Source organism: Agathobacter sp. (assembly GCF_977054825.1).
This window is the reverse complement of sequence record NZ_CDRTEH010000004.1, coordinates 173,015-230,685: the sequence shown is the minus strand read 5'-3', so window position 1 is coordinate 230,685 and position 57,671 is coordinate 173,015. Positions and strand designations below refer to the sequence as shown.

62 protein-coding genes (2 of these 62 running past the window's edge) are annotated in these 57,671 nt (G+C 40.2%); 56 read left to right on the top strand and 6 right to left on the bottom strand.

Features of this window, described 5'->3' with window-relative positions:
- From ACW6PM_RS06500 to ppk1, 7 genes are all read left to right on the top strand, one after another.
- Window positions 1-1,214, top strand: the 3' end of a protein-coding gene (locus ACW6PM_RS06500) for an SbcC/MukB-like Walker B domain-containing protein (protein ID WP_456056616.1). It extends 2,122 nt beyond the left edge of the window; 1,214 of the gene's 3,336 nt are visible here — the last part of the coding sequence; its start codon lies beyond the left edge, outside the window; it ends in the stop codon at window positions 1,212-1,214.
- A gap of 2 nt (window positions 1,215-1,216) precedes the next feature.
- Complete coding sequence (locus ACW6PM_RS06495) at window positions 1,217-1,681, top strand: gamma carbonic anhydrase family protein (RefSeq protein WP_456056607.1); 465 nt, start codon at window positions 1,217-1,219, stop codon at window positions 1,679-1,681.
- Between the two features lie 107 nt (window positions 1,682-1,788).
- The gene (locus tag ACW6PM_RS06490; protein WP_456056606.1) at window positions 1,789-3,183 is read left to right on the top strand and encodes an MFS transporter; all 1,395 of its coding nucleotides are present in this window, start codon (window positions 1,789-1,791) and stop codon (window positions 3,181-3,183) included.
- A 30-nt stretch (window positions 3,184-3,213) separates the two neighbouring features.
- Window positions 3,214-3,957 (top strand): glycerophosphodiester phosphodiesterase, encoded by a 744-nt coding sequence (locus ACW6PM_RS06485; protein ID WP_012741318.1) that lies wholly within the window; start codon window positions 3,214-3,216, stop codon window positions 3,955-3,957.
- 141 nt (window positions 3,958-4,098) lie between these two features.
- Window positions 4,099-4,992, top strand: coding sequence for a substrate-binding domain-containing protein (locus ACW6PM_RS06480; RefSeq protein ID WP_456056615.1), 894 nt, complete (start codon window positions 4,099-4,101; stop codon window positions 4,990-4,992).
- Window positions 4,993-6,708, top strand: a complete 1,716-nt coding sequence (locus ACW6PM_RS06475) for a Na/Pi cotransporter family protein (RefSeq protein WP_456056605.1) — start codon at window positions 4,993-4,995, stop codon at window positions 6,706-6,708. It abuts the gene before it with no gap.
- A 202-nt stretch (window positions 6,709-6,910) separates the two neighbouring features.
- A complete protein-coding gene (gene ppk1, locus ACW6PM_RS06470; protein ID WP_456056614.1) occupies window positions 6,911-8,986 on the top strand; it encodes a polyphosphate kinase 1 in 2,076 nt (691 codons plus the stop codon).
- A gap of 117 nt (window positions 8,987-9,103) precedes the next feature.
- Here the strand turns inward: ppk1 and ACW6PM_RS06465 are convergent, their stop codons facing one another.
- Window positions 9,104-9,376 (bottom strand): hypothetical protein, encoded by a 273-nt coding sequence (locus ACW6PM_RS06465; protein WP_456056604.1) that lies wholly within the window; start codon window positions 9,374-9,376, stop codon window positions 9,104-9,106.
- Window positions 9,377-9,540: 164 nt separating this feature from the next.
- On the opposite strand from ACW6PM_RS06465, the gene ACW6PM_RS06460 reads away from it, so the two are divergent.
- The 8 genes from ACW6PM_RS06460 (at window position 9,541) to ACW6PM_RS06425 (ending at window position 18,967) form a co-directional block, all read left to right on the top strand.
- Window positions 9,541-10,416: a MurR/RpiR family transcriptional regulator gene (locus ACW6PM_RS06460; RefSeq protein WP_456056603.1), complete on the top strand. Its 876-nt coding sequence runs from the start codon at window positions 9,541-9,543 to the stop codon at window positions 10,414-10,416.
- A 146-nt stretch (window positions 10,417-10,562) separates the two neighbouring features.
- A complete protein-coding gene (locus tag ACW6PM_RS06455; RefSeq protein ID WP_456056602.1) occupies window positions 10,563-11,333 on the top strand; it encodes an ABC transporter ATP-binding protein in 771 nt (256 codons plus the stop codon).
- 11 nt (window positions 11,334-11,344) lie between these two features.
- Window positions 11,345-13,993 carry an extracellular solute-binding protein gene (locus ACW6PM_RS06450; protein WP_456056601.1) on the top strand — a complete coding sequence of 883 codons (2,649 nt, stop codon included), beginning with the start codon at window positions 11,345-11,347 and terminating at the stop codon, window positions 13,991-13,993.
- Window positions 13,994-14,067: 74 nt separating this feature from the next.
- Entirely contained in the window at window positions 14,068-15,156 is a 1,089-nt protein-coding gene (phnW, locus tag ACW6PM_RS06445; RefSeq protein WP_456056600.1) for a 2-aminoethylphosphonate--pyruvate transaminase, read from the top strand.
- A gap of 33 nt (window positions 15,157-15,189) precedes the next feature.
- Window positions 15,190-15,966: a phosphonoacetaldehyde hydrolase gene (gene phnX, locus ACW6PM_RS06440; protein WP_456056599.1), complete on the top strand. Its 777-nt coding sequence runs from the start codon at window positions 15,190-15,192 to the stop codon at window positions 15,964-15,966.
- A 263-nt stretch (window positions 15,967-16,229) separates the two neighbouring features.
- Window positions 16,230-16,709: a Cys-tRNA(Pro) deacylase gene (ybaK, locus tag ACW6PM_RS06435; protein ID WP_022293239.1), complete on the top strand. Its 480-nt coding sequence runs from the start codon at window positions 16,230-16,232 to the stop codon at window positions 16,707-16,709.
- A 142-nt stretch (window positions 16,710-16,851) separates the two neighbouring features.
- Window positions 16,852-17,940, top strand: a complete 1,089-nt coding sequence (trpS, locus tag ACW6PM_RS06430) for a tryptophan--tRNA ligase (protein ID WP_456056598.1) — start codon at window positions 16,852-16,854, stop codon at window positions 17,938-17,940.
- Window positions 17,941-18,025: 85 nt separating this feature from the next.
- On the top strand, window positions 18,026-18,967 hold the full coding sequence (locus ACW6PM_RS06425; protein ID WP_308668141.1) for a magnesium transporter CorA family protein: 942 nt from the start codon (window positions 18,026-18,028) through the stop codon (window positions 18,965-18,967).
- Window positions 18,968-19,047: 80 nt separating this feature from the next.
- Here ACW6PM_RS06425 and ACW6PM_RS06420 read toward each other — a convergent pair whose 3' ends face one another.
- Window positions 19,048-19,935 carry a class I SAM-dependent methyltransferase gene (locus ACW6PM_RS06420; RefSeq protein ID WP_456056597.1) on the bottom strand — a complete coding sequence of 296 codons (888 nt, stop codon included), beginning with the start codon at window positions 19,933-19,935 and terminating at the stop codon, window positions 19,048-19,050.
- Between the two features lie 414 nt (window positions 19,936-20,349).
- Here ACW6PM_RS06420 and rpsJ point away from each other — a divergent pair, with 414 nt between their 5' ends.
- The 31 genes from rpsJ (at window position 20,350) to ACW6PM_RS06265 (ending at window position 37,179) form a co-directional block, all read left to right on the top strand.
- Window positions 20,350-20,667 carry a 30S ribosomal protein S10 gene (gene rpsJ / locus ACW6PM_RS06415; RefSeq protein WP_012741326.1) on the top strand — a complete coding sequence of 106 codons (318 nt, stop codon included), beginning with the start codon at window positions 20,350-20,352 and terminating at the stop codon, window positions 20,665-20,667.
- A 178-nt stretch (window positions 20,668-20,845) separates the two neighbouring features.
- Window positions 20,846-21,529 (top strand): 50S ribosomal protein L3, encoded by a 684-nt coding sequence (gene rplC, locus ACW6PM_RS06410; protein WP_012741327.1) that lies wholly within the window; start codon window positions 20,846-20,848, stop codon window positions 21,527-21,529.
- 28 nt (window positions 21,530-21,557) lie between these two features.
- Window positions 21,558-22,178 carry a 50S ribosomal protein L4 gene (rplD, locus tag ACW6PM_RS06405; RefSeq protein WP_055163633.1) on the top strand — a complete coding sequence of 207 codons (621 nt, stop codon included), beginning with the start codon at window positions 21,558-21,560 and terminating at the stop codon, window positions 22,176-22,178.
- The gene (gene rplW / locus ACW6PM_RS06400) at window positions 22,178-22,477 is read left to right on the top strand and encodes a 50S ribosomal protein L23 (RefSeq protein WP_012741329.1); all 300 of its coding nucleotides are present in this window, start codon (window positions 22,178-22,180) and stop codon (window positions 22,475-22,477) included. Before rplD ends, rplW begins: the two co-directional genes overlap by 1 nt.
- Before the next feature lie 79 nt (window positions 22,478-22,556).
- Entirely contained in the window at window positions 22,557-23,402 is an 846-nt protein-coding gene (gene rplB / locus ACW6PM_RS06395; protein ID WP_015515535.1) for a 50S ribosomal protein L2, read from the top strand.
- Window positions 23,403-23,418: 16 nt separating this feature from the next.
- Complete coding sequence (gene rpsS / locus ACW6PM_RS06390; RefSeq protein WP_012741331.1) at window positions 23,419-23,700, top strand: 30S ribosomal protein S19; 282 nt, start codon at window positions 23,419-23,421, stop codon at window positions 23,698-23,700.
- Window positions 23,701-23,725: 25 nt separating this feature from the next.
- Window positions 23,726-24,121, top strand: coding sequence for a 50S ribosomal protein L22 (gene rplV / locus ACW6PM_RS06385; RefSeq protein ID WP_012741332.1), 396 nt, complete (start codon window positions 23,726-23,728; stop codon window positions 24,119-24,121).
- 9 nt (window positions 24,122-24,130) lie between these two features.
- Entirely contained in the window at window positions 24,131-24,787 is a 657-nt protein-coding gene (rpsC, locus tag ACW6PM_RS06380) for a 30S ribosomal protein S3 (protein ID WP_012741333.1), read from the top strand.
- A 2-nt stretch (window positions 24,788-24,789) separates the two neighbouring features.
- A complete protein-coding gene (gene rplP, locus ACW6PM_RS06375; RefSeq protein WP_012741334.1) occupies window positions 24,790-25,227 on the top strand; it encodes a 50S ribosomal protein L16 in 438 nt (145 codons plus the stop codon).
- A complete protein-coding gene (rpmC, locus tag ACW6PM_RS06370; RefSeq protein WP_012741335.1) occupies window positions 25,217-25,420 on the top strand; it encodes a 50S ribosomal protein L29 in 204 nt (67 codons plus the stop codon). The genes rplP and rpmC overlap by 11 nt, the downstream gene beginning before the upstream one ends.
- Window positions 25,421-25,450: 30 nt before the next feature.
- On the top strand, window positions 25,451-25,708 hold the full coding sequence (gene rpsQ, locus ACW6PM_RS06365; RefSeq protein ID WP_012741336.1) for a 30S ribosomal protein S17: 258 nt from the start codon (window positions 25,451-25,453) through the stop codon (window positions 25,706-25,708).
- Between the two features lie 18 nt (window positions 25,709-25,726).
- Window positions 25,727-26,095 (top strand): 50S ribosomal protein L14, encoded by a 369-nt coding sequence (gene rplN / locus ACW6PM_RS06360; protein WP_007885948.1) that lies wholly within the window; start codon window positions 25,727-25,729, stop codon window positions 26,093-26,095.
- Between the two features lie 11 nt (window positions 26,096-26,106).
- Complete coding sequence (gene rplX / locus ACW6PM_RS06355) at window positions 26,107-26,418, top strand: 50S ribosomal protein L24 (RefSeq protein ID WP_012741337.1); 312 nt, start codon at window positions 26,107-26,109, stop codon at window positions 26,416-26,418.
- Between the two features lie 23 nt (window positions 26,419-26,441).
- Window positions 26,442-26,981: a 50S ribosomal protein L5 gene (rplE, locus tag ACW6PM_RS06350; protein ID WP_012741338.1), complete on the top strand. Its 540-nt coding sequence runs from the start codon at window positions 26,442-26,444 to the stop codon at window positions 26,979-26,981.
- A gap of 14 nt (window positions 26,982-26,995) precedes the next feature.
- On the top strand, window positions 26,996-27,181 hold the full coding sequence (locus ACW6PM_RS06345; protein ID WP_015515536.1) for a type Z 30S ribosomal protein S14: 186 nt from the start codon (window positions 26,996-26,998) through the stop codon (window positions 27,179-27,181).
- A gap of 193 nt (window positions 27,182-27,374) precedes the next feature.
- Window positions 27,375-27,776 (top strand): 30S ribosomal protein S8, encoded by a 402-nt coding sequence (rpsH, locus tag ACW6PM_RS06340; protein WP_041254423.1) that lies wholly within the window; start codon window positions 27,375-27,377, stop codon window positions 27,774-27,776.
- 298 nt (window positions 27,777-28,074) lie between these two features.
- Entirely contained in the window at window positions 28,075-28,614 is a 540-nt protein-coding gene (gene rplF, locus ACW6PM_RS06335) for a 50S ribosomal protein L6 (RefSeq protein WP_015515537.1), read from the top strand.
- A gap of 19 nt (window positions 28,615-28,633) precedes the next feature.
- The gene (gene rplR, locus ACW6PM_RS06330) at window positions 28,634-29,002 is read left to right on the top strand and encodes a 50S ribosomal protein L18 (protein ID WP_012741341.1); all 369 of its coding nucleotides are present in this window, start codon (window positions 28,634-28,636) and stop codon (window positions 29,000-29,002) included.
- Between the two features lie 12 nt (window positions 29,003-29,014).
- Window positions 29,015-29,524 (top strand): 30S ribosomal protein S5, encoded by a 510-nt coding sequence (gene rpsE, locus ACW6PM_RS06325; RefSeq protein ID WP_012741342.1) that lies wholly within the window; start codon window positions 29,015-29,017, stop codon window positions 29,522-29,524.
- 13 nt (window positions 29,525-29,537) lie between these two features.
- A complete protein-coding gene (rpmD, locus tag ACW6PM_RS06320; RefSeq protein ID WP_012741343.1) occupies window positions 29,538-29,720 on the top strand; it encodes a 50S ribosomal protein L30 in 183 nt (60 codons plus the stop codon).
- A 23-nt stretch (window positions 29,721-29,743) separates the two neighbouring features.
- Window positions 29,744-30,184: a 50S ribosomal protein L15 gene (gene rplO, locus ACW6PM_RS06315; protein WP_012741344.1), complete on the top strand. Its 441-nt coding sequence runs from the start codon at window positions 29,744-29,746 to the stop codon at window positions 30,182-30,184.
- Window positions 30,184-31,503, top strand: coding sequence for a preprotein translocase subunit SecY (gene secY, locus ACW6PM_RS06310; protein ID WP_308650173.1), 1,320 nt, complete (start codon window positions 30,184-30,186; stop codon window positions 31,501-31,503). The genes rplO and secY overlap by 1 nt, the downstream gene beginning before the upstream one ends.
- 76 nt (window positions 31,504-31,579) lie before the next feature.
- Window positions 31,580-32,224 carry an adenylate kinase gene (locus tag ACW6PM_RS06305; RefSeq protein ID WP_308650172.1) on the top strand — a complete coding sequence of 215 codons (645 nt, stop codon included), beginning with the start codon at window positions 31,580-31,582 and terminating at the stop codon, window positions 32,222-32,224.
- Window positions 32,225-32,226: 2 nt separating this feature from the next.
- Window positions 32,227-33,021, top strand: a complete 795-nt coding sequence (map, locus tag ACW6PM_RS06300; protein ID WP_456056596.1) for a type I methionyl aminopeptidase — start codon at window positions 32,227-32,229, stop codon at window positions 33,019-33,021.
- A 47-nt stretch (window positions 33,022-33,068) separates the two neighbouring features.
- Complete coding sequence (gene infA / locus ACW6PM_RS06295; protein WP_012741348.1) at window positions 33,069-33,287, top strand: translation initiation factor IF-1; 219 nt, start codon at window positions 33,069-33,071, stop codon at window positions 33,285-33,287.
- Between the two features lie 122 nt (window positions 33,288-33,409).
- Window positions 33,410-33,523, top strand: coding sequence for a 50S ribosomal protein L36 (rpmJ, locus tag ACW6PM_RS06290; RefSeq protein WP_003022746.1), 114 nt, complete (start codon window positions 33,410-33,412; stop codon window positions 33,521-33,523).
- Window positions 33,524-33,829: 306 nt separating this feature from the next.
- Entirely contained in the window at window positions 33,830-34,198 is a 369-nt protein-coding gene (rpsM, locus tag ACW6PM_RS06285; RefSeq protein ID WP_012741350.1) for a 30S ribosomal protein S13, read from the top strand.
- A 124-nt stretch (window positions 34,199-34,322) separates the two neighbouring features.
- Window positions 34,323-34,718: a 30S ribosomal protein S11 gene (rpsK, locus tag ACW6PM_RS06280; protein WP_012741351.1), complete on the top strand. Its 396-nt coding sequence runs from the start codon at window positions 34,323-34,325 to the stop codon at window positions 34,716-34,718.
- A 19-nt stretch (window positions 34,719-34,737) separates the two neighbouring features.
- Window positions 34,738-35,331 (top strand): 30S ribosomal protein S4, encoded by a 594-nt coding sequence (gene rpsD / locus ACW6PM_RS06275; protein WP_456056595.1) that lies wholly within the window; start codon window positions 34,738-34,740, stop codon window positions 35,329-35,331.
- A 90-nt stretch (window positions 35,332-35,421) separates the two neighbouring features.
- The gene (locus tag ACW6PM_RS06270; protein WP_012741353.1) at window positions 35,422-36,381 is read left to right on the top strand and encodes a DNA-directed RNA polymerase subunit alpha; all 960 of its coding nucleotides are present in this window, start codon (window positions 35,422-35,424) and stop codon (window positions 36,379-36,381) included.
- A gap of 273 nt (window positions 36,382-36,654) precedes the next feature.
- Window positions 36,655-37,179 (top strand): bL17 family ribosomal protein, encoded by a 525-nt coding sequence (locus ACW6PM_RS06265; RefSeq protein ID WP_015515540.1) that lies wholly within the window; start codon window positions 36,655-36,657, stop codon window positions 37,177-37,179.
- A gap of 141 nt (window positions 37,180-37,320) precedes the next feature.
- On the opposite strand, the gene ACW6PM_RS06260 is transcribed toward ACW6PM_RS06265, so the two are convergent.
- From ACW6PM_RS06260 to murC, 4 genes are all read right to left on the bottom strand, one after another.
- A complete protein-coding gene (locus ACW6PM_RS06260) occupies window positions 37,321-38,514 on the bottom strand; it encodes a ribose-phosphate pyrophosphokinase (protein WP_308650170.1) in 1,194 nt (397 codons plus the stop codon).
- 54 nt (window positions 38,515-38,568) lie between these two features.
- Window positions 38,569-39,552, bottom strand: a complete 984-nt coding sequence (locus tag ACW6PM_RS06255) for an ATP-binding protein (RefSeq protein ID WP_456056594.1) — start codon at window positions 39,550-39,552, stop codon at window positions 38,569-38,571.
- Window positions 39,553-39,629: 77 nt separating this feature from the next.
- Window positions 39,630-40,871 (bottom strand): DnaD domain protein, encoded by a 1,242-nt coding sequence (locus ACW6PM_RS06250; RefSeq protein ID WP_456056593.1) that lies wholly within the window; start codon window positions 40,869-40,871, stop codon window positions 39,630-39,632.
- Between the two features lie 257 nt (window positions 40,872-41,128).
- Window positions 41,129-42,508: a UDP-N-acetylmuramate--L-alanine ligase gene (gene murC / locus ACW6PM_RS06245; RefSeq protein ID WP_308650167.1), complete on the bottom strand. Its 1,380-nt coding sequence runs from the start codon at window positions 42,506-42,508 to the stop codon at window positions 41,129-41,131.
- Between the two features lie 439 nt (window positions 42,509-42,947).
- Here murC and ACW6PM_RS06240 point away from each other — a divergent pair, with 439 nt between their 5' ends.
- From ACW6PM_RS06240 to qatC, 10 genes are all read left to right on the top strand, one after another.
- A complete protein-coding gene (locus ACW6PM_RS06240; protein ID WP_456056592.1) occupies window positions 42,948-44,222 on the top strand; it encodes a glucose-1-phosphate adenylyltransferase in 1,275 nt (424 codons plus the stop codon).
- Complete coding sequence (gene glgD / locus ACW6PM_RS06235; RefSeq protein ID WP_456056591.1) at window positions 44,219-45,337, top strand: glucose-1-phosphate adenylyltransferase subunit GlgD; 1,119 nt, start codon at window positions 44,219-44,221, stop codon at window positions 45,335-45,337. The genes ACW6PM_RS06240 and glgD overlap by 4 nt, the downstream gene beginning before the upstream one ends.
- A 22-nt stretch (window positions 45,338-45,359) precedes the next feature.
- Window positions 45,360-45,623: a septation regulator SpoVG gene (spoVG, locus tag ACW6PM_RS06230; RefSeq protein ID WP_012741361.1), complete on the top strand. Its 264-nt coding sequence runs from the start codon at window positions 45,360-45,362 to the stop codon at window positions 45,621-45,623.
- A 347-nt stretch (window positions 45,624-45,970) separates the two neighbouring features.
- Entirely contained in the window at window positions 45,971-47,692 is a 1,722-nt protein-coding gene (locus ACW6PM_RS06225) for an N-6 DNA methylase (protein WP_456056590.1), read from the top strand.
- The gene (locus ACW6PM_RS06220; RefSeq protein WP_456056589.1) at window positions 47,693-49,447 is read left to right on the top strand and encodes a type I restriction-modification system subunit M; all 1,755 of its coding nucleotides are present in this window, start codon (window positions 47,693-47,695) and stop codon (window positions 49,445-49,447) included.
- Between the two features lie 4 nt (window positions 49,448-49,451).
- Window positions 49,452-50,699: a restriction endonuclease subunit S gene (locus ACW6PM_RS06215; protein WP_456056588.1), complete on the top strand. Its 1,248-nt coding sequence runs from the start codon at window positions 49,452-49,454 to the stop codon at window positions 50,697-50,699.
- Entirely contained in the window at window positions 50,696-53,797 is a 3,102-nt protein-coding gene (locus ACW6PM_RS06210; protein WP_456056587.1) for a type I restriction endonuclease subunit R, read from the top strand. Before ACW6PM_RS06215 ends, ACW6PM_RS06210 begins: the two co-directional genes overlap by 4 nt.
- A 42-nt stretch (window positions 53,798-53,839) precedes the next feature.
- A complete protein-coding gene (locus ACW6PM_RS06205; protein WP_456056586.1) occupies window positions 53,840-55,690 on the top strand; it encodes a KAP family P-loop NTPase fold protein in 1,851 nt (616 codons plus the stop codon).
- A 3-nt stretch (window positions 55,691-55,693) separates the two neighbouring features.
- On the top strand, window positions 55,694-56,377 hold the full coding sequence (locus tag ACW6PM_RS06200; protein ID WP_456056585.1) for a hypothetical protein: 684 nt from the start codon (window positions 55,694-55,696) through the stop codon (window positions 56,375-56,377).
- Between the two features lie 2 nt (window positions 56,378-56,379).
- On the top strand, window positions 56,380-57,671 hold the 5' portion of the coding sequence (gene qatC, locus ACW6PM_RS06195; protein WP_456056584.1) for a Qat anti-phage system QueC-like protein QatC. Its footprint extends 79 nt past the window's final position; 1,292 of the gene's 1,371 nt are visible here — the first part of the coding sequence; the start codon lies at window positions 56,380-56,382; its stop codon lies beyond the right edge, outside the window.

Below are 57,671 nucleotides of genomic sequence, written 5' to 3'. Positions count from 1 at the left end.
TTAAGAGTGCTTTTTCACTGAATCAGCAGCAGATAAATGAAAAGATAAGCCAGCATGAGAAAATCATAGGTGCAAACGAACAGCGAAGAGCACAGCTGGAAGATATGTTACAGGGCTATGTTGCCGGAGAGGAGCTTGAGAAGCAGGTGCAGGATATGCTGCAGCATAGCTCAGGAGCATCGGTCAAGAGCAAACAGCGTGAGAAGCTTATTGAGCTGCAAGGCGCAGACGGAAATGGTGGCAGGCAGCAGTCGTGTGTTGAGACGTTGCAGACTGCCCGCTACAGGTATATAAAGGAGTTTCCGTCAGGTCAGTTCAGCGGAGCCGAGAAGTCAAATAAGGCATATGAGGAGCTGCTGGAGAAGTACGAGAAGGATTATGAGCCGGAATATGAGAGTGAGTTTGAGGAGCAGTGCAAGGTGATTTACAAAAGTCTCAGAGAGAATGTCATCGGTACAATCCACGGTGATATCAAGGCTGCAAAGCGCCATGCCTATGAGATAAACAGGCTTCTTAGGGAGACTAATTTCTCAGACAGTACCTATCAGATTAAGATAGAGCCGGCAAAGAACGAAAACGGTCAGTTCTATGATATGCTTATGGCGGAGGAACTGGACAGTAAAAATCCGGATAATGGCGGAATAGCTGGACAGATAAGCTTTGGTGAGGATGATTTTTATAAGAAATATGAGCAGAAAATTAAACTTTTGACAGACAAGTTCATGCCGCCAAGGGATGAGGATGAGCATCTGCGAATGCAGAAGCGCAAGGAAATGGAGCAGTATGCGGATTACCGCAATTATCTGTCATTCAGCATGTATGAGCAGGTTACGGACGAAAACGGCCGTGTCATCAGGGAAAACTTTGTAGATGACATGGCAGGACGTGATTCGGGAGGCGAGGGACAGAACCCTAAGTATGTTGCGCTTCTTGCGGGCTTTGCGATGCTTTATATGCAGCAGAGCAATCGTGATTCAAAGATTAAGCTGGTGCTTTTGGATGAGGCATTTTCCAAGATGGATCAGGAGCGAAGTGCGGTGTGTCTCAAGTATGCAAGGAAGATGGACTTGCAGCTGATTGTCTGTGTACCGGATGAACGTCTGCAGTCGCTTATCCGAAATGTGGATTGTGTATATGGCTTCAGGCGGCATAATAATCAGATTTCTATGATGCATATAGACAAGGGTGATTATCTGAAATTGATGGAGGGATAGATATGGCATATTATATAGCAGAAGGTGCCGTTGTTAAGGGTCAGGTGACAATGGCTGACGGAGCAAGTGTATGGTATAATGCAACTGTAAGAGGCGATTCAGAACCGATAGAAATCGGCAGAAATTCGAATATACAGGACAATGCGGTGGTACATGTGGACTTAAGCCACAGTGTCAGAATCGGTGACAATGTGACAATAGGACACAGCGCAATTGTTCACGGGTGTACTATAGGTGATAATACACTCATCGGCATGGGAGCTATCGTATTAAATGGAGCAAGGGTTGGTAAAAACTGCATAATAGGTGCGGGCGCTCTTGTCACCCAGGGCACCGATATTCCTGACGGAAGCCTCGCATTTGGTTCGCCGGCAAAGGTGGTCAGGGCACTGACAGATGAAGAGATAGCAGAGAATCATCGCAATGCCATGCATTATGTGGAGATTGCGAGGGAGTCGCTGATTTAATATTGGACGGATTATTTACATAAACTTTGCAAATGGGTGGTAGCGGATTTTACATAAAAAAAATAAAATCGTAATCTGGGACATACAAAACAGGGAAGGTATAATTTATGAAATCAAAAGAAGACAATACACAAAAGAAAACCAAAAAACTCTCATCAAAGGAGCTCTCATGGGTATTATATGATGTGGGAAATTCCGCATACACACTGCTTGCGTGTGCGCTCATACCGATATGGTACAAAAGCCTTGCCGTTGGAGATGGTGCAGGGCAGATTTCATCTGACAGGGCAACCGCGTATTATGCGGTGGCAATAGCTGTGATGACAGTTGTATCAGCACTTATCGGGCCTGTCTGTGGTGCGATAGCAGACCATATGCGTATCAAAAAGGCTATTTTTTCAACGACCGTAGTTGTTGGAGTGTCGGCATGCATACTTAACGGTTTTACACCTACATGGGTGCTGTTTCTTGTTATCTATGTGCTTACAAAGATATTTTACAATGCATCGCTGGTGTTTTATGACTCGATGCTTGTCGATGTGACGACAAAGGATAGAATGGACGAGGTGTCTTCCTACGGCTATGCCTGGGGATATCTGGGCTCGTGTGTGCCGTTTCTCGTTTCACTTGCAGCGTACATCTGTGGACCGGATATGCTTGGATACATATCAAACCGCCTGTCGATGATAATAGGCTTTGCGGTTACAGGAATCTGGTGGTTTGTTGTTACAATTCCATTGTTTAAGAGCTATAAACAGGTGAATTATGTATCTGATGCAGCAGACAAAGATATTCATAAGAATTTTGAAAATGATGTATTTATAAGAGACAATATCAAAGAGAAAAGCAAAACAAACAAAAATCCGGGTGTCCTAAGACTCATAGCTGACGCATTTGCACAGATTTTTGGAACAATCAAAAAAATAGCTACAAAAGATAAAAAAGTAGGACTGTTTTTGGTTGCTTTTTTCCTTTACATAGATGGTGTAGGTACTATAATAGATAATTGTATAAACATAGGAACTGATTTAAAGCTCGATTCAGTGGGACAGGTAGTGTTTTTACTTTTTACACAGATAGTGGCATGCATCGGTTCACTTGTTTTTGGAAGACTGTCACAGAAATACAAAACTACAACGCTTTTGTATGTCTGCATTGCGGGATATTTTGCAGTTTGTCTATATGCACTTACACTGCATGATCTGATTGGCTTTGGAATCATGGCATTTGGTGTGGGATGCTTCCAGGGCTCATTGCAGGCGCTGTCACGCTCATATTTTTCAAAGATTATTCCTCCTGAGAACTCGGGAGAGTACTTCGGAATCTATGATATTTTTGCAAAGGGAGCTTCATTTTTAGGCTCGCTTGTCATCGCGTCAGTAAAGCTTGCAGGCGGTACGATAAATGTGGCGGTTGCAACTATGGCAATATTCTTTGCAGTGGGATTTGTATTTTTAAGGCTTGCAGACAGATATGATGCACCGAGGCATGAAAATAACTAAAATAAAAAGTAATGAAAGAAGGCTTAAAGCATGATAAACACAGAGGGAACAAAGGTCTGGGCACACAGAGGAGCATCCGGATATGCACCGGAGAACACACTTGAGGCATTCAAGAAGGCAGAAAAGATGAAGGCTGACGGCGTGGAGCTTGATGTGCAGCTCACAAAGGATGGAGAGCTTGTGGTCATACACGATGAGACCGTGGACAGAGTGAGTGGAGAGAAAGGCTTTGTAAAGGACTATACACTAAAGGAGCTGAAGCGGCTCAATGTGTCAAAGCACATGCCGTCCTATGACAAGAAGACTCGTATTCCAACACTCGATGAGGTGTTTGATTTGCTCAAAAACACAGAGATGACCATAAATATCGAGCTCAAAAACGGTATCGTACAGTACAAAAATCTGGAGAAAAAGGTACTGGCGCTCGTGGAAGAGTATGATATGCTTGACAGAATCTGGTGCTCATCATTTAATCATGAGTCGATTGTGCGCATGAAAAAGCTTTGCCCTGATATGAGGTGCGGTCTGCTTTTTTCTGACATTATAGTAAATCCGGCAGAGTATGCAAGCGAGCTTCATGTGGATGCGCTTCATCCGGCAACCTACCATATGCAGGATGAAAACTACATTGACAAGGCGCACGGAAGAGGACTTAGAGCTCATGTATGGACTGTAAATGAAAAGCATGAGATGAAGGCGCTTGTCAAGGCAGAAGCAGATGCAATTATCACAAATTATCCGGATATTGCCGTAGAAATAGTAAAAAATGCCTAGAAGATATATAAAAATGCACAGGAATCTATTTTATGTAAAGTTGAGTAAAGAATTGTAAAGTTTTTACCTTAATTTTACATAACTGCGTTTTGGACTTTACATTAGCTTGATATTATTAACTTGTTGAATAGTTATTGATTAATTTTAATCATTTATCATGCTAATGGAGAAATCATGTTGAAAAAGAAATTACTAAAGAAAGCGGCTGTCATAGGAATGATGGCAACAATGATAACAGGCTGTTCACAAGAGGTACAAACTACCCATGTGGATGGCCTTAATTCGTTGGGAAAAATTGAGGTTGTTTCGCGAGAAGAGGAATCCGGAACGAGAAATGTCTTTGCAGAAAAGACAGGGATTTTGGATGAGACAACCGGAAAGGATAAGGCTACAGACCAAAGCATTGTAGCAGATAGCAATGAAACAGCATATGAAAAGACCGCAGAGGACAAAAATGCTATCGCATATGTGTCATCGGGTGTGGAGCTTGATGATAACAAGGTAAAGACAGTCACCATATATGGCAACGATCTTACAAGGTCATTTTATTTGGCTTACAAGGGAGAGCTAAACGATGTTGAGGATGACTTTGTGCGTTACATATCAACGCAGGGACAGGAAGTGGTCAGTGAGAAGTATACTGCAGTTGCGAAGCCGGGCTCATTTCTGTCAGACAAGGCCGGCGGAGAGATTAAGATTGGCGGTTCTACATCAGCGGCACCACTTGTAAAGGAACTGGCCGACAAATATATGGAGATAAATCCAAATGCTAAAATTACAGTTACAGAGACTGATTCAGGCAACGGACTGACAGGAGCGATGGAGGGAACATATGACATCGGAATGTCATCGCGTGAGCTTAAATCATATGAGAATGAGCTTCTCACGAAGGTTGAGATTGCGAAGGATGAGGTACATGTGATTGTAAATAAGGAAAATCCGATTGAGAGGATTTCGATAGAGCAGCTTGGAGAGATTTACACAGGAAAGTTAACAGAATGGGCACAGCTAAACGGCAAAGCGGAGGATAAGTAGATGAATGAAACGGTAAAAATTATATTTGGCCTGTTGGGAGGCCTGGCAGTATTTATATACGGCATGAACATGATGAGCGAATGCCTGCAGAAGGCAGCAGGAGAGAAGATGAAGGCAATTCTTGCGATGCTCACCAAAAACCCGGTGCTTGGAGTGCTTGCAGGAGCGCTTACTACAGCAGTGCTTCAAAGCAGCAGTGCTACAACAGTCATGGTAATCGGCTTTGTCAGCGCGGGACTTATGAGCTTACCGCAGGCAATTTCAATTATTTTAGGTGCTAACATCGGTACGACGATGACAGCACAGATTATCGCATTTAAGATATCTGACTATATTTATCTGATAATATTTGCAGGCTTCATATTAAGCTTTGTATGTAAAAAGGAAAAAGTAAAAAATATCGGACAGACAATATTTGCATTCGGTCTTTTATTCCTGGGAATTGAGACTATGGGAAGTGTTATGAAGCCGCTTGCTTCAAGCCCGTTTTTTGTAGATATGATTGGAAAGGTAGCACATATTCCTGTACTGGGTGTTGCAGTTGGAGCACTCATGACACTTGTGGTGCAGAGTTCAAGTGCAACAATCGCAGTATTGCAGAACTTTGCATCTCAGGCAGGACCTGACGGAGTGACAAGCATCATAGGACTGGCAGGAGCTATCCCGATTCTCCTCGGTGACAATATCGGAACTACAATTACGGCAGTGCTTGCGTCAATCGGACAGTCAAAGGATGCCAGAAGAACAGCCTTTGCACACTGTGTATTCAATATATCCGGAGCAATTTTATTCCTTTTTCTTGTGAAACCATATGCTGCCCTGATACAGTTTATTTCACCAAAGGGAAATGAGGTGGATGTCATCTCAAGACAGATTGCAAATGCACATACAGGCTTTAACCTGACAATGACGCTTATCTGGATACCGCTTATCCCTGTAATGGTAAAGATAGTTATGAAGCTTGTGCCGGAAAAAACCAGCGTTACAGAGATTGCAATGGGTCAGCCAATGTACCTCGATACCAAGCTCATCAGCCAGCCGGTGGCCGCAATGCAGCTTGTTGCAAAGGAAACGCTCAGATGTGCTGATATTGTTGAAGAAATGTTTGTAAATTTGCATGAATGTATTGACAAAAACGGCAAAAATATCGAAAATGAACTTGAAGAGAGTGCACAGACATTACAGAAGCTTTATGTGTCAATAAACGACTATCTGGCTTCCATGTACTCAGAGGGTGTACTGACAGAGGAACAGGCATCACAGAGTGCGGGAGTGCTTTATGTACTGTGCGATATAGATAGAATTGGAATATTATTAAACGAAATAGTCAATACCATATCTGTGGAAAATAAGAGCAAGCACAAATATTCAAAGGATGCATTAAAAGAGCTGAGAAAGGCGATGGCACAGATTCATGAGATATATACTGCTTCAATAAGAGCCATTTCAGGTGATGGAAGCATGGATATTGAGGTCCTTCAGAAACAGAAGGATGAGGTTATGGCGCTTGATGAGAGGCTGCGTAAAAACCATATCACCCGTGTCGGAAAGGGCAAATGTGATTCAAAGCTTACAGCTCAGTACAACGAGATGCTTCACAATATAGACCGAATCGGAAACAGCTGTGTGAATCTCGTGGAGGTCGCCAATGATAATGTGACCATGCAGTCATTTTTCATAGATGATGATGACAACGGAGAGGTAAATATTGCATAGGGAAAGAGTTTTGAAGGCACTTGCACAGCTGCTTGTCGGGGTGGAAAATAAGCTTCATCTGGCAGACAGAAGGAGACGCCGTGAGGATAAACTGATAGAGCGGGCAAGACTGCTTGAAATGCAGCGGGCACAAAATAAAACGAACTTAAAAGACGCAGAAGCGAATGGAAAAATATCATATAGAATAGGAGCATATATGCAGATGAAAAAACTGGAAGAAGTTTACACAAACAGGGAGCTGTCATGGCTACAGTTCAATGAGCGAGTATTAAATGAGGCGGGCAATCCAAGAGTACCGCTTGCAGAGAGACTGACCTTTGCATCAATCTACCAGACAAATCTGGATGAGTTTTTCATGGTAAGAGTCGGATCACTCATGATGCAGATGAATTCAAAGGAAAAGATTTTCGAGAACAAGACAAAGATGTCGAGTGAGGAGCAGGTATCGGCAATACTTGACAGAGTATGCGAGCTTGAGAAGAAGAAAGCAAGGATATACGAGCAGCTCATGGGTGAGCTCGAGCCAAAGGGTGTGCGCATAATCAATTTCAACAAGCTGTCAAAGGATGAGGGAGATTTGCTGGAGGCATATTTTGATGCACACATTGCACCTTTCCTCTCTCCGATGATTATAGGAAAGCAGCAGCCGTTCCCATTCCTTGCCAATAAACAGCTCTATGCGGTAGTGCTTTTAACTACACAGAAGGGGAAGAAAAAGACAGGTATCGTGCCATGCTCAAACAGCGTATTCAAGCGTCTTATCGAGATACCTACAAGACCGGGCACATTTATGCTGTCAGAGGAGCTTATTTTACACTTTGTATCCAAGCTCTATCCAAAGTATGTAATCCGTGAGAAATCAATCATGCGTGTGACACGTAATGCGGATATCGATGCGCAGAGCATGTATGATGAGGATATGGATTATCGTAACATGATGGAGGAGCTCATCAAGAAGAGAGTGCGTCTTGACCCTGTAAGAGTTGAGCTATCAAGAAAAATCAACCGCAAGGCGATTGATGAGCTTTCAAGCTTCCTTGAGATTGGCAAGAAGCATTTTATCAGCGTAAAGACACCGCTTGATATGTCGTTTGTATTCCAGCTTCAGCACTATCTGCGCGACAAGCAGGAGCTTTTCTTTGAGAAGCGTGCTCCGCGTGATACACCGGAGCTTTCACTCAAGGAGAGTATAATCGGACAGGTTGAGAAAAAGGACGTGCTTCTTTCATATCCGTTTGAGAGCATGAAGCCTTTTATCAAGATGCTTAACGATGCAGCAGAGGACCCTGATGTGGTTTCCATCAAGATGACACTTTACAGAGTGGCAGACAAGAGCCAGATTATCGATGCCCTTATAGAAGCCGCAGAAAACGGCAAGGAGGTTATAGTGCTTGTCGAGCTGCGTGCGAGGTTTGACGAGGCTAACAACATAGAGATGTCACACCGCCTTGAGGATGCAGGCTGTCAGATACTTTACGGACTCGGCGATTACAAGGTTCACTCAAAGCTCTGCCTTATCACAAAGAAAAAGGGCGATGGCTATGAGTACATCACTCAGATCGGTACAGGAAACTACAATGAGAAGACATCGCGTCTTTACACAGATTTGTCCCTCATCACTGCAAATCAGGAGATTGGAGCGGATGCATCAAGGGTATTTATGGCGCTTCAGAGAGGAGAGACTGTTTCGGACGGCGATGTAAAGCATCTGCTTGTTGCACCAAAATGCTTACAGAACAGGATTGTTGACATGATTGATGAGCAGATTGCCAAGAAGAATGCAGGAAAACCTGCATATATCGGAGTAAAAATTAACTCTCTCACTGACAAGGTGCTTATCGACAAGCTTATCGATGCATCACAGGCAGGAGTGAAGGTAGAGCTTATTGTCAGAGGAATCTGCTGTGTGAAGCCTCAGGTGGAGGGCGCAACAGAAAACATCACTGTAATAAGCGTTGTAGGAAGATATCTTGAGCATTCACGTATATACAGATTTGGTGTGGGCGATGATGAGAAGATTTACATTGCATCAGCAGATTTTATGACCAGAAATACCGTAAGACGTGTGGAGGTTGCAACACCTGTATACGATGCGCATGCTAAGGACAAAATCCGCCATATCTTTGATACGATCATGACAGATGATGAGAAGGGCAAGGAGCTTCGCGCTGATGGCGAGTATGTGGACAGAAAGATAAACAGCACACCTGTAGATTCACAGGAGCAGTTCTTTGAGGAAGCATACAAAAATGCTGATAAGAGTGCAGACAATCAGTAAAAATGAGATAATCAGGATTTCAAAAGGCTTATGAATAGCTATAAAATTTTAAATAAAAGCTGCTGCATACGTGGATAAATGTATGCAGCAGTTTTTATTGTTCTTGCGATATTATATTTAGATGTAAGTCAGAGACAGCACACATAACATGATACAGCCCAGATTATGGTAGAAATTTTTAATCGGGCTATGTATAATGCTTTTTACCGTTGAAATCATGATGAAAACCATTGATATGGCAAACATTATGTGTGTCAGAATAAGTGTCTGGTGATAATCCCTGATTCCTGATACAAAGGTTGCTGCACCAAAGAATAAAAGCTCACGTCCGATTATCTGCTGATGCGCCAGCGGAATGAAAAGAAGGAGCATTGCAATACCGAGTGCCATTCAACATAATTTACATATGTTTTACACAACACAGTTTATTTTTATGTAGAATATAAAATAAGAATTATGTAGTTATACTACAAATGTTATTTATAGAATTTGTAGTATAACTACAAGCTTGAGAGTATACAAGAATATATAATAATACTGTGGAAAGGAAAATTATGAACGAAAAAGAAAATATAGATTATAAAATCAGGACAATGTATTCAGAAATGCGGAAATCAGAGAAGAAAGTGGCAGATTATGTACTCAAAAATGAGCTTGAATGTGGAAGGATTTCCCTTGAGAAACTGGCAAAGAGGAGTGATGTGAGCCAGCCTACGGTGGTACGATTCGTAAAGGCACTTGGATATGACAGCTTCAAGGAGTTTCGTTACAGCCTTGTCAGGGAAATATCAGAGCTTGAGAGCAGAAGAATGAAGGATTATTCACTGCAAAATTACAGGATAACACCGGGGGATGATTTAAAGTATGTGCCGGCGAAGGTAGTTGCATCGACAGTTGGAATATTGGAGAATATGTTAAAGAGCATATCGCAGGATGAGTTTAAAAAGGCAATAATGATGATAGCAAAGGCGAAAAAGATTGTGATATGTGCGGTAGAAAACTCGACAGCAGTGGCAAATGATTTGAACACAAAGCTCTTATATCTGGGATATGATTGTCGGTTTGATGAGGACTATTATATACAGCATATTCAGGTTGCTGCAATGACAGAGAAGGATCTGGTGATAGGTATATCGTACTCCGGTCAGTCGAAGGATACCGTAGATGCAATGAAACTGGCAAAAAAAACAAAAGCGCAGACGATTTGTATTACAAACTTTGCCGAGTCGAGAATATCCAAATGGGGTGATGTGGTACTGTGCAGTTCTCAGAAGCAATGGATGTACGGTGACTGTATTTTCTCAAGAAGCTCTCAGATGGTCATAAACGATATGATTTACATGGGGCTTATTACATTTGACTACAACCGGTGCACGGATAATCTGGACAAGAACAGTGAAATAATACAAAACAGAGGATATGACCTGTAGTTTTTCTACAAAAGGTCATATCCTTTTTTGTTACATGTGTTTACAAGTTTGTTACAAAAGCCTTACTGAGATTTGATTGTATTTGATGGTGGTTAAATCTATACTCAAGTCAGCTTGAAGGAAAGCAACAGAAAAAGGAGAAAAATATGCTTGAATTAGAACATATTAAAAAGGAATATGACGGTGTAACAATCTTAAATGATATAAATTTACAGATAAACGATGGTGAGATTGTTTCCATACTTGGACCGTCAGGATGCGGTAAAACGACATTATTAAATCTTATATTAGGATTGGTTGAGGCAGACGGAGGTAAAATCATTTTTAATGGAAAAGACATCACCTACACTCCGATGGAAAAGAGGGGCTTTAATATAGTATTTCAGGATTACGCTCTTTTTCCAAACCTAAATGTTATCAAAAATATTAGGTACGGCTTGAAAAATAAACCAGGCATTTCATCTGAAAAGGAAATCAATGATTTGATAGAGCTGCTTGGGTTAAAGGAACATCTGAATAAGAAGATTGAACAGCTTTCAGGAGGACAGAAGCAGAGGGTGGCACTTGCAAGAACACTTGTGATGAAACCTAAAATATTACTGCTGGATGAGCCGCTTAGTGCCCTTGATGGTGTTATAAAAGAGTCGATCAAAGCAAAGATCAGGGAGATAGCAAGAGAGTATCATCTTACAACAGTTATCGTCACACATGATCCGGAGGAGGCACTCACTCTTTCAAATCATGTAATGATAATAAATAAGGGAAACATCTCACAGTTTGGAACTCCGGATGAAATAGTGAATACTCCGAAAAATGAATTTGTTGAGAAATTCATTCTGCAGCAGCTTGAGATTAAACGAAATAATATTTATACATTATTTGAGTCGCCGGAGCTGATAACCGGTGTGGGAGCATAGAGGTGTCAAAGGTGAAAACGAAAAGTAAAGAATTAAAAATAATATTTGCAATTTTATTACTGCTTTTTGCCGCGTTTTTAGTTTACCCGGCAGCAAGACTTCTGGTGAAATCCTTTGCCAATGATAGCGGATTCACATTGAGTATGTATAAGGAGGTTTTTGCGGGAAAAGGATTCCTTAAAGCATTATTAAACAGCTTTAAGGTAGCGGGCGCGAGCGGACTTACCACAACAATTATTGCGTTTTGTATGGCATATACGCTGCATTATACAAACTCACCGGTTGTAGTTAAAAGGCTGATAAAAACAGTAGCAGTGTTGCCAATGCTTCTGCCAACGCTGACATATGGATTTGCAATCATCTATTCCTTCGGAAAGCAGGGACTTCTGACAAGACTTTTTGGCAGACAGCTTTTTGATATATATGGTTTCAATGGCCTTTTGATTGGATATGTAATCTACACGCTTCCGGTTGCATTTATGCTAATAAACAATACTTTGGGATATGTGGACAAGAAATTTACTGTGGTGTCACGTCTGATGGGCGACAGTGCGTTTAAGAATTTTATGATGACAGTAATCAGACCGTTGCTTGGCACATTTGCAACCGCATTCATACAGTGTTTTTTTCTTTGCTTCACGGATTTCGGTATTCCGGCATCTGTTGGGGGCAAATACGATGTCATCGCAAGCGTACTTTACAGACAGATGCTTGGAAGTGTGCCTGATTTTGGAAAGGGCAGTGTAGTAGCCGTTATCATGCTGGTGCCGTCTGTAGTGAGTATCATTATTCTGACATATCTTGAAAGATACAACATCAGATACAGTAAAGTGTCACAGGTTGAGCTTAAAAAAAACCCCGTAAGAGATATAGTATGCAGCCTGCTAAGCATCATGTTTTGTGTATGTGTGGCATCAATTTTTATGGTAATATTTGTCATTCCGTTTGTACAGGACTGGCCATACAAAACATCATTTTCAATGGTTCATTTTAAAACAGCATTGTTTAATGAAGGACTTTCCGAGGTGTACAAAAACTCAGTTATAGTTGCACTTTTGACCGCTGTTATCGGAACTGTTGTGGCCTATGCGGCAGCGCTTGTGACAGCGCGAAGCAGCACAAATACAAAATTAAAAAAGATGATTGATTATATAGCGATGGTCACAAACACAATACCGGGAATGGTTCTGGGACTGGCATTTTTGTTCACCTTTTCAGGAACATTTTTGCAGGGAACATTCGCAATAATCATCATATGTAACATAATACATTATTTTTCAACACCATATCTTATGATTAAGGGCTCTCTTGAGAAGATGAATGCTTCGTGGGAGACAACGGCACTGTTGATGGGTGATAACTGGATTAAGACAGTTGTCAGAGTTGTCACACCAAATGCGGCATCAACACTTATAGAGGTGTTTGGATATTATTTTGTAAATGCAATGGTCACAATCAGTGCGGTTATTTTTATTGCTGGAGCAAGAACTATGGTACTTACAACGAAGATAAAGGAGCTTCAGTATTATAACAAATTTAATGAGGTATTTGTACTTTCACTGCTTATACTTGCAACCAATCTGACAGCAAAACTTGTTATTGGATTGCTGGCAGATATAAATAAAGTCAAAGAATTTAAGGAGAAAATCAAAATGAAAAAAAGATTATTAAGAAGAGCCGCATGTGCAGGAATTGTAGGTGTGGTAGGGCTGTCAACACTGTTTGTCGGTGGTTGCGGCAGCAAAAAAAGTGAGGATTCGCAGGTGGTTATATATTCAAACGCTGACGATGAGGCGGTGGATGCTATGAAGGCTGCACTTGATTCAAATGGTTTCAAGAATCAGTATATTTTCCAAACCTTCGGAACATCGGAGCTTGGAGGAAAGCTTTTGGCAGAGGGCAAAAACATAGAGGCTGACCTTGTTACCATGAGTACATTTTATGTGGAGAGTGCACAGGATCAGAACAAGATGTTTAGGACTCTTGATTTTGAACACAATACACTTGAGGAATATCCTTCGTATTGCACACCTATAACTGCGCAGGAAGGTACAATCATCGTAAATACAGAGCTGATGAAGGAAAACAAGCTTGACAATCCGACATCACTTAAGGATCTTGCAAAGCCTGAGTATAAGGGTCAGATTGCAGTGACAGATATTGCATCATCATCTACAGCATGGCTTTTAATTCAAGGGCTTGTATCAGAATATGGTGAGGATGGAGCAAAGGATGTATTAAAGGGAATATATGAGAATGCAGGTGACCATATAGAGGAATCCGGTTCGGGGCCGCTCAAGCTTGTCAGGGCAGGTGAGGCTGCAGTGGGCTTTGGTCTCAGGCAGCAGGCAGTGGCAGATAAGGAGTCAGGTCTTCCGATTGATTACATAGATCCAAAAGAAGGCAACTTTACTCTCACAGAATCAGCAGCAGTTGTAGATAAGGGTGACAAGACCAATAATAAGGCAATGGAGATGGCAAAATGCATCATTGAAAAGGGCAGGGCAAAGCTTTTAGAGAGTTATCCAATCCCATTATATGATGGTGAGACAGTTGCAGATTCGGAAAAATCGGGCAACCCCAAGAAATTCTCAGAGCCGCTCACAGTTGATTTATTAAAGAAGCATCAGGCTCTTTCAGAGGAGTGCAAGCCACAGTAAGATTATAAATGCGGTAATGTTTTAAATGAGCATACGACAAAAAATAACATAACAGAAAGAAGATAGAAACAATAATGAAGAACTACAAATTACTTACACCGGGACCACTTACCACAACAGATACTGTTAAAAAGGAGATGCTTTTTGACCATTGTACATGGGATGATGATTATAAAGCAATCACGCAGGAAATTCGTTCAAAGCTTTTGGAGCTGGCACATGTTTCAGAGGATGAGTACACATCCATACTTATGCAGGGAAGCGGAACCTTTGGCGTGGAGGCCGTTATAACCAGTGAAATTGGTGAGGGCGATAAGCTTTTAATCTGTGCAAACGGAGCCTATGGAGAGAGAATGGAGGATATTGCAAAGCATGCGCATATTTCTTATACCATATATCATGAGGATTATGACAAAGTACCTGATGCAGTAAAGGTTGGTAAAATTTTAGACAGTGACCCGGATATCACACATGTCTCAATGGTTCACAGTGAGACAACCTCAGGTATTTTAAATGATATTGAGTCTGTAAGCCGTGTAGTAAAGGCACACAGAAGGACTATGATTGTAGATGCAATGAGCAGCTTTGGCGGTGTGGATATACCGGTGGCAGACTGGGGTATTGATTTTATCATCAGCAGTGCCAACAAGTGTATTCAAGGTGTTCCGGGTTTTTCGTTTATCATTGCCAATAAAGAGAAGCTTATTGCTTCAAAGGGAAAAGCTACAAGTCTCTCCTTAGATATCTACGATCAGTGGGAGACAATGAGCAAGGATGGAAAATGGAGATTTACGTCACCTACACATGTTGTGCTCGCATTTGCTCAGGCGCTTCGAGAGCTTGAACAAGAGGGTGGAATTACAGCAAGACATAGGAGATATTCGGACAACAATAAGCTTCTTATCAGCAGAATGAGAGAGCTTGGATTTAAGACATACATTGATGTGGTGCATCAAGGACCAATTATTACAACCTTCCTATATCCGGAAAATCACAAATTTGATTTCACTGATATGTACCAATACATTAAGGAAAGAGGTTATGCAATCTATCCGGGCAAGGTGACAGAGGCGGACACATTCCGTATCGGAAATATTGGTGAGATTTATGAGGCGGATATTATTAAGGTTACAGATATCATAAGAGACTTTCTGGCTGAATAAGCAGAAATTATAGTTACAATACAGGGAGAAAACATGAAACAGGAAAATAGATTTGATGCAGTAATTTTTGACTGGGCGGGAACAACAGTGGATTACGGTTGTTTTGCACCGGTACAGGCCTTTATTGAGGTGTTTAAGCACTTTGGTATAGAACCGACTATGGAAGAGGTTAGAAAACCGATGGGAATGTTAAAGAGAGACCATATAAAGACAATGCTTTCAATGGACAGAATCTCAAATGAGTGGCAGAAAAAGTATGGACGTAATTGGAGAGAGGAGGATGTGGACGAGCTCTATGCACTTTTTGAGGAGAAGCTTCTTGGTATCCTGGAGGGCTTTGCAGATGTAAAGCCATATGTGCTTGAGACAGTCGGGGAGCTTAGAAAACGAGGTATAAAAATTGGCTCAACCACAGGCTACACAGATAAAATGATGGAAATAGTAGTATCAAAAGCAAAGGAAAACGGATATGAGCCTGATGCCTGGTTTTCACCGGATTCAACAGGTAGCTTTGGAAGACCATATCCATATATGATTTTTAAAAATATGCAAAGGCTCGGTGTTATGTCGGTAGAGCGTGTGATGAAGGTTGGAGATACAGTTTCAGATATAAGAGAAGGAAGGAATGCAGGTGTGTATACAGTGGGAATTGTCGAAGGAAGCTCGGAGATGGGGGTGACAAAAGAAGAATATGATAAGATGGGGGACATTGAGAGAATTGCCCGTGTCGAGGCGGTGAAGGAAAGGTTTCTGAAGGCTGGAGCTGATGAGGTAGTGCTCGATATGAGAAGTCTTATGGCTATAATGTAAAGTCTGCGTGTGACACCCGGCGAAAGCCGGGTGTTTTTTAATACGAGAAAATAGTAAAATTGCCTTATTGCTAATATTAAGTAATTGTGTTAATGATAAAAGTTGGAACCTGTGCAAATGAAGATATAGAAATTGATAGTGGGAAAATTATTTACGATATCAAGTTTCCGTTGTATTATAATAACAAAGAACGAACTTATATAATAAATATCGAAGCTTGGATATGAACTATATCTTAAGTTTATTGGAGGAAAGATAATATAATGGGCAAAAAAGAAGCAAAGACAAATGCAATAAGAATACTTGAAACAATGAAGATTCCATACGAGGCACGCACGTACGAGTGCGATGACTTTGTGGATGCTGCTCAGATAGCGGACAAGCTTGGACTTGACCATGCAGGCATGTACAAAACTATCACGACAGTCGGCAAAAGCGGTGGATATTATGTGTTTGTAGTACCGATAGATGACGAAATTGATTTCAAAAAAGCCGCAAAGGCAGCAGGCGAGAAGTCCATAGAGATGCTGCATCTAAAGGATTTAACAAAGGTTACTGGCTATATAAGAGGCGGCTGTACGTCAATCGGCATGAAAAAGCAGTATCCTACATTTATCCATGAGGCGGCTAAGGAGCAGGACAAAATCACAGTCAGCGGAGGCAGGCTAGGGCTTCAGATTACGCTGGCACCGGATGATTTGTGCAGGGCGGCAAAGGCAGAGTATGCAGATATCATAAAATAATTAAAATGAGAGTCTTTTTCCTAGGCTTTTACAAGTCAGTGTGTTATAATAAAGAAAGCTGGCGATTGCTAAGACAGATTGTTTTGCGAATAAACCTACATTGCAATCGTAATAATAGAACTAAAGCAGAGGAATAATAGAGATGGAAAAAATTATTTTAACAGGAGACAGACCAACAGGCAGACTCCATATAGGCCATTATGTGGGCTCGCTTCGCAGAAGAGTGGAGCTTCAGAATTCAGGAGAGTATGACAAAATATTTATCATGATTGCCGATGCACAGGCACTCACAGACAATTTTGACAATCCTGAGAAAATCAGACAGAACATCATAGAGGTAGCACTTGATTATCTCTCAGCAGGACTCGACCCGGCCAAGTCTACACTGTTTGTGCAGTCACAGATTCCGGAGCTCACAGAGCTTACATTTTTCTACTCAAATCTCGTTACAGTATCGAGACTTCAGAGAAACCCTACAGTAAAGAATGAGATTAAGCTCAGAAATTTTGAGGCAAGTATACCGGTTGGCTTTTTTAATTATCCAATCAGCCAGGCTGCAGATATCACTGCCTTCAAGGCTACAACTGTTCCGGTAGGAGAGGATCAGCTCCCTATGATAGAGCAGACCAGGGAGATTGTCAGAAAGTTCAATTCTATCTACGACGAGGTGCTTGTTGAGCCGGATGTGCTTTTACCTGAGAATGAGGCATGCTGCAGGCTTCCTGGTACAGATGGCGGACAGAAGATGAGCAAATCATTGGGCAACTGTATCTATCTGGCTGATACAGAGGCAGATGTCAAGAAGAAAATCATGAGCATGTATACAGATCCGACACATATCCAGATTTCAGATCCGGGACATGTGGAGGGCAATACAGTATTCACATATCTTGATGCTTTTTCAAAGCCTGAGCATTTTGAGGAGTATCTGCCGGAGTATGCTAATCTTCAGGAGCTCAAGGATCACTATACAAGGGGTGGCCTTGGTGATGTGAAGATTAAGAAATTCCTCAACAATATCATGCAGGAGGAGCTTTCACCTATCCGTGCGAGAAGAGCAGAGTACGAGAAGGATATTCCTGCTGTATACGAGATACTTAAAAAGGGCAGCGAGACAGCAAGAGAGGCAGCAACACAGACAATGGCAGAGGTTAAGCGCGCCATGAGGATAAATTACTTTGAGGATGCAGAGCTTATAAAGAGTCAGAGTAAGAAATATTCTGAGAAGTAATATATTTTATTTCAAAGGTAATGCATTAGTAGTGTCAAAATATTTTGTGGCATTATGTATGCCATAAAAGCCGCGGGGAGGCACCATGGTCAAGTTTTACAGGACAGATGACAAGTTAATACATGAGCTGGACACACTGCAGGGAGGCACCTGGATACAGATGGTCAATCCTTCTGTTGCAGAGGGACAGATGGTGGCTGATGAGCTGAATGTCGATATTGAGGACGTGCTTGCAGCACTCGATGAGGAGGAGAGCTCCCGTATAGAGCTGCAGGACGGATATACGCTGATTCTTGTGGATATACCTTCGATAGAGACAAGGCATGACAAGGAATCATATACCACAATCCCGCTTGGCATTATACTCACAGATGATGAGATAGTCACAGTCTGTACAGAGGATACACCGGTGCTGCAGGTATTTTTAAATAACCGCGTAAAGGAATTTTCCACTAAGAAAAAGATGCGCTTTGTATACCAGATACTTTACAGGATATCGGTGCTGTATCAGAATGACCTGCGCATCATTGACAAGATGCGTACAGAGATTGAGGAAAGAGTCGGAGAGGATACAGAGGAGGACGATTTGATCGCGCTTCATGAGCTGGAATCCACGCTCGTATACTTTGCCACATCGCTTCGTGCCAATGGAGTTGTGTTAGAGAGACTGACCAGATACAAGCGCCTTGAGCAGTATCCGGAGGACAAGGAGCTTCTCGGAGATGTGATTGTCGAAAATAAGCAGGCGATTGAGATGACGGGAATTTACAGGGATATCATAAATGGTACCAGAGAGCTTATGAGCACGGTCATTGACAACAGGCTTAACAATGTCATGAAGTCGCTCACAATCATCACACTTATCATGGCTATCCCGACAGTTATATCGGGAATCTATGGTATGAATGTCAGCTCAAAGTGGGTGCCGCTTGCGACGACAGCACATGGATTTATGATAATAATAGGTGTTATGGTCATCATATGTGTGCTGATACTGATTTTATTGAAGAAAAAGAGAATATTGTAATATTCATCGTATTCACTAAAAAGCCGCAGGATTTCATTGAAATTAATGAAATCCTGCGGCCGATTTTATTTTAGAATTAATTAGCAGCTTCCCTCAAAGCGTCCGCTTGCACCACAAGGCAGCACAAGGCCGTTTGAAGAAACCGGGAGACCGATTTCGCTTGCAGTTACTTTACCGCCAAACTTTTTAAGAGCAGTGCTTATCATATAGGTGAGCACTGCAGGCTGCAGGCCTGTTGTATAGGAATTGATCAGGAAGAAAAGAGGCTTGTCGGTAAGGAGCTTTGCACAAAGCTGTACAAGCGGATATACGCTTTCCTCAATTTTCCATATTTCGCCCTTAGGGCCTCTGCCGTATGACGGAGGATCCATTATGATAGCATCGTAATGATTGCCACGACGGATTTCGCGCTCGACAAACTTCACGCAGTCATCCACAAGCCATCTGATAGGTGCGTCACCAAGGCCGCTGCTTACAGCGTTTTCCTTAGCCCATGTGACCATGCCCTTTGAAGCATCCACGTGTGTGACAGCGGCACCGGCAGCAGCGGCAGCGAGAGTGGCACCTCCGGTGTATGCAAAGAGGTTTAAGACCTTAACATCACGACCGCTTTTTTTAGCATCATAAATCTTCTTTGAAAACCAGTCCCAGTTGGCAGCCTGCTCCGGGAACAGACCGGTGTGCTTGAAGCTGAATGGCTTTAAGTGAAAAGTGAGCTCTTTATTAATAGGAAGAGAGTAGTTTATGGTCCACTCCTGCGGCAAATCGAAAAACTCCCACTCACCGCCGCCCTTCTTACTTCTATGGTAGTGACCGTTCAGTTTTTTCCAGTTCTTATTAGTCTTTGGAGTATCCCATATTACCTGAGGATCGGGACGCAGCAAAATATATTTAGCCCAGCGCTCAAGCTTTTCTCCGCATGAGCAGTCAATTACCTCATAATCCTTCCATCTATCTGCTAACCACATATGTTTGTATTCCTTTCTTACCTGCGTGCAGAAAATAAACTACACGTTGCTTGAATTAATCGAGTATCTTCTATATAATATACGTGCAAAAGCGTAATTTTTCAATGAAATATTATCTGAAATAAAAAAATAAATTTTTTTTGAAAAAGGTATTGCAATTATTGTAAACGTCATGTATAATATCACTTGCTGTGGCATGATAGCTATGAAGTTTGAAGTTACTGTCCATGAGACAGAGAATTCGGCGGAGCGAATGTCAAGTTAGGAAACTGACGGCAAGTCACTGTACAGAACAGATATGGTCTACAATATGTAGAAACAACGTGTGAAAGTCCACAGGACACACACGGAGATGTGTACAGTCACCGCTTGTCGTACTGAAGTTAAAAGTGCGAAAAGGAGGCGACTTTTTTTATGGCAAGTCAAGTAATGAGAATTACTCTCAAGGCGTATGATCACGAGTTAGTAGATTCAAGCGCAAAGAAAATCATCGAGACTGTAAAGAAGAATGGATCACAGGTGAGCGGACCGGTACCTCTTCCAACAAAGAAGGAAGTAGTTACAATTCTTAGAGCTACTCACAAGTATAAGGATTCTCGTGAACAGTTCGAGCAGAGAACTCATAAGAGACTTATCGATATCATCAATCCAACACAGAAGACAACAGAGTCTTTATCAAGGATTGAAATGCCAGCTGGTGTTTACATTGATATCAAAATGAAGCAGAAATAAGCTTCAACAATTAATTAGTATATCCCCGAATGGTTTATATAGAAGATACAGTGCGAAAGCATAACGATCTAATAGGCTGCTCTAGGATGAACGGTTCCGCTACTTGTTCCGGCTAATTCTTCGCGGGCTGGGTTGACAGGCAAGAGGCGTTCCGCTGTAGAAAACAGGAGGTAAAGAAATGAAGAAAGCGATTTTAGCAACAAAAATCGGTATGACACAGATCTTCAATGCAGATGGTGTATTAGTACCTGTAACTGTATTAGAGGCTGGTCCATGTGTTGTAACACAGATCAAAACTGTTGAGAATGACGGTTACAGCGCAGTTCAGGTTGGCTTTGGCGACAAGAAAGAGAAAGTCGTTGAGAAGGATGCCAACGGTAAAAAGAGCGTAGCACACAGACATGGTGTTAACAAAGCTCAGATGGGACACTTCAAAAAAGCAGGTGTTTCAGGAAAGAGATTCGTTCGCGAGTTCAAATTCGAAAACGCAGATGAGTACAATTTAGCAGATGAGATCAAGGCTGACATCTTCGCAGAGGGTGACAAGGTTGATGTAACTGCTATTTCAAAAGGTAAAGGTTTCCAGGGTGCTATCAAGAGATTAGGTCAGCACAGAGGACCAATGGCTCATGGTTCTAAATTCCATCGTCATCAGGGTTCTAACGGTGCTTGTTCTTCACCAAGTAAGGTATTCAAGGGAAAAGGAATGCCTGGACACATGGGTAGCGTAAAGGTTACAACTCAGAATCTTGAGGTTGTAAGAGTTGACGCAGACAAGAACTTACTGTTAATCAAGGGCGCAGTTCCAGGAGCTAAGAAAGCTCTCATTACAGTAAAAGAGACTACAAAATCTGGTAAATAGTGCAAAGTAAGAAAGGAGGAACTTTACGATGGCTAACGTAGCTGTATATAACATGGAAGGCAAAGAAGTCGACAAGATCGAGTTAAATGATTCCATTTTCGGCGTAGAAATTAATGAGCATTTAGTTCATATGGCTGTTCTTCAGCAGCTTGCAAATAAACGTCAGGGAACTCAGAAAGCTAAGACACGTTCTGAAGTTCGCGGTGGCGGAAGAAAACCATGGAGACAGAAGGGAACAGGACATGCACGTCAGGGTTCTACAAGATCTCCACAGTGGACAGGCGGTGGAGTTGTATTCGCTCCTACTCCTAGAGATTACTCATTCAAGCTCAACAAGAAAGAGAAGAGAGCAGCTCTTAAGTCTGCACTTACATCAAGAGTTGTTGAGAACAAGTTCGTTGTAGTAGATGAGCTTAAGCTTGATGAGATTAAGACAAAGAAATTCGTAGAAGTATTAAAGAACCTCAATGTTGAGAAGGCACTCGTTATATTAAACGATATGGACGAGAAGGTTATCGCTTCTGCAGCAAACATCCCAACAGTTAAGACAACTCAGACAAACGAGCTTAACGTATTCGATGTATTAAAATATGACACAGTAGTAGTTACAAAGGCTGCTGTAGCAACAATCGAGGAGGTATATGCATAATGGCAAACGTACAGTACTATGATGTAATCCTCAAACCAGTAGTAACTGAGAAGAGTATGAATGCAATGGCTGAGAAGAAATACACATTCCTTGTTCATCCGGATGCAAACAAGACTATGATCAAAGAAGCAGTAGAGAGAATGTTCGAGGGAACAAAGGTTGCCAAGGTTAACACAATGAACTGCGAAGGCAAGAACAAGCGTCGCGGAATGGTAACAGGAAAGACTGCTAAGACAAAGAAGGCTATCGTACAGCTTACAGCAGACAGCAAAGATATCGAGATCTTCGCAGGACTGTAGACCGAGGTCGAAAGCAACTTCAAAATGATATGCGTCAGAAAAGACGCGATAATGAAAACATATCGAAAGGAGAAACAAAATGGGAATTAAGACATATAACCCATATACACCTTCCAGAAGAAATATGACTGGTTCAGATTTCTCAGAGATTACAAAGACAACTCCTGAGAAGTCACTTGTTACTTCTTTAAAGAAGAACGCTGGTCGTAACAATCAGGGTAAAATCACAGTTAGACACCAGGGCGGTGGAAATAGAAGAAAATACAGACTTATCGATTTCAAGAGAAATAAGAAAGACGGTATTCCAGCAACTGTAATTGGTATCGAGTACGATCCAAACAGAACAGCAAACATCGCACTTATCTGCTATGCAGATGGTGAGAAATCATATATTCTTGCTCCAGCAGGACTTACAGACGGAATGAAGGTTATGAGCGGTGCTCAGGCTGAGGTCAGAGTTGGAAACTGCTTACCACTTGAGAATATCCCAGTTGGTACACAGATTCACAACATCGAGCTTCTTCCTGGAAAGGGCGGACAGCTTGTTCGTTCAGCAGGACTTAGCGCACAGCTTATGGCTAAAGAAGGCAAATATGCAACACTTCGTCTTCCTTCAGGAGAGATGAGAATGGTTCCAATTCAGTGCCGTGCTACAATCGGTGTAATTGGAAACGGAGATCACAACCTCGTAAATATTGGTAAAGCCGGACGTAAGCGTCACATGGGTGTTCGTCCAACAGTTCGTGGATCTGTTATGAACCCTAACGACCATCCACACGGTGGTGGAGAAGGTAAGGCACCTGTAGGACGTCCAGGACCATGTACTCCATGGGGCAAACCTGCACTTGGCTTAAAGACCAGAAAGAAGAACAAACAGTCTAACAAGATGATCGTTCGTAGAAGAGACGGTCGTGCAATCAAATAATTAGGAGGTTGAATAAATGGCACGTTCATTAAAAAAAGGACCATTTGCTGATGAAAGCTTACTTAAAAAAGTAGATGCTATGAACGCTTCTGGTGACAAGTCTGTAATCAAGACATGGTCACGTCGTTCAACAATCTTCCCTTCATTCGTTGGACACACAATCGCTGTTCATGATGGAAGAAAGCATGTTCCTGTATATGTTACAGAGGATATGGTTGGACATAAACTTGGTGAGTTCGTTGCAACAAGAACTTACAGAGGACATGGAAAAGACGAGAAGAAATCAGGCGTAAGATAAGATTTATTGAAAGGAGGTTTCATCCATGGCAAAGGGACATAGATCCAAAATCAAGAGAGAGAGAAATGAAGTTAGAGATACAAGACCTTCAGCAAAGTTATCTTATGCTAGAGTGTCTGTACAGAAAGCTTGTTTCGTTTTAGATGCTATTCGTGGAAAGAGTGTTAACGAAGCACTTGCAATCGTAACATACAATCCTAGATATGCTTCAAGCTTAGTAAAGAAATTATTAGAGTCAGCAATCGCTAACGCAGAAAATAATTATCCGGAAAAGAACTATAAGGCAGAGAACCTTTATGTTGCAGAGTGTTTTGCAAATAAAGGACCAACAATGAAGAGAATTCATCCTAGAGCACAGGGTAGAGCTTACAGAATCGAGAAGAGAATGAGCCACATTACAATCGTGCTTGATGAAAGATAGGAGGCAATCATGGGACAGAAGGTTAATCCTCATGGCTTAAGAGTTGGCGTTATCAAGGACTGGGATTCCAAATGGTATGCAGAGGGTGATTTCGCTGATTACTTAGTAGAAGATTATAATATCAGAACATTTTTAAAGAAAAAATTATACGCAGCTGGTGTTTCAAAGATTGAGATCGAGAGAGCTTCAGATCGCGTTAAGGTTATCATTTATACAGCTAAGCCGGGTGTTGTAATCGGTAAGGGCGGAGCTGAGATCGAGAAGATCAAGGCTGAGGTTCAGAAGCTTACAGACAAGAAATTAGTTGTTGATATCAAAGAAGTAAAGAGACCGGACAAGGATGCACAGCTTGTTGCTGAGAACATCGCTTTACAGCTTGAGAACCGTGTTTCATTCCGTAGAGCAATGAAGTCTTGCATGGGAAGAGCTATGAAGGCCGGCGTTAAAGGAATTAAGACAACATGTTCAGGTCGTCTTGGCGGAGCAGATATGGCTCGTACAGAGACATACAATGATGGAACTACTCCACTCCAGACAATCAGAGCAGATATCGATTATGGATTCGCTGAGGCAGATACAACTTACGGCAAGGTTGGCGTTAAGGTTTGGATCTACAAAGGCGAGGTACTTCCTACAAAAGCAAACAAGGAAGGAGGAGCTAAGTAATTATGTTAATGCCTAAGAGAGTAAAACATCGTAAACAGTTCCGTGGTTCCATGGCAGGAAAAGCTACAAGAGGAAACAAGATCACAAATGGTGAGTACGGTATTGTAGCACTTGAGCCATGCTGGATCAAAGCAAATCAGATTGAGGCTGCCCGTGTAGCTATGACTCGTTACATCAAGCGTGGTGGTAAAGTTTGGATAAAGATTTTCCCAGAGAAACCTGTAACACATAAGCCTATGGGTGTTCGAATGGGTAAAGGAAAGGGTGCCCTTGAGTATTGGGTAGCTGTAGTAAAACCAGGTAGAGTATTATTTGAAATCTCCGGAGTACCGGAAGACGTAGCTAAAGAAGCTTTACGTCTTGCTACACACAAATTACCTTGCAAGTGTAAAGTAGTTTCTCGTGCAGATTTAGAAGGCGGTGAGTCAAATGAAAACTAGTGCATACGTTAAAGAGTTACAGGCACAGAGCGTAGAGCAGTTACAGGCACAGCTCGTTGATGCTAAAAAAGAACTTTTCAATTTAAGATTCCAGAATGCAACTAACCAGTTAGATAACACAGCAAGAATCAAAGAGGTTCGTAAGAACATCGCTAGAATTCAGACTGTTATCACTGCAAAGGCTGCAGAATAGTTTATCCTATCAGAAAGGAGATTTTAGACCGTGGAAGAAAGAAATCTTAGAAAAACACGTGTTGGTGTTGTTGTAAGCGATAAGATGGATAAGACAATCGTTGTAGCTGTAAGAGATAACGTAAGACATCCTCTTTACAACAAGATCGTTAAGAAGACTTATAAATTAAAAGCTCATGACGAGAAAAACGATGCAAAGATCGGTGATACAGTCAGAGTTATGGAAACAAGACCTTTATCTAAAGATAAGAGATGGAGACTTGTAGAAATCATGGAAAGAGCAAAATAATAAAAGGAGGCTACAAGCATGGTACAGCAGGAAAGCAGACTCAAGGTTGCTGATAACACTGGCGCTAAAGAGTTACTTGTTATCCGCGTTATGGGTGGATCTACCAGAAGATATGCGAACATCGGTGATGTAATCGTTGCTACTGTTAAAGATGCAACACCAGGCGGTGTTGTTAAAAAAGGCGATGTAGTTAAAGCCGTAGTAGTTCGTTCAGTAAAAGGTGCTCGTCGTAAAGACGGATCTTATATAAAGTTTGATGAGAACGCAGCAGTAATCATCAAAGATGACAAAACTCCAAAAGGAACACGTATATTTGGACCAGTAGCTCGTGAGCTTCGTGAGAAACAGTTCATGAAGATTGTTTCTCTGGCTCCGGAAGTATTATAGGAGGAACGTCAATGGCAACTATGAAAATCAAAAAAGGCGACCTTGTTAAGGTTATCGCTGGAAAAGATATCAACAATGAGGGCAAGGTAATTGCCGTAAACGCAAAGAACAATACACTTCTTGTTGAGGGAATCAACATGGTTACTAAGCATACAAAACCAAGTATGTCAAATCAGCAGGGCGGTATCGTTCATCAGGAGGCTCCAATCGATGCTTCCAACGTAATGCTCATCCATGACGGAAAGCCTACTCGTGTAGGATTCAAGATGGATGGAGACAAGAAAGTTCGCTTTGCTAAATCAACAGGCAAGGTTATCGACTAATTGGAGAGAGGAGGATTAAGACATTGAGTAGACTTAGAGAACAGTACGAAAATGAGATCAAGGACGCAATGATCAAAAAGTTCGGATACAAAAACGCAATGGAAATTCCAAAGCTTGACAAGATCGTAGTTAACATGGGTGTTGGTGAAGCTAAGGAAAACGCTAAGGTTCTTGAGGCAGCCGTTAAGGATATGGAAGCCATCACAGGACAGAAGGCAGTTACAACTAAAGCAAAGAATGCTATAGCTAACTTTAAAATCAGAGAAGGAATGCCAATCGGATGTAAGGTTACATTACGTGGTGAGAAGATGTACGAGTTTGCAGATCGTCTCATCAACTTAGCATTACCTCGTGTACGTGACTTCAGAGGTGTTAACCCTAACGCATTTGATGGCCGTGGAAACTATGCCCTTGGAATTAAAGAGCAGATCATCTTCCCTGAGATCGAGTATGATAAGGTAGATAAGGTTCGTGGTATGGACATTATCTTCGTTACTACAGCTAAGACAGACGAAGAGGCACGTGAGTTACTGGCACAGTTCAATATGCCATTCGCTAAATAATCGGAGGAATTCTAATGGCTAAGACAAGTATGAAAATCAAACAGCAGCGTGCACCAAAGTTCTCTACAAGAGCTTATACACGTTGTAGAATTTGTGGACGTCCACATTCAGTTTTAAAGAAATACGGTATCTGCAGAGTATGCTTCCGTGAGTTAGCATACAAGGGACAGATCCCAGGCGTTAAAAAAGCTAGCTGGTAAGCCCGAAAGCAACTTAGTGAACACAAGCGCATACGCGCTGTGTGAGCTTAGTGCGAGGGCGTTCTCTGAGATTAGTGAAAGCAAGTCGTAAGACGCAGCTTGAGCTTAGCGAAGAGAACCTCCTTAGGCAACAGCTGTTTTTTATAAATAACTATATTAACAAACATATTTAAGGAGGATATCGTTCATTATGATGATGACAAGTGATCCAATCGCAGATATGCTTACAAGAATTCGTAACGCAAATACTGCAAAACATGATACAGTAGACATCCCAGCTTCTAAGATTAAAGTAGCAATCGCTGGAATCCTTGTTGATGAGGGATTCATCGAGAAATACGACATCGTTGAGGATGGAAAAATCAAGACAATCCATGTTACATTAAAATATGGTGCTGACAAGAATGAGAAAGTTATCACAGGAATCAAGAGAATTTCTAAGCCGGGTCTTCGTGTATACGCAGGCAAGGATGAGATCCCTTCAGTTCTTGGTGGACTTGGAATTGCCATTCTTTCAACTAACCAGGGTATCGTAACTGATAAAGAGGCTAGAAAGCTTCAGGTTGGTGGCGAAGTATTAGCATTCGTTTGGTAGCCCGAAAGCAACTTAATGAACACAAGCGCTTGCGCGCTGTGTGAATTTAGTGCGAGGGCGTTCTCTGAGATTAGTGAAAGCAAGTCGTAAGACGCAGCTTGAACTTAGCGAAGAGAACATACCCTCATAAAACCCTGACTTAACAGTTAGGTAAATTATTTCATCACGTATCCATATTCGATGCATCAATGATGTATAGTAGGGATACAGCAAGTAACATCTTAAAGTATAACCTGACCACAAGGTCAGAAATACTAAATAACTATTAACCTAATATCAAAATATAGGAGGTACGGGCATGTCACGTATAGGAAGAATGCCAATCGCAGTTCCTGCTGGAGTAACAGTTGAAATTGCAGAAAATAATCATGTGACTGTAAAAGGTCCAAAGGGTACTCTTGAGAGAACTCTTCCATCAGAGATGGATATCAAATTAGAGGGTGAAGAAGTAGTAGTTACAAGACCTAATGATTTGAAGAAAATGAAATCCTTACATGGATTAACAAGAACACTTATCCACAACATGGTTGTTGGTGTAACTGAGGGTTATACAAAGACTCTTGAGGTTAACGGTGTTGGTTACAGAGCTTCTAAGGCTGGAAAGAAACTTACTCTTAACTTAGGATATTCTCATCCGGTTGAGATGGAGGATCCTGAAGGACTTGAGTCAGAGGTTCAGGATAACAAGATTATCATTAAGGGTATCGATAAAGAAAAAGTTGGCCAGTACGCAGCTGAGATCAGAGATAAGAGAAGACCTGAGCCATATAAGGGCAAGGGAATCAAATATGCTGATGAGGTTATTAGACGTAAAGTTGGTAAGACTGGTAAAAAATAATTAAAGGAGTGGACAAGTAATGGTTAGTAAGAAATCAAGAACAGAAGTTCGTGTAAAGAAACATAACAGAATGCGTAATCATCTTGCTGGTACAGCACAGCGTCCTCGTTTAGCTGTATTCAGAAGTAATAACCATATGTATGCTCAGATTATTGATGATACAGTTGGAAATACACTCGTTTCTGCATCAACACTTGACAAGGATATCAAGGCAGAGCTCGAGAAGACTAATAACGTAGATGCAGCAGCAAAGCTTGGTACTGTAATCGCAAAGAAAGCATTAGATAAAGGTATTTCAACTGTTGTCTTCGATAGAGGCGGTTTTATTTACGCAGGAAAAGTTAAAGCATTAGCTGAAGCAGCAAGAGAAGCTGGCTTAGATTTTTAGGAGGAGACAAACATGAAACGTGAAATCATTGACGCTAGTCAATTAGAATTAGTTGACCAGGTAGTTGACATCAAGCGTGTAACAAAGGTTGTTAAGGGTGGACGTAACATGCGATTCACAGCTCTCGTTGTTGTTGGTGACAAGAACGGCCATGTAGGTGCAGGTCTTGGAAAAGCAGCAGAAATTCCTGAAGCTATCCGTAAGGGTAAAGAGGACGCCATCAAGAGCATGGTAAATGTTAAGTTAGACGAGAACAATTCTATTACACATGATGTAACAGGAAAATATACAGGTGCTTCCGTATTATTAAAGAAGTCTCCTGAAGGTACTGGTATCATCGCTGGTGGTCCTGCACGTTCAGTATGCGAGATCGCTGGTATCCAGAATATCCGTACAAAGTCTTTAGGATCAAACAACAAGCAGAACGTAGTACTTGCTACTATCGAGGCTCTTAAGCAGTTAAGAAGCCCTGAGGATGTTGCAAAGCTTCGTGGTAAATCTGTAGAAGAAATCTTAGGTTAGGAGGAACGCTAAAATGGCAGATAGAGTTAAAGTTACATTAATCAAATCTACAATCGGTGCTGTTCCTAAGAACAAGAAGACTATTGAGGCTCTTGGTCTTACTAAGTTAGGCAAAACTGTAGAGTTACCAAACAATGCAGCTACACAGGGAGCTGTTCGCAAAGTAGCACCATACGTAAAAGTAGAAGAAGTTTAAGAATAAAATAAGGAGGTACCGTGATGGATTTATCTAATTTAAAAGCGGCTGAGGGTTCAGTTCATAGTGATAATTTCAGAAGAGGTCGTGGACACGGCTCAGGAAACGGTAAGACTGCTGGTAAGGGACACAAGGGACAGAAGGCTCGTTCAGGAGCTCCAAGACCTGGTTTCGAAGGTGGACAGATGCCATTATATAGAAGATTGCCTAAGAGAGGCTTCAAGAATAGAAACACTCTTACAATCGTACCTATAAATCTTTCAGCTCTTGAGAGATTCGACAACGATGCAGTAGTTTCAGTTGAGACATTAATCGAGGCTGGAATCGTTAAGAATCCTAGAGATGGCGTAAAGATTCTTGGAAATGGAGAACTTACTAAGAAGCTTACAGTTCAGGCTAACGCTTTCAGCGCTAGTGCAAAAGAGAAAATCGAAGCTCTTGGTGGAAAAGCAGAGGTGATCTAATGCTTAAAACACTCCGTAATGCGTTTAAAATAAAGGATGTCCGTAATAGAATCCTTTTTACATTCATGATGCTTATTGTCATCAGAATCGGAAGCGAGCTTCCGATTCCTGGTGTCAAGGGCTCCGTATTTCAGAGTTGGTTAAACAGTAAATCAGCAGATGGTTTAGGCTTTGTTGATGCTATAACAGGTGGATCATTCTCACAGATGTCAGTATTTGCGCTGAATATTACACCATACATTACATCTTCAATCATTATGCAGTTGCTTACAATTGCAATACCTAAGCTTGAAGAGATGCAACGCGATGGCGAGGATGGCAGAAAGAAGATTGTTGAGATAACACGTTATCTTACAATTGCATTAGGCCTTCTTGAGTCAGTCATGATGGTAATTGGTTTTTACAGACAGAATTACCTTACAGATAAGACACCATTGACTGTTATTATGGTCGTTACTTCACTTACAGCAGGTTCTGCTGTACTTATGTGGATTGGAGAGCGTATTACAGAAAAGGGTGTAGGAAACGGAATATCAATAGTATTGACAATCAATATTATTTCACGTATTCCAGAAGATTTAAGTACACTTTGGTCACAGTTCATTGCTTCCGCAGCGAACGTTCCAAAGGCGATTGTTGCAGGTCTTATCATAGTAGCAATCATTGCTGCAATGGTAGTATTTGTAGTATTGCTTCAGGATGCACAGCGCAAGATTCCTGTACAGTACTCAAGCAAAATAAGAGGCAACAAGCAGATGGGCGGTCAGCAGACCTGTATTCCACTTAAGGTAAATACCAGTGGAGTTATCCCGGTAATCTTTGCCCAGTCTCTTATGCAGACACCTGTTATCATTGCCAGCTTCCTTGGAAAGGGCAATGGAAATGGAATAGGCTCTAAGATATTAAAAGGATTATCACAGTCTAACTGGTGTGATCCAAAGGAGCCAATATATTCAATCGGACTTATTGTTTACATTGTGTTGATTATAGCATTTGCTTACTTCTACACAAACATTACATTCAATCCGCTTGAGATTGCAAACAATATGAAGCGTTCAGGTGGCTTTATACCTGGTATCAGACCTGGAAAGCCAACCAGCGATTACTTAAATCAGATATTAAATTACATTGTATTTATTGGAGCTATTGGACTTGCGTTTATCGCATTTGTTCCTATATTCTTCAATGGAGTATTCAACGCAGATGTATCCTTTGGTGGAACTTCAATCATCATCATTGTCGGAGTTGTTATTGAGACATTGAAGCAAATTGAATCACAGATGAGAGTTCGTTACTATAAAGGATTTTTAGATGATTAATTGTACATTGGAGATACTGAATTCAGTATCTCCATTCGTGCTATCAACAAGTTTTGTATAAAAGGAGAAAATTTTTATGAAGATCATCATGTTAGGGGCACCTGGTGCCGGTAAAGGTACACAGGCAAAGCAGATAGCTGCAAAATATTCTATACCACATATCTCTACAGGAGATATATTCCGTGCAAATATCAAGAACGGAACAGAGCTTGGTAAGAAGGCTAAGACTTATATGGATCAGGGAGCACTTGTTCCGGATGAGCTTACCTGCGACCTTGTTATGGACAGAATACAGCAGGATGATTGCAAAAACGGATTTGTATTAGACGGTTTCCCAAGAACAATTCCACAGGCAAAGGCACTCGATGATGCTCTCACAAAGATTGGGGAGAAGATGGATTATGCCATCGATGTAGATGTTCCTGATGAGAATATTGTTAACCGTATGGGTGGAAGAAGAGCCTGCCTCAACTGTGGTGCAACATATCATATTGTTTTCAATCCAACAAAGGTCGAGGGCAAATGTGATGCATGTGGCGCTGACACAGTACTAAGAGATGACGATAAGCCAGAGACAGTTCAGAAGCGTTTATCTGTATATCATGAGCAGACACAGCCACTTATCGAGTACTATGACAAGCAGGGCATTTTAAAGTCTGTAGACGGTACAAAGCCTATGGATGAAGTATTTTCAGCCATTGTAGGTATATTAGGTGAATAATAATGTCTGTAACTATCAAATCAGAGCATGAGATAGAGCTGATGAGAGAGGCCGGCAGGATTCTGGCGGCTGTTCATCAGCAGCTCGGTAAAGAAATCAAACCGGGAATGTCCACCAAGGATGTGGACCGGCTGGGCGAAGAAATGATTCGTAGTTATGGATGCGAACCGTCTTTCTTAGGATATTGCGGATATCCGGCCTCCATATGCGTTTCAGTAAACGAGGAGGTTGTACATGGTATCCCGACTGATGAGCGTATCTTACAGGAGGGCGATATCGTTAGCCTTGATGCTGGTGTTATCTACAAAGGATACCACTCAGACGCAGCCAGAACAGTAGGCGTAGGAGAGATTTCAGAGGAAGCAAGACTTCTTATAGAAAGAACACGTCTTTGTTTTTTTGCAGGAATAAAGAATGCAGTTGCGGGAAACAGATTGTATGATATTTCAGGGGCCATACAACAGCTTGCCGAATCTTTTGGATACGGAGTTGTATATGACCTTGTAGGTCATGGCATAGGAAGTCATTTACATGAGGATCCTGAGGTGCCGAATTTCAGGCCACAGGGCTTTAGAAAAGGGCTCAGGCTTAAGCCGGGCATGACACTGGCAGTTGAGCCTATGATCAATGCAGGTTCACCGCATGTGGTGTGGATGGATGGCGAATGGACAGTGGTGACTGAGGATTTATCGTTGTCGGCACACTATGAAAATACCATACTTATTACAAAAGGAAAGCCGGAGATACTTTCCCTGACGGAGGAAGAAAAAGCAGCCGGATTTCTGGAACTAATCTAATAATAATCATAACGAAACCCAAGGATTTATTTACAGGAGGAATCAAAATGTCAAAAGCAGACGTTATCGAAGTTGAAGGTGTTGTAGTTGAGAAGTTACCAAATGCGTTTTTTAAGGTAGAGCTTGAGAACGGACACCAGATTTTAGCAACAATCAGTGGAAAGCTTCGTATGAATTTCATCAGAATTTTACCTGGAGACAAGGTAACAATTGAGATGTCACCATACGATCTGACAAAGGGCAGAATTATCTGGAGAGATAAGTAATTTTTGCAGATAATTTTTTGAAAAAATATATTGACTTCCCTTAAGTGTCCGTGTATAATGCTATCTGGACACTTTTGGAAAAGTACCTGAAAAGGACTTTTATAGAGAAAGGAGGATTTGCTGTGAAGGTAAGATCATCAGTTAAACCTATTTGCGAAAAGTGCAAAGTTATCAAGAGAAAAGGAAGCATCAGAATTATCTGTGAGAATCCAAAGCATAAGCAGAGACAGGGTTAATTAGTACAAATATTTGACCCTGTTATTTGTGCGTTTGGTTTATTAAACCTTTTTTCACATCATTATGTGCGGCTGCAGCGAGATATTTATCATCGCTGTTCATAATAAACAGAGGCATTCTGGTTTCATATTATAATACCGAGTGATATGGGACGAAATGCAAATATGGGAGCGCATATGGCTACACACATTTCAGGACGTGCAACCGTAGCTGTAGATGCATATGTGTTTCGGAGAGTATACGTCAAGTTGCAGATGTATCGTTACTATAGTAAATAACTAAAAATTATGGAGGTGTAAACACACATGGCTCGTATTGCAGGTGTAGATTTACCAAGAGAAAAACGTGTAGAAATCGGCTTAACTTACATCTACGGAATCGGAAGAGTAAGTGCAGACCGTATCCTTGAAGCAGCTAATGTTGATCCAAGCACTCGTGTCAGAGATCTTACAGATGACGAGGTTAAGAGAATCAGCGCTGTTATCGACGAGACAATGACAGTTGAAGGTGATTTAAGAAGAGAAATCGCTTTAAATATCAAGAGACTTCAGGAAATTGGATGCTATCGTGGTATCCGTCATAGAAAGGGACTTCCGGTTCGTGGTCAGAAGACAAAGACTAATGCAAGAACTCGCAAGGGTCCTAAGAGAACAGTAGCAAACAAGAAGAAATAATCACTTAAATAAATAAGTGAAACGCCGCTTGAACGTAGTGTGCGTTTAGTTCTGCGGACGAAGAAGCAGAGCTTCATTATAACTTAAATAAAGTTTAGAAAGTAGAAAGTAGGTTAGTTTAAATATGGCTAAGAATGTTGCAAAGAAAACAACTAAAAAGCGTGTAAAGAAAAACGTTGAACGCGGACAGGCACATATTCAGGCATCTTTCAATAACACAATCGTTACTTTAACAGATGCTGAAGGAAATGCTTTATCATGGGCAAGTGCCGGTGGTCTTGGATTTAGAGGTTCAAAGAAATCTACTCCATATGCTGCACAGATGGCAGCAGAAACAGCTACAAAGGCAGCTTTAATCCACGGATTAAAGACAGTTGACGTATTCGTTAAGGGACCAGGTTCAGGAAGAGAGGCAGCTATCCGTGCCCTTTCAGCATGTGGTCTTGAGGTTACATCAATCAGAGACGTTACTCCGGTACCTCACAATGGATGTCGTCCACCAAAACGTAGAAGAGTCTAATCAGGAGGTATAGATTAAAATGGCAGTTAATAAAGTACCTGTACTTAAGAGATGCAGATCACTTGGTTTAGAGCCAAGTTATTTAGGATATGATAAGAAGTCTAGAAGAAACCTTACAAGAGCAAACAGAAAGGTGTCTGAGTACGGACTTCAGTTAAGAGAAAAGCAGAAAGCTAAATTCATCTATGGTGTTTTAGAGAAGCCTTTCCGTAATTACTACAAGAAAGCAGATCAGATGAAAGGATTAACAGGTCTCAACCTTATTACAATCCTTGAGTCAAGACTTGACAACGTAATCTTCCGTCTTGGATTCGCAAGAACAAGAAAAGAAGCAAGACAGATCGTTGATCACAAGTTCGTTACAGTAAACGGAAAAGTTGTTAACATCCCTTCATACCTTGTAAAGGCTGGCGATGTTATCGAAATTAAAGAGAGCAAAAAGAATACTCAGAGAATGAAAGATATCGTCGAGGTAGCTGGCGGAAGAATCGTTCCGGAGTGGTTAGACGTAGATGCTGAGAAATTACAGGGAACTGTAAAAGACTTACCTACACGTGAGCAGATTGATGTTCCTGTAGATGAGATGCTCATCGTCGAGTTATATTCTAAGTAAAATTAGGTTGATTTGCCGGGGATTTATTTCCCGGCTTATCCACTCTTTGATAACATATAACAACGATACCCGAGAAGGAGGGAATTTGAAGTGTTCGATTTTGAAAAACCAAAAATTGAAATCGCAGAAATTTCAGAAGACAAGACATATGGCAGATTTGTTGTAGAGCCATTAGAGAGAGGTTACGGTACAACACTTGGAAACTCTTTAAGACGTATCATGCTTTCTTCTTTACCGGGCGCTGCAGTAAGCCAGGTCAAGATTGATGGCGTTTTACATGAATTCAGCTCTATTCCTGGTGTTAAGGAAGATGTTACAGAAATCATCATGAATATCAAGAACCTTGCAATTCGCAATAATAGTTCTACAAATGAACCAAAGGTTGCATATATCGAATTCGAAGGTGAAGGCGTTGTTACAGCAGCCGATATTCAGGTTGATTCAGATATCGAGATTTTGAATCCTGAGTTAGAGATTGCACACTTGAATGGTGGAGCAGATTCTAAGCTTTACATGGAGCTTACAATCACAAACGGCAGAGGTTATGTCGGAGCTGAGAAGAACAAGAACGAGGATACACCAATCGGAGTTCTTGCTGTAGATTCAATCTACACTCCTGTTGAGCGTGTTAACCTTACTGTAGAGAATACCCGTGTAGGTCAGGTTACAGATTACGATAAGCTTACATTAGATGTATTTACAAACGGTACATTGGAGCCGGACGAGGCAGTCAGCCTTGCAGCTAAGGTATTAAGTGAGCACTTAAATCTGTTCATCGATCTTTCAGAGGCAGCACAGCAGGTTGACGTTATGGTCGAGAAAGAAAACGATGCTCAGGAGAAGGTTCTTGAGATGAACATCGATGAGCTTGAGCTTTCAGTTCGTTCATACAACTGCTTAAAGCGTGCAGGAATCAACACTGTTGCAGAGCTTATCAATAGAACACCTGAGGACATGATGAAGGTTCGTAACCTTGGTCGCAAGTCTTTAGAGGAAGTTTTAGCAAAATTAAAGGAATTAGGTTTAGAGTTAAATCAGACTGAGGAATAATTCATCAGAATAATCCTTGTACTGATTCTTCTAAATAAATTGGTCATATATAAATTTAAAATATCAATATCATATTTATGTTTATGTGTGACAAAACTCATAACGGCAGGGGCAGTAAGACCAAAGAGCGTGACCGTGTCTGATACATGAGTGGCAACTGATTTGAGCATTTTGCTTTTTGAAATAAGGCAAGGCTTTATCACAACAAGATACGATGTCTGGCAGTAAGACCGAAGAGCGTGACCGGATGTCCCACAAATGGAGGAAATTAAAATGGCAAAATATCGTAAGTTAAGCAGAACATCAAGCCAGAGAAAGGCTTTACTCAGAGGTCAGGTTACACAGCTTCTTGTTAACGGAAAGATCGTTACAACAGAGGCTAAGGCTAAAGAGGTTCGTAAGATCGCTGAGGGTCTTATCGCATTAGCAGTAAAAGAGAAAGACAACTTCGAAGAGGTTACTGTAACAGCTAAGGTTGCCCGCAAGGACAAAGATGGCAAGAGAGTAAAAGAGGTTGTAGACGGAAAGAAAGTTACTGTTTATGACGAAGTAGAGAAGAAGATCAAGAAGGATTCTGCTTCACGTCTTCATGCCAGAAGACAGATGCTCAAGGTTCTTTACACAGCTAAAGAGTCTGACGGCACAAAGAAGGGAACAAAGACTATCGATGTAACAAACAAGTTATTCGATGAGATCGCTCCTAAGTATGCAGATCGTAACGGTGGTTACACAAGAATCGTTAAGATTGGACAGCGTAAGGGTGACGGAGCTTTAGAGGTTCTCCTTGAGTTAGTTTAATATTTAATCGGTATAAATCTTAGACTAAATAAAACCAGAGATTTGAGTGGATGACACTCACTTCTCTGGTTTTTTATATTTATAAGAAAAGCCGTGTGAAATCTCATTCATTTCACACGGCTCTTCGATTAATACGATTAATTAATTATTTTTTGCTGCAGCCTGCTCGTCATTGTACTTCTGAACACACTTCTTGATTCTGTCATATGGTGAGAGAAGATCACTGATAGAACAGTCATGGTTTAATGTATCAATGAGGTATGCGATGTATTTACTCATGTCACAGCTGATATAGTACTCCTTAGAGAGAAGCTCAGGTGACTGGTAGATAAGGTTTGTTGTAACTACTCTGTAGATGAGACCTTCCTCATAAGCCTTGTCAAATGAATCAAAGCCGTTTGTGAAGAGACCGAATGTAGAAACAACAAAGATTCTGTTAGCTTTACGCTTCTTGAGCTCTCTAGCTGTATCGATCATACTCTCGCCTGAAGAAATCATATCATCGATGATAAGAACATCCTTACCCTCTACATTTGTTCCGAGGAACTCATGAGCTACGATAGGGTTACGTCCGTCAACGATACGGCTGTAATCACGACGCTTGTAGAACATACCCATGTCCACTCCGAGTACGTTTGCAAGGTAGATAGCACGGTTTGTAGCACCCTCATCAGGAGAGATAATCATGAGATGATCAGCGTCAATAGTGATATCCTTTACGTTCTTTAAGATGCCCTTGATGAACTGGTAAGAAGGCATTACATTCTCAAAGCCGTTAAGAGGAATAGCATTTACCACACGAGGGTCATGAGCATCGAAGGTGATGATATTGTCTACACCCATGTTGATAAGCTCCTGAAGAGCCAATGGACAGTCAAGAGACTCACGGCCTGTACGTCTGTGCTGACGGCTCTCATAAAGGAAAGGCATGATAACTGTGATTCTTCTTGCTTTTCCACCGGCTGCAGCGATAACACGCTTTAAGTCTGCATAGTGGTCATCAGGTGACATGTGGTTTGTCTGACCGCATACTGTATAGGTAAGACTGTAGTTTGTTACATCTACCATGATGTACAGATCATAACCACGAACTGACTGGTTGATAACACATTTAGCCTCGCCAGAACCGAATCTAGGCGTAGAAGGCTTGATAATATAGCTGTTTTTGTAGTAGTCCTTGAAAGCACTCTCGTTAGCATGCTGGTGCTCTCTGTGCTCTCTCCAGCCCTGTAAGTATGCATCTACCTTCTGGGCAAGACCTATACAACTGTCAGTTGCAACAAGTCCAAGTGTACCGGTTGGCATAGTCTCCAAAATTCTCTCATCGTTTGGCATTGTTATTCCTCCATATAACCATATAATAAATAAACTAAATATATATAAAAAGCGTTATTTGGATAGACGCTTTTTAATTCGTATGTCATCTCCGAAGAGCTTGATAAAACTATAATTGCTTGAAATTCTTGAAAGTGTTCTCTCGGAGTAAAGCTCTGCTATCTGCTCCAGATTCAGATTAGTGGAAATAATAGTCGATTTCCGGCGCAGTATACGCTCATTTACACAAAGGAAAAGCTGTGATGTGGTAAATGAGTTGGAAAGCTCGGTTCCGAGGTCGTCTATGATAAGTAAATCACAGTCGAATATATTCTGGTGCGCTGCGATGGCATCTGCATCCTTTTCAAACACACCTTTGCTTAATATATCAAATAATTGGAACGCTGTAAAGTAAATTACGGAGTAACCTGCATCTAAAAGCTCTTTTGCTATGCAATTGGACAGAAAAGTCTTACCGACACCGGTATTTCCATAGAAAAATATGTTTTTGGGTTTACTTTCAAAATTGTCTATAAAATCATGACAGTTCGTCACGGCAAGCTTTGCTGTGGCGAGAGCAGACAGCCCTGTCGCAGGATTTTTCTGCTCATCTGAGTAATAATCAAATGAGAGAGTAGAGAAATTCTCACGTGACAAAATCTCCCTGATATTGGACTGCGAATAAACGGTATTGATGATGGCCTGCTTGAAGCAATGACATTTCTGACCGTCTATATACCCTGTATCATGGCAATCGGGACAGGTGTAAATCGGCTCAAAATAATCAAGCGGATATCCGAGTGTGGATAGCAGCGCAGCGCGCTCCTCCTTATAGTCCTCGATTGCAAGGCGTAAAGCGGCAAGAGCATTCTCATCGCCGTCCATAAGCCTGTACGCCTGTCTGACGGATGCCGATGCAATCTCCGAGTCAATCTCCTTGAGGCGTGGCGCCTTGCGATAGGCTTCCTCAATACGCTTGTCATGTATGTATTTGTTCTGAAGCTGGCGTTTATCGTAGCCTCGCATTATCTCATCATATTGAGCATTGGTAAGTGCCATATATCCTCCTTGGGATGTGAAATATAACTTGAAAAAACATATAACTTAATTGCGCAACAGAAATCATACAGTTTAAATCATACCGTCGAATTCAGAAACAGCTTCTCAAGCTTGTCGTAATCATTGTTACGCTGATTGAAGTTATTAAATTTATTTTTGGAATTTGAATTATTGCTTTTTGGTTTTGAGAAACCATTTGCAGCATTTGCACCCTGTGATGAGCCGGAGCCTGTGGCTTTATTGGCTTTTGCAAAGTTTGCATCAAGCACCTCAACATCCTTTAATGTATGTACATCCTTTTTCCTCCAGTTTGTGAGTATGGAGTCTGTGTACTCGAAGCTTGGCTTCTGGATAGCTGAAATGGTTTTACTGCAGGCGGCCTTTACAAGCTCCATATCGAAGCCGTATTCGCCGACCCATTTGTTGATGAGTGACACCTCAGAGTCAACCAGATTGCGGCCTGTGATGCCTAGAGCCTTCATTACAGAATAGTAAATCTGTGAGTGAGCGGCTGCATCGTCCTTTGCCTGGTCTACGGTCTTTATGCCGGCATCGGCCCAGCCGAGAGCGACCTTGTTCATGTACCTAAGGCTCGAATGCCCTTTGGTAATGCAGTACTCCACGAGATACTCCACCAGGTCGGTGGAAAAATGAAGCTCGTCCAGCCAGTAGAGCACCATATTGGTGTCTGTGGAAGAGAGCGTATGCTTCAGGTATGTCTCTATAATAAAGAAAAGCTCTGAAATATCAGGATTCTTTCTAAATTCCTTAATCTCATCAAGTGTGTATTCCTTCTGTGAAGGCGCAGGCTTGTCAGTAGCCTGGTTCTTAAGCTTTTCCATAACGGAATCCTGCATCTGACTATCCGCGCCGGAAATATTTTGCGCAGTGTTATTATCCACATTGCTTTGCATATTATTCTGCACAGCGTTATTAATCACACCATTTTGCATATTATTCTGTGTGGCATTATCAGCCACGTCACTTTGTATATTATTCTGCGCAGCCTGCATTCCGGTTACAGCAAGGCTACAGAGGTTGATTCCCATAATCTGACCGTCAGCACCGGTTTGCACCTGCAAAATACCCTCAGATGCCCAGTAATTGAGGGCACGTACGATGTCGGCCTCAGTGTTGCTGAAATGGTCGGCAATCTCTGAAATGGTTGCTATGCCTGCCCCGGAGCCTGTCGCACGGAGCAGATAAAGGTATACCTTGACAAACTCGCCGTTTGCCTTTGGCATGTATTGATCTATAAAAATATCTGACACAGTAGTGAATGATGTTGCTATGTCACTGCTTATGTTTATCGCTGTCATATAAAAAACTCTCTTTCGCTTAACCTGTGAGCAATTATAGCACAATATTTTAACTGTGTGAAGATGGTAAAAGTGCTACAAGCCTTGTAAACTCGGGCTTTTTGAATCCACAAAAGAATGTGGATAATGTGGATAACTGTGTAAAATAATTGAAAAATCAATGTATCACAGGGTATATAAGCTGTTGAAAATTATTTAAAAAATCCACACACAAAATGTGAGTTGTTAACATTTTGTATGTGGATAACGTGGATAACTTATTTCTTAAGCAGGTCTTCGCCGATTTCTACTACATTTCCGGCACCCATGGTTATCAACAGGTCGCCGTTTACACAATTTTCTGATAAAAATTTCTCGATTTCCTCAAATGATGGGAAATAGTGCGCATTCACACCTTTTTCGAGCAATAAATCAAGGATGTCCTTGGATGAAATACCATAGGTGTTCTGCTCACGAGCAGCATAGATATCGGCAAGCACTACAACGTCTGCCATGGAAAGAACATCGGCAAAATCATTTAAGAATGCCTTGGTTCTGGAATAGGTATGCGGCTGGAAGCAAAGAACGAGCCTGTCATGTGGATATTTCTGTGCAGCTGTCAGGGTTGCACGGATCTCGGTTGGATGGTGAGCGTAGTCATCAATGACTGTGACACCGTTTACCTTGCCCTTGTACTGGAAACGTCTGTCAGCACCACCGAACTTGTCGAGGCCTGTGAGGATAGACTCAGTGTCGAGACCGAGTGTGGTGGATAAAGCTATGGCTGCGAGCGCATTGCTTACGTTGTGAGCGCCCGGAACAGAGAGCTTTACGTCGAAAAGTGGACTACCCTGTCTCATAGCTGTAAAAGATGCACAGGCTTTATCGTCATAGGTTATATTTTCCGGATAGAAATCATATTTTGAATCAAAGCCATAGGTGATAATCTTCTGAGGAAGCCCTGCGACAATCTCCTCATAGCGGTCAATCTCGCCATTGATGATGGTAGCGCCGCCTGCGAGAGTGTTTGATGCATACTCGCGGAAGGAATGTCTGATGTCGTTGATATCCTTGAAGAAATCCAGATGCTCAGCCTCAATATTTAAAATAATGCTGTAGCGTGGTCTGAAATTCAAAAAGCTGTTTGTGTACTCACATGCCTCAGAGATGAAATACTCTGAATCACCAACACGCAGATTGCCGTGGATAGATGACAAAATACCTCCTACGGAAATGGTAGGATCTGTCTGGGCGGCGAGAAGAATCTCGCTGATCATGGATGTGGTGGTAGTCTTGCCGTGTGTACCGGCTACAGCAATAGAATAATCGTAATTATCCATAATCTGTCCGAGAAGCTCGGCTCTTGTAAGCATCGGAATACCGGCTGCCTTTGCTGCGGCAAACTCAGGATTGCTTTCATGGATAGCTGCAGTGTAAACCACCAGGTCGATACCGGAGGTGATATTGTCAGCACTCTGACCATATATGACTTTTATGCCCTTTGCAGCAAGCGTCTTTGTGAGGTCTGATTCCTTTGAATCGGAGCCTGAAATGGTAAAGCCCTCCTCATGCAGAATCTCTGCGAGACCGCTCATGCTGATACCGCCGATGCCTATGAAATGAATGTGTATTGGTTTGCTGAAATCTATTTTATACATTAATTTTACCTGCCTGATTTATTATAATTTATATTAATTATACAACTAAATATAGTATTTGCAAAGGAAAAATAAGGCGTAATGAGAATGGACTTTCAAATGATAATAATCATTGTAAATTAAACAGAGATACGATAAATGATACTTGTGCAAAATGTCGAAAATAAAGAAAAATAATATTTGATTTTGTGAAAAATGTTGAAGTGATAATGCGGCTGTGGTATAATTTTCCATATAAAATAATTCATCCGGACCATATGAATTTGATGGGGTTAAGGTATGTAGCAGCTGTAATCTATGTAACAGCAACTATAATTTATATGTAAGCAATTGAGATTCATTATTTATTATAGAAGCATTACAGATACGGTTATTACAGAGACAAATGGTGGGGACCGGATGGACACAACAAAAATTAGGACAGACGAGGAGTGATAACGTGATCAAGAAAGAAATGATAGCCATGCTTTTAGCAGGCGGTCAAGGCAGCAGACTTGGTGTTCTGACAGCGAACGTAGCAAAACCGGCAGTTTCGTTTGGTGGAAAATACAGAATCATAGATTTTCCGCTTAGCAACTGCATCAATTCAGGCATTGATACAGTGGGGGTACTTACACAGTATCAGCCGCTCAGACTTAACAGCCACATCGGAATAGGTATTCCGTGGGATCTCGACAGGAATAACGGAGGAGTCGCAATACTGCCTCCTTATGAGAAAAGTGGCAACAGCGAGTGGTACACAGGTACAGCCAATGCAATCTACCAGAATATGAGGTATATAGACAGTTACAACCCGGACTATGTGTTGATACTGTCAGGAGACCACATTTACAAGATGGACTATGAGGTGATGCTTGACTTCCACAAGGAAAACAATGCCGATGTGACCATAGCAACCATGCCGGTGCCTATCGAGGAAGCAAGCCGATTTGGTATCGTCATAGCCGATGATGATAAGCGCATCAATGCATTTGAGGAAAAGCCGGCTCATCCGCGCAGCAATCTCGCATCAATGGGCATTTACATATTCTCATGGCCGGTGCTAAAGGAAGCATTACTTGCACTAAAGGATCAGGAAAACTGTGATTTTGGCAAGCATGTCATACCATACTGCTTTGAAAACGACAGACGTATGTTTGCATACGAGTTCAACGGATACTGGAAGGACGTAGGTACACTGGGCTCATACTGGGAGGCCAATATGGAGCTTGTAGACCTCATTCCGGAGTTCAATTTGTACGAGGAGTACTGGAAGATTTACACTAAAAATGATGCAATTGAGCCACTCTATATAGCAAAAGGAGGCCATGTGGAGCGCAGCATCATGGGGGAGGGCTGTGAATGCTATGGCCATGTGGAGCATTCTGTCATAGGTGCCAACGTCAAGATTGGAAGAGGCGCAGTAATACGTGATTCCATCATCATGCGTGACACAGAGATAGGCTCCAATGTCACGATAGACAAGTCCATCATCGCGGAAAACTGCAAGGTGGGCGACAATGTGACACTTGGCTTCGGACAGGAAAAACCAAACGTATTAAATGAGAGCATATACTCATTTGGGCTTGTCACTATAGGAGAAGATTCTGTGATACCGGACGGGGTAAAGATAGGCAAAAATACAGCAATTTCCGGTGTTACATATGAAGAGGATTACAAAGACAGTGTGCTTGAGGGCGGAGAAGTTATTATCAAGGCAGGTGACGGAAAATGAAGGCAATAGGAATAATTTTGGCCGGCGGCAACAATAATAGGATGAAGGAACTGACAGCAAAACGAGCAGTACCGGCCCTGCCGATAGCAGGCAGCTTCAGAAGCATAGATTTTGCGCTCAGCAGCATGTCAAACTCACATATACAGACTGTCGCAGTACTGACCCAGTACAATGCGCGCTCACTGAATGAGCATCTGAGTTCTTCAAAATGGTGGAATTTTGGCAGAAAGCAGGGTGGCTTGTTCCTCTTTACACCTACAGTCACAGCGGACAACAGTGACTGGTACAGGGGCACAGCAGATGCGATGTATCAGAACATTGATTTTCTCAAGAGACGCCATGAGCCATATGTCATCATAAGCAGCGGTGACTGTGTATACAAGCTGGATTTCAACAGAGTGCTTGACTTCCACATCGAGAAAAAATCAGACATCACAGTGGTATGCAAGGACATGATGTACAACGACGATGTCAGCCGTTTTGGTGTGGTACGCATGGATGATGAATCAAGAATCACAGAGTTTGATGAAAAGCCAATCGAGGCCTCATCCAACACCATTTCCACAGGTATCTATGTCATCAGAAGACGACAGCTTATAGAGCTTTTGGAGGCAGCAGCAGAGGAAAACAGATTCGATTTCGTAAATGATATCCTCGTGCGCTACAAAAATGTAAAGAAAATATACGGCTACAAGATTAATTCATACTGGAACAATATCGCCGATATTGATGCATACTTCAAGACCAATATGGATTTCCTAAGGCCTGACGTCAGAAGCTATTTCTTCAGGGAGGAGCCGACCATCTGCTCAAAGGTGGACGACCTGCCACCGGCCAAGTTTAACCCGGGCTCAGACATTTCAAACAGCCTTGTATCAAGTGGCTGTATCATAAACGGCAGCGTGGAGGATTCGGTACTTTTCAAGCAGGTATTTGTGGGCAAAAACACTACCGTGAAGAACTGCGTGCTGCTCAATGACGTCTATATAGGCGACAATGTGCACCTCGAGAATTGTATCGTAGAGAGCCGCGGAACCATCAATCCAAACACATGCTACTGTGGTGAGGATGAAGTCATGATAGTAAAAGAAAAAAATGTAAGATATGTAATTTAAAACAGACCAGGGGGACAAAAATATGCAGATTACAGACATCAGAATTCGTAAGGTAGAAAAAGAAGGCAAGATGAAGGCGGTTGTGTCAATCACAATCGATGATGAATTCGTGGTACATGACATCAAGGTAATCGAAGGAGAAAAGGGACTTTTCATCGCCATGCCAAGCCGTAAGGCAAACGATGGCGAGTACAGGGATATAGCCCATCCGATTAACTCTGCCACACGCGAAAATATCCAGAATATGATTCTAGAAAAGTATAAGACAGAGATTGAGAATGTATAAGATCAAACAAAGATTCGACAAAGATTCGAGCCACGAGGGCAGACTTTGGGACTCGTAATATGCTAAGCTATAGCCATCATAAGAAAGAGATAAAAAATCTTTCTTATGATGGCTTATTTTTATATTTTCGGAAGCGGGAGGTATAGGGTATGCATATTTTGACACTCATATCATTAATTTTATGAAAAAAGTTGTAAAGTGGTGTCGTTACAAGATATCTAATAAAAAAATATATTAGCAAAGTGATGGTTATTAAAAACCAAATTTGATTATTTACAATCAAAATAAAAAGTGATATAGTAAGAGTATAGAAAACGGTTGTAAATAACCCGATGGAGGGAATTACATTGAATCTTTCAGTTAAAGAGCTAAAAGAGAAAGAAATCTCAAAAGTTGAAGAGATTAGTTGGAATATTTCAAACAGGATAAGAGAATTTGGCAATGCTTCTACGTACGGTGGATTTTGTTTAGCATATGTGGCCTATGTATCTTTAAAAAATAAAATAATAGATATAAACCAGTTAAAAGAATATGTGGAGCGGACTTTTTCACCAGAAAGAGTCAGTTTCATAAAAGAAAATATTGGAAATTTATGGAATGCTGCAATAGAAATTTCAGAAGAATATTCAGAAGATGCACTTTTAGCAACTGTTTTATGGTGGCAATTACAGGGGAATCGGTTCATGGGAGAATGTGAAACACCGCAGAGTGTAGTAAAGCTGGCAAATGAGATTCTTCAGATTTCAAATGATAAGGTGGCAGATTTTTGCAGCGGAATTGGCTCGTTTCTTGTGAGTGCCATAGAAAAGAGTCCAGAATCACAATTTTATGGTACAGAGATTGTGCGAGATGTAAAAGAAGTGTCAGCAATCCGTACAGAATTGATATCTGATCGGGTAAAAATTGAGCAAAAATCAGTTTTAAATATAAAGGATAATTTGATGTTTGATAAAATATTCTGTGATTATCCATGGGGAATAAAAGTAAAAGACAGCATTGGAAGTAACAAAGCATTACAAGCAATATATGATGAGATACCAGAAGTACAGAAGGTGGCAGCAGGAGACTGGATATTTATTATAAATGTCATGAATCACCTTAATAAAAATGGTAAGGCTGTTATTTCGGTAAGCAATGGGGTTACCTGGAATGGTGGAAATAATACAATCATTCGTGAAAAATTTATAAAACAAGGATTTGTAGAAGCAGTGATTGCTCTTCCGCAAAATTTATATCTGAATACAGGAATTGCATGTTCGTTACTGGTGTTAAGTAGAAGTAATAAAAACATAAGAATGATAGATGCAACAGAAATGGTATCGGTTGGACGGAGACAGAACATTCTTAGTGATGAAAATATTTCTGAGATTGTTGAATTGTTGAATACTGATGACAAAAATTCAAGATTGATTTCTATTGAAGAGGTAGCGGAAAATGAATATGTTCTTAATCCGTCAAGATATCTTCAACGAGAAACAGTTGTAAAAAATGGTGTGTTTTTTGAAACTGTAATAAAGAATATAACAAGAGGAGCACAAATTAAAGCATCTGTTTTAGATGAAATTGTATCAGATGAACCGACGAACATGCAGTACTTGATGTTGGCAAATTTACAGGATGGAATCATTAGTGACGAACTTCCATATTTGAAGAAAATAGACTCTAAATATGAAAAATATTGTATAAAAAATGGAAGTCTGGTAATTTCCAAAAATGCATCACCGGTGAAAATGGCGATTATGTCCGTACAAGAAGGCAAGAAGATTTTGGCAAATGGAAATCTCTATGTTATTGAACTAGATAAAGATAAGATAAATCCTTATTTTTTAAAAGCGTATCTGGAAAGCGAAAATGGAAAGTCGGCTTTATCCAGAGTTGCAGTAGGCGCTACCTTGTTGAATCTACCGGTGGAAGGATTAAAAAAGGTGATAATTCCGTTGCCGGATTTAGAAAGTCAGAAAAAAATTGCAGATCAATATTATGCGAAGCTAAGTGAGATTAAAGAATTAAAATACAAACTGGAAAAGGCAACAGAAGAACTGGAACATATTTATACGGAGGAAAAATAAATGGATGACAATAATAAATTTGATGTAGTTGGAACCAATATAGCAGAAAAAGCGACGATGATCTGGAATGTAGCAGATATGCTTAGAGGACCATTCAAACCGCATGAATATGGTTTGGTAATCTTACCAATGACAGTAGTAAAAAGATTTCATGACTGCCTATTGCCGACGCATAAAGCAGTACTTGAAAAGTATGAGGAAGTAAAGAAATTTGCAGTTATTGATGGATTTTTGACAACAGCCTCCCAGTATCAGTTTTATAATATCAGCAAATATACATTTGATTCATTGCTTGCTGATCCGGAAAATATTGAAGCAAATTTTCAAGATTATTTAAAGGGGTTTTCTGACAATGTACAGGATATATTAACAAAATTTGACTTTGATAATATTATTCGTAGACTTGTGGAAAGTAATACATTATATTTAGTTATCAAGGAATTTAATTCACAGAAAGGCTATCTGGGACCAGATAAGATTAGTGCAGTAGACTGTGGATATATTTTTGAAGATTTGGTAAAACGATTTTCAGAGTCGTTTGGTGAAGAGGCCGGAGCACATTTTACTAGTAGAGATATAATTTATTTAATGACAGATTTACTTTTATCAGATGCAGATTTAAGTAAAGGTGGAAATGTAACAGTATATGATATGGCAATGGGAACAAGCCAGATGTTATCATGTATGGAAGAACGTATTCATGAGTTAAACAATGAAATCAGTGTTACATGTTTTGGACAGGAATTTAATCCGTCTACATTTGCAATTGCTAAGGCAGATATGATGATTCGAGGGGGAGATCCTAATAATATGCGATTTGGGGATACATTGAGCGAGGATCAATTCGAAGGATTTCAATTTCAGTACATTATTTCGAATCCGCCTTTTGGAATTGATTGGAAGCGGGAACAGAAAAAAGTAACAGAAGAAGCTAAAAAAGGAAAACATGGAAGATTTGCACCAGGGTTACCTAAAATTAATGATGGTCAACAGTTATTTGTTCTTAATGGGTTAAAAAAATTGGCACCTAATGGGAAAATGGCAATAATTCAAGATGCATCGCCATTATATGCTGGAGATGCAGGAAGCGGATCGTCAAATATAAGAAAATATATTTTAGAGAATGATTGGCTTGATGCAATAATAAGGCTTTCAACTAGCCAATTTATGAATACGCCTATAGGTACATATATTTGGGTGATTTCTAAGAATAAGCCAGATTATCGAGCTGGAAAGGTTCAGTTGATTGATGCATCTGAATGTTATAAAGTTCGGCGTCGTCCAATCGGGAAAAAACGAAATGATATAACAACTGAATGTGCAAAACTTATTGTGCAAGCGTATGGGGAGTATAAAGATGATATGCGTTACAATATAGATGAAATTTGGTGTGAAAGTAAAATTTTCCCGATAGAAGAGTTTGGATATCATAAAATAGTTGTAGAACGTCCTCTTTATGATGAAAATGGGAAAATTATATATAAAAATGGAAAACCAGTTGCTGATACAGCATTACGAGATACGGAATTAGTTCCAATGAAAATCGACATTGATGAATATTTACGAGAAGAAATTAAGCCATATGAACCTGATGCATGGATAGATAAGAAAAAAACAAAAATAGGGTATGAAATTCCAATGATTCGCTACTTTTATAATTTTCCTAAATTTAAAGGTCATGATGAGTTATTTGAAGAATTAAAAAATATAGAAGCTACAATTCAGGAATCTATGAAGATTCTATTTGAGGATTAAAAATATGAGAGAAATTAACGACATAATTTGGTTAGGCGAGTTACCAGAAAACTGGAATACAATCGAGTTGGGGCAGGTGTATGAGGAAAGAAAAGTCAAAGTTAAAGAGACAATATATGAACCACTATCTGTTACGATGAATGGTATAGTTCCACAATTAGCATCAGCAGTAAAAGCAGCAGAAGGAAGCGATCGCAAGCTTGTAAAAAAGGGTGATTTTGTTATTAACAGTCGCTCAGATAGAAAAGGGGCATGTGGTGTTTCTGAAAGAGATGGCTCTTGTTCAGTTATTAATATAGTAATTAGACCGCGTGATTTATATACAGCGGAATATTACAATTATGTATTATTATCAACGTACTTTCAAGAAGAATTTTATCGTTGGGGACATGGCATTGCATCAGATTTATGGACCACTAGATGGTCAGAAATGAGAAAAATAAAGTTGCCTAATCCACCAGATAGCGTAAAGAAAAAAATCGTTTTTCATATAAAAAGTAAACGTAATGAAATTGCAAGATTGGAAGAGGATACATATAGAATTATTGAACAATATAAAATATTGAAAAACTCTTACATAGAGGATTTAATAACACATGGGGTAAGAGAATGCGAAAGATGGAAAAACTCAGGCGAGAGAGGATTTGGAAATATTCCATCACATTGGAATATGTTGAAAATAAAACGTATTTTTAAAATCAGGAAAGAAATTGCAGGATGTGAAGGTTTGCAACTATTATCAATTACGCAAAAAGGAATTGTTCCAAAAGATATATCAAGGAATGAGGGACAAACAGCTGCTGATTATAGCAAATATCAAGTGGTTCATATAGATGATTACGCAATGAATCATATGGATTTACGTACAGGTTGGGTTGACCTTTCAAGCTACGAAGGAGTAACGAGTCCAGATTATAGAGTTTTTTTTATTGATGATGAAATGCGTTTTAACAAAGATTACTATAAATATGTTATGCAATACTGCTATATTAAAGAAGTATTCTATAGTGTAGCACAGGGGATAAATGAAAATGGAAGATATCGTCTGAAAACAGATTCTTTTTTAAATTTTCGCCTTATGGTTCCCCCGATTGAAGAACAAGTTGAGATTGCAAAAAAATTAAATGAAAAAGTCGGAGCAATCAATAAAATACTTGAAAGCAAAGAACGATTTTTAGAAGACCTTATAGCCTATAAAAAAATAATGTTTTATGAATATGTCACCGGAAAAAAGGAGGTGCCGAAAATTTGAGCATAGATGTTACTACAGAGAAACGTTTTGAATCGGACATTGAAGAATTCTTTTTATCGCCAGCAGGTGGATATACACACAATCAAGATGCATATGATCCGCAACTTGGCGTATATCAGGATACTTTACTACGGTTTATTCAGAAAACACAGCCGAAGGAATGGAAACGTTTTTTATTACAAAACAAAGTAGATCCGGAGCGTAAATTCTGCCTTGCGTTTAATAATGCCTGTGATATGGATGGACTCATTTCTGTATTACGTCATGGTTTTAAGCACAGAGGAATTCCATTTAAAGTCTGCTATTTTAAGCCGGAATCAGGTCTGAATCAGACGGCGATGTCTTTATACGAAAAGAATGAAATTACCTGTAACAGGCAATGGTTTTATTCCAACGATACACACAATTCTGTAGACATGGTTCTGGCTGTGAATGGGATTCCGGTATTTGCTCTGGAATTAAAGAATCAGTATACCGGACAGAATGTAGATCATGCAAAACGGCAGTGGATGTATGATCGCGATCCAAGAGAAATTTGTTTTCAGTTTAATAAAAGAATTTTAGGATATTTCTGCATTGATCAGTTGGAAGTCTGGATGACAACAAAGCTGGAGGGAAAGAATACATATTTTCTTCCATTCAATCAAGGTTCTAATGGTGCAGGAAATGATGGCGGCAAGGGAAATCCTGCAAATCCAGACGGATATCCGACATCGTATTTCTGGGAGTATGTATTCCAGAAAGATAGTATGATGGATATTATCCAGAAGTTTATTCATTTGCAAATCAAAGAAGAAAAGAAAAGGTTGCCGGATGGCACAGAGCAGGTTACGAAAAAGAAAACACTGATATTTCCGAGATATCATCAGTTGGATGTAGTGCGTAAGTTAATTGTAGATGTACGGGAAGAAGGAACTGGACATAATTATCTGATCCAACACAGTGCCGGATCTGGAAAATCAAATTCGATTGCTTGGACAGCATATAGATTGGCATCTTTGCATGATCCCGATGATATGTCTGTTTTCAGTAGTGTTATTGTAGTGACAGATCGAACTGTGCTGGATGCGCAGCTACAGGAAACGATTTCGGGTTTTGACCATACGATAGGTGCAGTAGAGACGATTGATGATAAAAAGAATTCAAAAGATTTGAGAGATGCGATTAATAATGGTGCAAGAATTATTGTAACTACGCTGCAGAAATTTCCGGTGATTTATCAGGAAGTGGATAAGGTTGCCGGAAGAAACTTCGCTATCATTGTTGACGAAGCACATTCTTCACAGACGGGAAGTTCTGCTATGAAATTGAAGGCTGCGCTAGCAGATACAGAGGCAGCATTACGGGAATACGCAGAAATAGAGGGAAAAGCAGAAGATGAAATTGACAGAAATGATAAACTTGTTCAGGAAATGCTGACACATGGAAAGCATCCGAACTTATCATTTTTTGCATTTACAGCGACTCCGAAACCAGCGACATTAGAGATGTTTGGTAGCCAATGGACTGATGGAAGTTTTCATCCATTTCATATTTATAGCATGAGACAGGCTATTGAAGAAGGATTTATTTTGGATGTACTGCAAAACTACATGACATACAGTACTTGTTTCAAAATAGCAAAAGATACACCGGAAAATCCAGAGCTTCCGGAGAGCAGAGCAACAAAGATTATCAAAAAATATGAGAAATTGCATCCATATAATATCAGCCAGAAATCGCAAATTATTGTAGAAACTTTTCGGGAAACGACCAAAAATAAAATTGGCGGAAAAGGAAAAATGATGGTAGTAACAGATTCCAGACTGGCTGCAGTTCGATATTTCCATGAAATTAAACGATATATTCAAAAACAGCATTATGCAGATATGGATATTTTAGCAGCATTTTCCGGTAGTGTGCAGGATGGTGATGAAGAATATACAGAGTCCGGATTAAATGTAAGAAAAGATGGAAGTCATATATCAGAAGGTCAGACTAAGGAAGAGTTTCATGATAACTTTAATGTCCTGGTTGTTGCAGAAAAATATCAGACAGGATTCGATGAGCCTTTGCTTCATACTATGATTGTGGACAAAAAACTGAAAAATGTAAAGGCTGTGCAGACATTATCACGTTTGAACCGCACCTGTACTGGAAAAGTAGACACATTTGTGTTGGACTTCGCAAATAAGAAAGAGGATATTCTAGAAGCATTTCAACCATTTTATCAGGAGACGAGTCTTGAGCAGGAAGTAAATGTGGATTTGATTTATCAGACAGAAAAAGAGCTTTTGGATTATGCGATTTATAACAAGAATGATATTAATGCTTTTATAGACGTATGGAATCATCCGGGAAGACAAGATGCAACTGCTATGGGAAAAATGACGAGTGTGTTGAAACCGATAGCAGACAGATACAATTTGAAGAATCCGGAAGAACGATATCAATTCAGAAGACTGGTAAGAAAGTTGATCCGATGGTACAGCTATATCACACAGGTAGTTCGCATGTTTGACGAAGATATGCATAAGGAATACCTGTTTCTGAGTTATCTGATTGGATTGCTTCCAGAAGAAAAAGAAGAGCCAGTCGATCTGGATGGAAAATTGAAACTGGAATATTATAAGTTGCAGAAAACATTCGAAGGTGCAATAACATTGGAGAAAATTGATGGTCAGTATGTTCCGTCCAAGAAGCAAGGAGTACAGGGGAACAGACAGAAAAGTACATTGGATGAAATATTGAACAAGATTAATGAAAAGTATAAAGGACAATTTTCAGAAGGTGATCGGGTAATGCTGGGTGCTTTACATGATAAACTGATTGCAGATGATAAACTGGCAAGCTCGGCTCGCACTTCTGATCCAAGAATATTTACAGAAAGTATTTTCCCATCAGCGTTTGGAAATGCAGCAATGGAAAGCTATATGGAGGCCCAGGACAGTTATGGATCACTGTTTGAGGACAAAAGCAAGTATGATGCTGTAATGAGTGCGTTAGCAGGGGTGATTTATAGGGAAATGCGGTCAAAAAAGACTGTGGATTACCAGAAAGTTGAACTTGATGAACAGGTTCAAAGGGTGGCGGAAACCCCGGATAAATATGGGGAATAAAAAAGAAACTATGATGGTATGAAAAGGCAAGGGAGGTTTTTTATGTGGCTAGATAATGCGTCAGATATTGATATTTTATTTTATGAGCCGTATGCAAGAATAATTGCTGACATCGCAAAAAATGAAAAATATAATCCGTTGACAATTGGCGTTTTCGGATTGTGGGGAGCAGGAAAGTCCACTTTATTGAAGTTGATAAATGAAAAGCTTGAGAGTCAGGAAGAAACTATTTGTGTAACCATTAATGCATGGATGTTTGAATCATATGACGACGCTAAAATGGCAATTATAGAGGCTTTATTGCTAGAGCTTAAAGAAAAATTTCCTGACGATGCTAAAAAGAAATTTGGCAAATTAATAAAAAGAGTTGACTGGTTTAAATTAGGAACAAAAGCGGTATCCACGCTCGCACCTGTAGTTGCAAGTGTAGCCATGGGGAATCCGTTGCCCATGTTATTAAATGTAACAGGAAATGCTGAAGAAATTGGAAATACAGTCAAAAGTGCAGCAAATTCTATACAATCATTAAAAGATGAATATTGGAAAGAGGAAGATGTGTCGAATGATGAAAGTAGGATAAACAATATCAGAAAATTTAGAGGAGAATTTTCTGATGCATTGAAAAATGACGATATTAAAAATGTAGTTGTAATGATAGATGATTTAGACAGATGTCGTCCAGAACGAATAATTGAAATATTGGAAGTAATTAAACTATTCTTGTCCGTTGACAGGACAACATTTATTATTGCAGCAGATGAAAATGTTATAAAGTACTCCATCCGTGAAAAGTATCCACCAATGAATGGATTTGATGTAGAACTGGACAAAGAATACATTGAAAAAATTATTCAATTGCCAATATATATCCCGGAATTATCTGCAAAGGATATACAAAATTATCTATTATTATTGGTTACACAAAGCTATTTGGAACAAGAAAGTTTTAAGCAGCTAATAGATAAGATATTCGAAGAAAAAAGAACAATTTCTGGGGATGTGATTACACTAGAAGAAATTAATAAGTTGATTGATGAGTTAGGATTGAATTGGCAGGATGGGGGAAAAACAGTTTTTAATGAAACAGCAAAAATTATTGATGAAATAAGAGAAATTGTTGCATCTACATTAAAAGGCAATCCACGCCAGGCAAAACGCTTTTTGAACACATTTATTACCAAACGCCAATTGGCAAAAATTTATTATGGTGATGAAATTGATATTTCCATTTTAGCTAAATTATTAGTGCTGCAAAAGCTGGACAATGACTTGTTTATACAATTGAATGAATGGAATAAAGAATTTGATACTGAAAATGTAAAATTCAAAGAAATGCGAATGGCAGTTGCACAAGGAACTACAGTTGAGCAAGAACCTTGGGCGACACCTCAAATAAAAAAATGGTTAGATTGTAAACCGATTGAATTGGAAAAATATCCTTTGGAAAGATATTTTTATTTGACAAGAGAAAATTTAAAAAATTCAAATATTGATCAATCAGGATTTAGTAGTAATACCAAAGATATATTGGTTCGTATAGGAAATGCTCAGAGTGGAGGACAAATGACAGCTATTATAAATGCAGCAAAAGAATTGTCATCCGTAGAAATTGGAGATGTATTTAAAGTTGTTATTCCTAAAATTGAAAAAGGTGATTTGAAATTTTTTGTTATACGAGATTTGTTTATTAATTTTGAAAGATTTAAAGGTAAAATTTCAGAAGCATTACTTAAATCAAACAGCAAAATTAAAGTTGGTGATATTCCGGTATTAAGGGCTATGTATCAGAATGATTCAGAACGTTTAGAAGAAACATTGCAGAAAATGATTGAAAAGGGAACATTATCACAAAAGATGCTGGATGATATAAAAGCACAACAAAAGAAGGGATAAGTTATGGGTACATCAAAAGGATATATAGCACCAACAACACCGCATTGGTCAACCGCAAAAAGAGCAGTGACGGCCTTTATAAATAATAGAGATTTTGATTCTAAAGCAAAAGCGGCCAGTAAATATGCAACCGCAATGAAAAAAGACATGTCGACAGGTGGTAGTTTCCAATCAGCAGCGGCAAGAACTTTAGGTTTTGCACAAAAAGTTGCGTCGGGTGGACTGGACAATGCATTGCGTGAATATAATAGGGAAGACCTTGTAGGAAAGCCGTCAGAAGTTGTTTGGACAGAATTACTGCATGAATTTACAAATTCTGGAGCATCGGTAGAAGATAATATGGCAGCAGATGCATTGTCACAGGCTATGGATAATTTGGAAATTGAAGATATTGCAGATATAGGGAATGTTTCAGTTGATATACTGTTAAAAGAAATGTTGAAGGAATACATAAAAGAAAATTTTGATTTCCGATATGAAGAAAAAATATCAAAAGGAAAAACACCGGCACAAACATCCGAAATTTTAAATGACATGCATGAATATATAGAAAATAGCATTGATGGTGATTTAAACTTGGATAATTTGAGAACAGTTGATTTTTCTAATATGGGAACAGCACAAGTAGTAGAAGATGCATTGAGAGATGCGTTATCTGTGTTCGAAAAGTATTATGGGGAGGATTAGGAATGCGGTTTTGGGTTGATAAGGAACAAGAGAAAAAGCCAGATGACGAATGGAAAGACGCATATGTTTTTTCGATTAATCGAAAAAAATATAGTACGATATTTACAAATATAACAGACAGCTGGTACCGGATGGATCAAATGCAGATTCCTACAATATACGAAGATTTGTTCATAATAGGTTTGAGCATTTTTGCTTTGGATAAGAGAGTATCCAGAAGAAAATTTAAAGACTGCTGGACTAGAGAGATAAGCGTATCTATTCCAGTATTAGAATATGAGAAATGGAAGCATACGGAATTACAATGGGAAAATGTACTGGGATTTTTGACAGGGGATCATTGGCATATTACATTTAGAAAAAGTGAGATAATATATAGTTATAGGGAACATGCAAATAGAATTCATTTGAATGTTCAAAACTGTAATTGTGTATGTTTGTTTTCTGGAGGATTGGATTCTTTTTGTGGTGCGATTAAACTATTGGAGCACGGAGATTCTCCTTGCCTGATCGGACACAATGAATATCCTAAACTTGCAAAAAGACAGAATTTGTTCGCTAGGACTTTTCAGGAATTTTATCCAGAACAATCTGTTAAATTTATTAGTTTTACAGCAAATTCCAGAGCTCCTATAAGTGAAAAAGAAGGAATATTGAAGGGGAGCGAAAATACTTCTCGTGGCAGGTCATTACTGTTTTTATGTGCAGCACTTAGCGTGGCTGGTATTTTAGGAGAAAATGTACCGGTTTATATTCCGGAAAATGGATTCATCGGACTTAATATTCCATTAACGGGAGGAAGAAAAGGAACTTGCAGTACAAGAACTACTCATCCACACTTTTTAAGACAATTTAATGATATCTTAGAAACGGTAGGAATAAAGAATATTATTACCAATTTTTTTGCGTACAATACAAAAAGAGAGATTGTAGGACAAGTTAAAGATACAGATGCATTTAAAAGCTGTTATGCAGATACGATTTCGTGCTCACATCCTTGTTTAGCAAGATATAATAAAAAGGGATCTAAAGAATATCCTATAAATTGTGGATACTGTTACCCGTGTTTGATACGCAAAAGTTCACTTTTGGACATAGATGAGATAAAAAAATATTCTTATCAGGGAGAAGCTTATGATTTTTTAATGGAATATCAAGAAAGTGAGAAGAGTGCAGATTTAAGAGCGGTGCTTGGAAGTATCTATCGTTGTAAACATTCTTCGGATAAAGAATTAAAAAGATATATTAGATGCGTAGGAGAATTAACAGAAGAGGAAGTTGAAAAATTTTTATC

What these genes read in the sequence shown, in the direction of transcription:
- ACW6PM_RS06495 (WP_456056607.1), top strand. Translation starts at nt 1,217, where the DNA reads ATGGCATATTATATAGCAGAAGGTGCCGTTGTTAAGGGTCAGGTGACA.
- ACW6PM_RS06490 (WP_456056606.1), top strand. Translation starts at nt 1,789, where the DNA reads ATGAAATCAAAAGAAGACAATACACAAAAGAAAACCAAAAAACTCTCA.
- ACW6PM_RS06485 (WP_012741318.1), top strand. Translation starts at nt 3,214, where the DNA reads ATGATAAACACAGAGGGAACAAAGGTCTGGGCACACAGAGGAGCATCC.
- ACW6PM_RS06475 (WP_456056605.1), top strand. Translation starts at nt 4,993, where the DNA reads ATGAATGAAACGGTAAAAATTATATTTGGCCTGTTGGGAGGCCTGGCA.
- ppk1 (WP_456056614.1), top strand. Translation starts at nt 6,911, where the DNA reads ATGAAAAAACTGGAAGAAGTTTACACAAACAGGGAGCTGTCATGGCTA.
- ACW6PM_RS06465 (WP_456056604.1), bottom strand. Translation starts at nt 9,376, where the DNA reads ATGGCACTCGGTATTGCAATGCTCCTTCTTTTCATTCCGCTGGCGCAT.
- ACW6PM_RS06460 (WP_456056603.1), top strand. Translation starts at nt 9,541, where the DNA reads ATGAACGAAAAAGAAAATATAGATTATAAAATCAGGACAATGTATTCA.
- ACW6PM_RS06455 (WP_456056602.1), top strand. Translation starts at nt 10,563, where the DNA reads ATGCTTGAATTAGAACATATTAAAAAGGAATATGACGGTGTAACAATC.
- phnW (WP_456056600.1), top strand. Translation starts at nt 14,068, where the DNA reads ATGAAGAACTACAAATTACTTACACCGGGACCACTTACCACAACAGAT.
- phnX (WP_456056599.1), top strand. Translation starts at nt 15,190, where the DNA reads ATGAAACAGGAAAATAGATTTGATGCAGTAATTTTTGACTGGGCGGGA.
- ybaK (WP_022293239.1), top strand. Translation starts at nt 16,230, where the DNA reads ATGGGCAAAAAAGAAGCAAAGACAAATGCAATAAGAATACTTGAAACA.
- trpS (WP_456056598.1), top strand. Translation starts at nt 16,852, where the DNA reads ATGGAAAAAATTATTTTAACAGGAGACAGACCAACAGGCAGACTCCAT.
- ACW6PM_RS06425 (WP_308668141.1), top strand. Translation starts at nt 18,026, where the DNA reads ATGGTCAAGTTTTACAGGACAGATGACAAGTTAATACATGAGCTGGAC.
- ACW6PM_RS06420 (WP_456056597.1), bottom strand. Translation starts at nt 19,935, where the DNA reads ATGTGGTTAGCAGATAGATGGAAGGATTATGAGGTAATTGACTGCTCA.
- rpsJ (WP_012741326.1), top strand. Translation starts at nt 20,350, where the DNA reads ATGGCAAGTCAAGTAATGAGAATTACTCTCAAGGCGTATGATCACGAG.
- rplC (WP_012741327.1), top strand. Translation starts at nt 20,846, where the DNA reads ATGAAGAAAGCGATTTTAGCAACAAAAATCGGTATGACACAGATCTTC.
- rplD (WP_055163633.1), top strand. Translation starts at nt 21,558, where the DNA reads ATGGCTAACGTAGCTGTATATAACATGGAAGGCAAAGAAGTCGACAAG.
- rplW (WP_012741329.1), top strand. Translation starts at nt 22,178, where the DNA reads ATGGCAAACGTACAGTACTATGATGTAATCCTCAAACCAGTAGTAACT.
- rplB (WP_015515535.1), top strand. Translation starts at nt 22,557, where the DNA reads ATGGGAATTAAGACATATAACCCATATACACCTTCCAGAAGAAATATG.
- rpsS (WP_012741331.1), top strand. Translation starts at nt 23,419, where the DNA reads ATGGCACGTTCATTAAAAAAAGGACCATTTGCTGATGAAAGCTTACTT.
- rplV (WP_012741332.1), top strand. Translation starts at nt 23,726, where the DNA reads ATGGCAAAGGGACATAGATCCAAAATCAAGAGAGAGAGAAATGAAGTT.
- rpsC (WP_012741333.1), top strand. Translation starts at nt 24,131, where the DNA reads ATGGGACAGAAGGTTAATCCTCATGGCTTAAGAGTTGGCGTTATCAAG.
- rplP (WP_012741334.1), top strand. Translation starts at nt 24,790, where the DNA reads ATGTTAATGCCTAAGAGAGTAAAACATCGTAAACAGTTCCGTGGTTCC.
- rpmC (WP_012741335.1), top strand. Translation starts at nt 25,217, where the DNA reads ATGAAAACTAGTGCATACGTTAAAGAGTTACAGGCACAGAGCGTAGAG.
- rplN (WP_007885948.1), top strand. Translation starts at nt 25,727, where the DNA reads ATGGTACAGCAGGAAAGCAGACTCAAGGTTGCTGATAACACTGGCGCT.
- rplX (WP_012741337.1), top strand. Translation starts at nt 26,107, where the DNA reads ATGGCAACTATGAAAATCAAAAAAGGCGACCTTGTTAAGGTTATCGCT.
- ACW6PM_RS06345 (WP_015515536.1), top strand. Translation starts at nt 26,996, where the DNA reads ATGGCTAAGACAAGTATGAAAATCAAACAGCAGCGTGCACCAAAGTTC.
- rpsH (WP_041254423.1), top strand. Translation starts at nt 27,375, where the DNA reads ATGATGACAAGTGATCCAATCGCAGATATGCTTACAAGAATTCGTAAC.
- rplF (WP_015515537.1), top strand. Translation starts at nt 28,075, where the DNA reads ATGTCACGTATAGGAAGAATGCCAATCGCAGTTCCTGCTGGAGTAACA.
- rplR (WP_012741341.1), top strand. Translation starts at nt 28,634, where the DNA reads ATGGTTAGTAAGAAATCAAGAACAGAAGTTCGTGTAAAGAAACATAAC.
- rpsE (WP_012741342.1), top strand. Translation starts at nt 29,015, where the DNA reads ATGAAACGTGAAATCATTGACGCTAGTCAATTAGAATTAGTTGACCAG.
- rpmD (WP_012741343.1), top strand. Translation starts at nt 29,538, where the DNA reads ATGGCAGATAGAGTTAAAGTTACATTAATCAAATCTACAATCGGTGCT.
- rplO (WP_012741344.1), top strand. Translation starts at nt 29,744, where the DNA reads ATGGATTTATCTAATTTAAAAGCGGCTGAGGGTTCAGTTCATAGTGAT.
- secY (WP_308650173.1), top strand. Translation starts at nt 30,184, where the DNA reads ATGCTTAAAACACTCCGTAATGCGTTTAAAATAAAGGATGTCCGTAAT.
- ACW6PM_RS06305 (WP_308650172.1), top strand. Translation starts at nt 31,580, where the DNA reads ATGAAGATCATCATGTTAGGGGCACCTGGTGCCGGTAAAGGTACACAG.
- map (WP_456056596.1), top strand. Translation starts at nt 32,227, where the DNA reads ATGTCTGTAACTATCAAATCAGAGCATGAGATAGAGCTGATGAGAGAG.
- infA (WP_012741348.1), top strand. Translation starts at nt 33,069, where the DNA reads ATGTCAAAAGCAGACGTTATCGAAGTTGAAGGTGTTGTAGTTGAGAAG.
- rpsM (WP_012741350.1), top strand. Translation starts at nt 33,830, where the DNA reads ATGGCTCGTATTGCAGGTGTAGATTTACCAAGAGAAAAACGTGTAGAA.
- rpsK (WP_012741351.1), top strand. Translation starts at nt 34,323, where the DNA reads ATGGCTAAGAATGTTGCAAAGAAAACAACTAAAAAGCGTGTAAAGAAA.
- rpsD (WP_456056595.1), top strand. Translation starts at nt 34,738, where the DNA reads ATGGCAGTTAATAAAGTACCTGTACTTAAGAGATGCAGATCACTTGGT.
- ACW6PM_RS06265 (WP_015515540.1), top strand. Translation starts at nt 36,655, where the DNA reads ATGGCAAAATATCGTAAGTTAAGCAGAACATCAAGCCAGAGAAAGGCT.
- ACW6PM_RS06260 (WP_308650170.1), bottom strand. Translation starts at nt 38,514, where the DNA reads ATGCCAAACGATGAGAGAATTTTGGAGACTATGCCAACCGGTACACTT.
- ACW6PM_RS06255 (WP_456056594.1), bottom strand. Translation starts at nt 39,552, where the DNA reads ATGGCACTTACCAATGCTCAATATGATGAGATAATGCGAGGCTACGAT.
- ACW6PM_RS06250 (WP_456056593.1), bottom strand. Translation starts at nt 40,871, where the DNA reads ATGACAGCGATAAACATAAGCAGTGACATAGCAACATCATTCACTACT.
- murC (WP_308650167.1), bottom strand. Translation starts at nt 42,508, where the DNA reads ATGTATAAAATAGATTTCAGCAAACCAATACACATTCATTTCATAGGC.
- glgD (WP_456056591.1), top strand. Translation starts at nt 44,219, where the DNA reads ATGAAGGCAATAGGAATAATTTTGGCCGGCGGCAACAATAATAGGATG.
- spoVG (WP_012741361.1), top strand. Translation starts at nt 45,360, where the DNA reads ATGCAGATTACAGACATCAGAATTCGTAAGGTAGAAAAAGAAGGCAAG.
- ACW6PM_RS06220 (WP_456056589.1), top strand. Translation starts at nt 47,693, where the DNA reads ATGGATGACAATAATAAATTTGATGTAGTTGGAACCAATATAGCAGAA.
- ACW6PM_RS06215 (WP_456056588.1), top strand. Translation starts at nt 49,452, where the DNA reads ATGAGAGAAATTAACGACATAATTTGGTTAGGCGAGTTACCAGAAAAC.
- ACW6PM_RS06205 (WP_456056586.1), top strand. Translation starts at nt 53,840, where the DNA reads ATGTGGCTAGATAATGCGTCAGATATTGATATTTTATTTTATGAGCCG.
- ACW6PM_RS06200 (WP_456056585.1), top strand. Translation starts at nt 55,694, where the DNA reads ATGGGTACATCAAAAGGATATATAGCACCAACAACACCGCATTGGTCA.